Here is a 57,671-nt window from a genome sequence, read left to right as displayed (position 1 = left end):
ACGGTGCTAAATGTTAATTTCCCGGCAGGGGATAAAATAAAAGGAATAAAAATTTGCCGCCAGGCCAATGCCAAATGGGCCGAAGAATTTGATATGCGCCACGACCCATACAAACGCCCTTATTACTGGCTAACCGGTGTTTTTCAAAATAACGACCATGGCGAGGATACCGATGTTTGGGCGCTCGATCATGGTTATGCATCGGTAGTACCGGTACAGTTTGATATGACAGCCCACCACGCCATACCTGTTTTAAATAGCTGGAAGTTTAATGTTTAAAAAAAACAGCATAGTTGCGGGCTTGCTTATTGGCTGCATTATGCCGGCGCTTGCCTGGCTTGTGTTTAATTTTATATTACACAATGATGCCATTATAATGGATAAGCCGGGTGTGCCGTACCTGATAGCGGTTGGCCTTAACCTGCTTATACTGCGCTATGTCTTTAAAAAGGATTTGGGTGAAACCGCGAAAGGTGTAATGATAATTACCTTTGTAGTGATGATAGCTGCTTTTGTGCTTAAAATAAATATAACCCGATGAGATACTACCTGGTTGCCGGCGAGGCCTCGGGCGATTTGCATGGCGCAAACCTGATGAAGGCTTTAAAAGAGCTGGACGGGCAGGCCGATTTTCGCTTTTTTGGCGGCGACCTGATGCAGGCCGAAAGCGGCACATTGGTAAAACACTATGCCGATATGGCCTTTATGGGCTTTGTAGAAGTGGCCCTAAACCTGAGCACTATCCTAAAAAACATGAAACTGTGCAAGCAGGATATTGTTGCCTACCAACCTGATGTGTTGATACTGATAGATTTTCCGGGATTTAACTTAAAAATAGCTGATTTTGCCAAAAAGCAGGGCTTAACGGTTTGCTACTATATATCGCCAAAAGTTTGGGCCTGGAATCAGAAACGGGTATTAAAAATTAAGCGGATTGTTGACCACCTGTTTTGCATACTGCCTTTCGAGGTTGATTTTTACAAAGAATGGGGGATGGACATAGATTATGTAGGTAACCCGCTTTTAGATGCCGTTGACGCCTTTAAAGCTAATAGCGAATTTTTACCGGCCAATAAGCTCACGAATAAAAAAATTATTGCCCTGTTACCCGGCAGTCGCAAACAGGAGATAAGCCGCCTGTTGCCCGATATGTTAAGTGTTACGGAGCAGTTTCCGCATCACCAGTTTGTAGTGGCCGGGGCCCCTTCCTTTAATGCGGACTATTACACTCAATATCTGCAGGGCAAAACCATACCGGTAATATTTAATGCCACGTACGATATTTTAGCTAATGCCGATGCGGCTGTTGTTGCATCGGGTACCGCTACTTTAGAGACCGCCTTGTTTAATGTGCCCCAAGTAGTGGTGTATAAAGGCAACGCTATAACCATTGGAATAGCACGTGCACTTATAAAAATAAAATTCATATCGCTGGTAAACCTGATAATGGATAGCGCCGTGGTAAAAGAATTGATACAGCAGGATTGCAACCCCACACAGATTGCTGCCGAACTGGATAAACTGGTGAATGATATTCAGTATCGCCAAACAATGCTTTCCGCTTATGATGAACTGGATACGCGAATGGGTAAACCGGGGGCATCGGCTAAAACCGCAGGGCTTATTGTAAAATACGCCACAAAAAAATAAGGCCTGGCAAAATGCCCGGCCTTATTTTTCTCAAAGAATGTTTAAAATAGATAGATATATTATATGATGATCAGTCGGCCGACAAAGTTTATGCGGCTTTCTGTTTGTTGCTTATGAACTGGTTGAGCTCTCTGAAAGACCTTAAATCTTCCATTAATAAATTCTTTAGTTCGTTATCAAAACGGGCAACTAATTTACTTGTAGCTGGTTTTTTATAGGTTTTCATAGGTAGATGTGTTGTGTTAGTTTTTTGGATGATGCGCTGTTTAAACTATGCCGCGGTTAGGCCATTGTTGTTTTTAGCTTTTATGGCTTTTATATCGCCCATTAAAATGTTCATTAATTGTTTGTCAAAGCTTGACACTAATTTGCTTGTTGCTGGTTTCTGGTTAGTTTTCATGATCAATATTTTTAGTTTATGTTTTAATTCTGTTTGTTTGGTTCTTCGTCTTCTTTGTTTTCGCTAAGGTTATCATGCCGGCGTTTCGCCTCTTTGTATTGCCTTAGTATTTGTTCCTTGTCCCGTTCATCGGAAGTTTTTTCGGGTGCAGATGGGTTCTCCCATTCTTTCTCTTCACCCATGTTTTCAGTTTTCTTATCGATTACCATTTTAACTCCGTTTGATAATATGTATTCCAAACTAATGCCAAAAATTAGCAGCCGGCCAAAAAAAATGACAGTAAGCGCAATGTTTTTTTACATTAAAAACAAAAAGGCTTAAAAAAGCCCTTTTTGTACCATTTTGTAAATGGGTATGCTATGTAAAATGTATAAAAAACCAGTACACTTTGTTGTAAAGAGTAGTCAGCAACGTATTGGTAAGGCAAACAAGTGTCCGTTTTCAGACAGTTTGTTGTATCGTTTTGCGGGTTGCAAGGTGTACAATAAGGGCTATTGATGATAAAATGATACCGATAGCGCAGGTGCCTGTCCAGTTATAAATACCCCAAACCGTAGTTGCCATAAAAGTGCCCAGCGAGCCGCCTATAAAATAAGACACCATGTAAATAGTATTGATACGGTTGCGCGCTTCAGGGTTTAAGGCGAAGATGATGGCCTGGTTAGATATATGCGTAGCTTGTACACCCATATCCATTATTACCACACCTATAATAAGGCCCGACATGCTATTGCCTGAAAAGGCAAACAATATAAACGATGCTATTACCAATAATAAGGTAAAGGTAGATAGGAGATAAGCATCCATCTTATCGCTTAGTCTTCCCATTACCCCTGCAGCCAGGGCTCCCGCGGCACCTGCCAGGCCAAAAGCACCCGCCACATCGCTGCCCTCGTTAAAATTTTGTTTTAGTAAAAATACAATGGTGGTCCAAAAAGCGCTGAAGCAGGCAAACAACAATGCGCCACGTAACGAGGCCAGTATTAATTTTGGCTCTGTTTTTACCAGATGCAATAGTGATCGCATTAGTTGTTTATAATTGCCTTTATAATCGGGTTCTACCTCGGGCAATAAAAAATAAATGAGCGCCCACATTACAAGCATAATGCCCGCCGCTATATAAAACATGGCTCTCCAGCCTAAATGCGCACCCACAAATCCACTTATTGTACGCGATAACAGTATACCTATTAACAAACCGCTCATGATAAAGCCAATTTTTTTACCCCGCTCTTCGGGCTTTGCAAGGTGCGCGGCCATGGGTACAAGCAATTGCGGTATAATAGAAGTAGCTCCAATTAAAAAACCCGATAGTATGAGCACATAAATATTGGGTGCTGTAGCGGTAATTAGTAACGCGGCTATAACAAATGCAAAATCTATCAGCATTAATCGCTTGCGTTTTACCATATCTGCCAGCGGAACAATAAAAAACATGCCTAAAGCATAACCAATTTGCGTCAACATCGAAACTTGACCCACTTTTCCGCTGCTAACGTGATAAGTATTAGCCATATCGTTCAATAATGGCTGATTATAGTACAAATTTGCCACTACAAATGCGGTTGTAATGGTCATTATCCATAAAGTTAGCGGTGTTAAGTGCGGATTTGCCTGTTTTTGAGTCATGAATGATAGATTATTGCGAGATAAACTTATTGTTTATTAAATGTTAACATTAAATTCACATTTATTTTTGATTTTTATAATGTTTTGTTTGTATATTTGTCAAAGCAATAAATAATTAAAGGATTTATTTAAAGGTTACAAAAAAATTACAAATAAATTCTTTGAATATTCAAACTTAGTGTTACCTTTACACTATTAAATATAACAAACAAGTCTTCTCATAATTTAGGTTTATAATTGGTTAGTAAAGGCCCCTGCCCATCAGGGGCTTTACTTTTTTAAGAGAATTTTTAATCGCGCAATTTTAGTCAATTAGTTTTAATACCAGCTACAGTATTTACTTAGTTTTTATAGGTAAGTTGCAAGTAAATAATTAAAATATATTAACCATATTTATTTAGTTGTTCTTTTTTAACCAGTTATACTTTTTTAAAACCGTTAGCGACCTTTTGTTCAACCTTACATCATATTTTACGTATATGATTGCAGTTGTATAATAGCTTTTTTTCGATGATACCAAAACTTACAGATTCAGTTACCCAGCATTCATTAAGCTGTGGGCCAATGTGTGGTCAAAAGCCGCTGCATGTTAAAACACAATTAAGTTTTTTTGGACAGGTTAAAGAGTTTTTTACCGGAATTTTTGATACGGCTAACTGGCCACCACGCTGGCATTGCGGCACCTGGACCGATTTTCATGGCTGGTTGTATATATTGTCGGACTTAGCCATATTTACGGCCTACTTTGCTATACCGCTGCTGCTTTTTCGAATTATTAGCAAACGCAAGGATATTCCTTTTCCTAAGATCATCTGGCTTTTCATCGCGTTTATATTATTATGTGGTACAACTCACCTGCTTGATGCCATCATATTTTGGTGGCCAGCTTATAGGCTAAGTGCATTAGTGAGGTTTTTTACAGGGGTGATATCCATATTTACTGTTTTTGCCCTATATAAAATAACGCCTGTTATTTATAAGCTGCGCACAGTTGAACAGTTAGAGGCCGAAATTGAGGATAGGAAACGCGCCGAAGCAGAATCGAAACATAACAAGTTAATGCAGCTTGCCGCCGAAGAGCTGATGCAAAAAAAGGACGAGTTTATGAGCTTTGCCAGTCACGAACTTAAAACACCTATTACCAGTGTTAAGGCATGCCTGCAAGTATTACAAAAGGTAGTAAAACAAAATGATACGTTAGATGATGTTGCCCCCTTTGTAGAGCGCGCATCTAAACAGGTAAACAAGTTGACAGATATTATTAACGAGTTAATGGATGTTACCCGTATACAAGCGGGTAAACTTGAACTTAACCGATCGGATTTTAATTTGATGGGTTTAGTGCAGGAAAGTATTGATCAGTGCCGCCTGGGCGAGGAAAGGCGCACGGTTACTATTACCGGCGATAAAGAGGTAGTTATTAACGGCGATTACACCCGGCTTGAACAAGTGCTTACCAATTTTTTAACCAATGCCTTTAAATATTCGGCAGAGGGTGAAGAAGTGGATATCTCTTTTTACTCAAACCCAGGTGGCGGCACACGGGTAGCTGTTACTGATAAAGGCATTGGCATAGCAAATGACAAGGTAGCGCAGATATTTGACCGTTTTTACCGCGTAGAAAATACCTCCCAAAAATATTCGGGAATGGGGCTTGGCCTATACATATCAGCCGAGATCATCAGGCAGCATGGCGGCCAGATAGGTGTAGATAGTACTTTGGGCGAAGGTTCTACCTTTTGGTTTATTGTTTGATTGCCTGCTTATACTTCGTTAAGGTACTTGTGTACAAAGCTTATAGCCATTGATCCTTCGCCTACGGCAGATGCTACACGGTTCATGGCACCGGCACGTACGTCACCGGCTGCAAATATGCCGGGGCAGCTGGTTTCCAGCAGGTAGGGGTCGCGGTTAATTTTCCATACCTTTTCAAAATCAGGGCATTGGTTCAGCTCACGGCCGGTTTCAATAAAGCCCTTGTTATTGGTTATAATATCCTTACATAGCCAATTAGTAAATGGCTTTGCTCCAATAAATATATACAGCGCATCGGCTTCAACGGTTTTAACCTCTTTAGTTTGCAGGTTTTGTATAGATAGCTGTTGCAGGTTGGTATCGCCGATAGCTTCAGTAATTTCGCTAAACGGCATCAGGGTAATATTGCTTACCCCGCCAATTTGGTCTATCAGGTATGACGACATGGTTTCGGCAAGGCTTTCTTTACGGATAAGGATGTAAACCTCTTTAGCAAACTTAGACAGATACATTGCGGCCTGCCCGGCAGAGTTACCCCCGCCAACCACATAAACATGCTTATCGCGGCAGGATGCAGCTTCGGTCATGGCGGCGCCATAGTAAATGCCTGCGCCGGTAAATTTACTTATGCCGGGTGTTTCTAATTGCCGGTAATCAACCCCGGTGGTTACCACAACGGCTTTGGTAGATATTTCGGTACCATCGTCCATTATCAGGGTTTTGTAGTTGTCTTTCAGCTTTATCTCTTTAACCGTTTGCGGCGATAAAAAATCGGTACCAAAGCGTGCCGATTGCGTAATTGCCCTGCGGGTAAGGTCGGCACCGCTTAAGCCGGCCGGGAAACCAAGGTAATTTTCTATACGCGAGCTGGTGCCTGCCTGGCCGCCCGGTGTCTTACGCTCTATCAATAATGTTTTTAAACCCTCGGATGAGCCATACACCGAGGCGGCTAAACCCGCCGGCCCCGCACCAATGATCACCACATCATACATATCGCTTTTTGCTGATTGATTTAGGCCGATCTTAGCGGCAATATCTTTTACAGGCGGAGTTTTAAGTAGTGTACCGTCAGCAAATATTACAGTTGGTAAATCTTTAGTATCTATGTTATTTAACTTTATTAGTTTTTTAGCCTCATCAGTATTAGCATCAAGCCACAAGTAAGGAACCAGGTAACCCGACAAAAATTCCTTTATATCGTGCGATTTAGGCGAAAACTGGTATCCTATTACTTTTATACCCCTAAAATCGGGTCGGTAATGGCCCTGCCAGTCTTCAAGCAGGTCGGTTAATACCGGGTACAGTTTTTCTTCGGGAGGGTCCCATGGTTTGGTTAGGTAATAATCAAGCTTAACATCGTTAATGGCTTTTATTGCGGCATCGGTATCGGCATAGGCAGTAAGCAATACTCTTTTTGCATTGGGGAAGAATTGTGTGGTTCGGCATAAAAACTCAACACCCTCCATCTCGGGCATGCGCTGGTCCGACACAAATAGTGCAACCACTTCTCCTTTATTCTTTAGTTCCAGTAAGCTATCCAGCGCCTCCTTTACCGATGCGGTGGCCAGTATGCGGTAATCTTGCCGGTAATGGTCTTTAAGGTCGCGGCTTATGGCGCGCAGTACTTGCTGGTCATCGTCAATAACAAATATGATAGGTAGGCTCATTTGATGTGTCTTTTTTAATTAATTGTCTTTAATAGGGAAACAAATGGTGAACACGGTATTCCCCGGTTCTGATTTTACTTTAACGGTGCCGGTGTGCTGGCGCATAATGCGTGTAACAACATCCAAACCCAAACCTGTGCCTTTGCCCATGTCCTTAGTGGTAAAAAACGGATCGAATATTTGCGATTGTATATCATCCGGTATGCCGGGGCCATCGTCTGTTATATATACGCAAACAAAGTCGCCATCCAATTGGGTTTTTATTTGCAGGGTGCCGCTGCCATTTGGCTCCATAGCATCAATGGCGTTATCAATAATGTTTGTCCAAACCTGGTTTAGCTCGCCGGCCAATGCTTTTACTTCGGGCAATTTTAAATCAAAGTCTTCTACCACCTTAATATTGCCCTTTTTTATTTTGTACTTAAGCATGGTTAGCGTGTTACGTATACCGGCATGTATATCCAGTAGTTGCTTATCGGTAGCCCTATCCATGTGGGTAAAGGTTTTTACCGAGCTAACCAACTCCGATATACGCGCCGATGATTCGCGAATGTCTGACACCATTTTTTCGGCAAGCAAGTAGTTGTTCATCCAACTAAGCACTACTATAAGCTGCGGTTGTGGTACACAGTTGTTTAAATGGTCAAGGTCTGCGGCTGTAAAACCAAATTCGGCCATGTTCTCGGCAAATTCAGCTTGTTTTATATCGTGGTCATACAGCCAGTCGGTTAATTCATCCTCCTGGTCGGCCCGTTCCATCATGCTTAAAACAGGTCGGTCTGTTTGCTGGGTTTTGCCCACAAGCAGGTTATTGATACTGTCTATCTTTTCGGGAGTAATGTTTAACGCGGCAGTGTTTTTAAACATTAAGGGCAGGTTTTTTATTTGCCCGTGCAGCATAGCCGCGCCGCGGGTAATTGCTGCCGCAGGGTTATTCAATTCGTGCGCCATGCCTGCAGATAGCTTGCCCAATGCAAACATTTTTTCGTTTTGCTGCTGCCGCGATGTAAAATCGCGTACGCGACTGGTTAATATATGTACCAGCGCTTCGGTAAGCTCGTAGTTGCGCTTAATAGATTCTTCCATTTTACTGGCCGGAAACATAAATACCCGCGCTGCTTTAACACACTCGCCGTAACCAATGGCCTTAGTAGCCCTCGAGAATGGTAAATAGCCGGTGATACTGCCTGCATCAGATACAGCTATCTCCCGCAGGTTGCCGTTTTGTATAGCGCAAAGCCTTACACGCCCTTCTAAAATAATAACTGTTTGGTTAAGCGGGTCGTCTTTTTTAAACAGGATATCGTTTGGTTGCAGCTCTGTAGTAGTACCGGCGTCAACAAACCATTGCAGCTGATCATCAGGCACGGTGGCAAGGGCAGGTATAGCTTTTAAATCGGCTAACGTTGCATTATTCATAAATACGGCGTAAATGTGCTATAAAGGTAATAATTGCTACCGAATAAGCAGGTGGTTACTACTGCTGGAATTATTAAAAAAGATTTTACCTATACGCTTGACGAAATAGTGGAAAAACTTATAAATTAAAGACTTCAAACTTATTTTGCGTATTCACATCATGAAAAAAATCACAACAGGTCTGTTCTTGATAGGATTATTTACTTGTTCGGTAGGTATCGCTCAAGTAAAAAGAATGAGTAAGATTGCGCAATTGAAACAGAGCCCCAGGATTGACTCGTTATTAGATGATGCGGTAAAAATAGCAGCTAATTATGATCCCGTGCTCATATTACTTGTGACTTCCAGCGCCGAGTATTACAGCATACGTATTTTAGACGCGCCTAATATCCAGTCATGCGCGGGGTTTATTGCGAAAGATGGTCAGAATGCTGGCTATTTTGAGTATAAGAACCGTTTCGTTTTCGTTAAGGGAGATCTGCTAAAGTTTCATTTTTTTCAAAAAACGGGAAAGTCGAAATGTCTGACGTATCTTGATCCTCCGTTCGAAAAAAGTACTTCGAAGGTTACGGACATCAAGGTAACACCCGAATTGGAATATTATTATCTGAACGGGAGATTCATAGCAAGAGGCTATGGAGATCGATAAACATGACTAAATAATGAATCCCTATTGATCAAGGATTCGATTATCTTATAAATATCTATATATTTAGTACCCGTTGTATACGAATATTTTTACATCAATGGCATAAACTATATAAAAAGCAATGAGCGACGACCCATTTGATTATAATGGTAATTGGTAAAATGAAGTTAAGACTAAGTATATTAAAACTATTTAAACCGATAGTCTGGCTATGCTGCACATTGCTCGTCGGCTTATCGTTCGTCTATATACATTCCGATGGACATTTAAAATTTTTGTCTTACTTTTTGGTGCCTTTTGCTGTGCTGGCTACACCCACTATTTATTTGTTCTTCGAGTATTATGGAGAGACAAATGGTCGGACAGTCATCATAAATGCCGACGAACTAGTGGTTATTCAGAAAAGTGGAAAAGTTAACCATATCCCGTTTAGTGAACTGGCCTATATAAAATTATTTAAATCAGCCAGAGCGGACGGTGTTTGGGCGTACATGGGCAACCCTTTCGAAATGTTTTACCATGCGCAGATATGGACTAATAAAGGCCAGGTGATAGTTCTGACCTCTGTTATGGATCCGGATATAGACGAAGCCTTAAAGCTGCTAACCAATGTGGAAATAAAGGTTGTGAGGACCGTTTTTGCAAACATTTCTATTTGAGAAAAAACGCCTGGTTGTTTAAAACGGAGCAGGACAGCGGCAGTTTCCCTTAGTGGCTGATGGTATTTGTTTTTATTAGTAATTGATATTTAATTCTTTAATATGCTCAAGCAACCAAAGAGCCCTTATGTATTATAACCCTGAAAAAATAGCGGATGTAAATAACAACTCAGCTAAATAAATTTACTATTGTGTTTATTAATTCCCTAAGATGTGATATATTTGCGACCCGAACGGGGGATTAGCTCAGCTGGCTAGAGCGCTTGCATGGCATGCAAGAGGTCATCGGTTCGACTCCGATATTCTCCACTTGAAAGCGAACAATTGATTGTTCGCTTTTTTATTTGAGTTTTGCGTTTTATAAGCTAAGTTTAAATAAGATATGCAAAAAACCATCATGTTTTCGGGTTACAACTGCGATCCGCACGACGTGTCGGAATCGTATACAGCGTTTGTATGGCTTACCATTCTGCTAAAGCAGTTTAAGGTTATATTATTAGCTAAGCAAAAGGCCGAAGCATCTATCATCCGCTACTATAACGGCAAACTGCCGGATAACTTAACGATTATTGGTTTTAAGGATAAATACCCCTTCAGCAACATAAGGCTGGTGAGCGATAATTTGCAATTAGGCTATTTTTTTTTTAACTATCGTATAAACGCCTACCTTAAGAAACATCCTGAAGTTATTGATAAATGTGATATTATTTTCCAAAAATCGCCAGAGGCATTCCGTTATTTTACATCGCTGGTACAGTTTCCCAAACCGGTTTATATCGGTCCATTGGGTGGGGGATTAAAGCCTACTGCGGCACTTAAAGGATATTTTAAACGTGAGCCATTCCTGTTTAAATTGCGTAACCTGGATAAGCTTATTTTATGCTTGCCTCCATACAAAAGGCAGTTTGAAAAACTGGCAAAAGTTATTGTAGCCATTGATTACCTGGACGATATTTTACCCGCCGCTTATTTAAAACGGAAAGAGGTGTTGCTTAATTCGGCTATTTACGGCGAAGACTATGTGCAGGCTGTTGATGATAGCGGCGTGGTTACTATAATATATGTTGGCCGTTTAACACGGTATAAAGGCGCCGAACTATTAATTAAAGCCCTAAATAATATTAAGAACGCCAACTTTTTGCTCCACATTTTGGGCGATGGCGAAGAACGTGAATATTTGGAAGGACTGGTTAACGATTTCGGCCTGGTCGATAAAATAATGATACATGGCTGGAAAACATCAGCCGAGCTAAAACATTATTACGGTACTGCATCTATATTTTGCCTGCCTACAATGACTGAATCGCTTGGAGTAGTATTTTTTGAAGCCATGGCATCGGGCTTGCCTATAGTAACCATTAATAACGGCGGGCCAAAATACTTGTGCCCAGACGAAGGCGCTATAAAAATACCTATTACTACAGAAGAGGGTATAATAAACGATTTACAGCAAGCGCTTGCGATGCTAATAGACAACCCTGAGAAACGCGGCGAAATGGGTGCTTTTAACCGGAAATACTGCCTTGAAAACTATGATTGGAAAATATTAGAGACCCGCATACTGGGCTTTTTTAATCGGGAAATTAATGTGCACACTAAATAATTCACCTAAATTATACGCTGCAAAAAACCTATTCTTGCGTAGGTGCCAATTGCAATAACAGTATATTTTAAAAATTTTCCATCACTGCTTCTTATCTTTATATGAACGGGGAGCCCCCCAGACATAAAGCGGTCTAATAAAAAATGTATTTCATCAAGCTTCAGCCCTGGCAAACCCAACCGTTTCGCGATAAATTTGAGGAGAGACTTCCGCATTGCTTTTAAAAAACCGGCTAAAATAAAACTCATCGTTAAAACCCAGTTCGTACGCTATCATTTTAACCGGCTTGGCAGTAAGGTACAATTCGCGTTTGGCTTCGATAATGATGCGCTCCGCGATAAGGTTACTCAGGGTTTTGTTGAAATGTGTTTTACTAATTCTGTTTAATGCCTTGGCAGAGATGTTTAGCATATCAGCATAATCGCTTGCGCTGTGTTTACTTTTATAATGCTCTTCAATGGCGTCTTTCAGCGTTTTTAGTATAAAGGGTTCCTTTTTTGTGCCGGATGTTTGAAGTAATTGCGTATTTATCTTCATTCTGGATGCATTTATCAGAAATATCTTTAGGTATGCAATCATCAATTCATATTGTGCAACCGCTGTGTTTTGCATTTCCATTTTTAAGTCATTAACCAGGCCGGTTAGCAGTTCCATTTCCTTATCCTGTAATTGCACCTGCGGCGATTGGTAAATATTATTAAAAAGTACCCCGTTACAGGCAACTTCCTCCTGATGCTTGTGAATACAGAAAAAATCGGGATGGAAATTAATTAAAAGTCCTTTAAATTCGGCCTTGGCCTTTATCATATACGGCTGGTAGATAGAAAAACTCATCAGGCTGTTTTCCTTAAATTCATATTCGGAAAAGTCTGCGGTCAGCTTGCCGTTTCCCTTAGTTACCAAAATCAACGAGTAGTAATTATAATTTTTTAGCTGGTTAAAGTACGTATCATCCTCAAAAGCAAATATCTTAAAGGCCAATGCTTTTGTTTGCGGGTTAATTAATGTAAAAGCGGTTTGATGAGCTGTCAAAATATTATGGTTTAGTTGGATGCCAATTAAAATAGTTGTCTTTCAGCGGCTGATATTTCAAGATCATTGATGCTGGCGTAACGTTTGCGCATTAACCCGTTTTCGTCAAATTCCCAAAGTTCATTTCCGTAGCTGCGGTACCATTGTCCCTTTTGATCACGCCACTCATACTCAAAGCGCACTGCCATACGATTTTCGCGGAACCCCCATAGTTCTTTTTTTAGCTTATAATCCAATTCTTTCTCCCATTTTTTGGTTAAAAAAGCTTTTACCTCTTCTCTTCCATTAATAAATTCCGTTCGGTTACGCCATTCGGTATCAACGGTATAAGCCATACAAACTTTTTCGGGGTCTTTGGTGTTCCAGGCATTTTCGGCAAGTTGCACTTTCTGTAAAGCAGTCTCCATAGTAAACGGAGGAAGGGGAAATTTTTGTTCCATTATGCGATATTGATTTAAGAATGGATAAAGACAAATTTATCCATTCTTAGTGGTTAATATGATTAAATAGCGGCTGTTTTAACCAGGTCAACTTCAGGAAAATCTACCACAACCTTTGCTGCATTGTTAAAGTAGTTTGTGAACAAATTAAGGCTAACATGGGCTATAATTTCGGCTATCGCTGCTTCATTATAACCGGCATTTTTTAACGCGTCCACATCGGCATCGTTGATCCGGCCCTTTTTTTCAACAATGGTCCTCGAAAAATCAAGCGCGGCCTGAATTTTAGCATCGGCTGATTTACCCTGGCGTGCGTTTGAAATGCTGGCGGCATCAATGTGTACCAGTTTTTCGCCTATAAAGCTGTGTGCGGCATTGCAATAATCGCAGCTGTTTGCATTTGCAACAGTAAGTGCTATAAGTTCTCCAAGCTTGCCGCCAATAGTTGCTTCTGCTAAAGCCCCGCTAAAAGCAAGGTAGCCATTTAAAACGGCGGGTGAAGTACCCATCGTCCTCATCATATTTGGCACCATGCCGAGTTTGCCTTTGATAGCTGTAAAAAGATCTTTTGATTTCCCTGTAGTTGTTTCAGGATCTAGCGCTGTTAAACGTGACATTTTTTTAAAATTTTGTTTGTCTTTATTGACAATACAAAGGTGCGTCACTCGTATGTTTCAACACATGGATAAAGGGCGTTACTGCATGGACAATTAGGCCGCTATTTAATATTTAGGTATCTTAAGGCCATTCTTTTCAACAACGGTACGTAAAAGTTCCACTTCCATCTCCAGCTTTCTCACATATGCGTTTCGGTCAGCAAAGGCGGTTTCAATGTCATTCATCGTATAACGTTGTGTAATATGCTGCGGGCAATTCCAGTCGTAAGCCTTTACGTCGAAGATCATCATCCGTTCTGCTTTGTGCTTATACGTGTCTGGGTCAAGCAGCTTAAAAAGGCCCGGGTCATCTTCAATTTCGACAATACGGATATCCGCGTATAGTTTTAATCTTGATCTGTTGGGATAATCCATCAGGAACAGGGAAACCTTTTGGTTAGTAGCAGCATTCCCTACGCTGATGTATTGCTTATTGCCGCTAAAATCAACCACGCCCAGTGTATGGTGATCTAAAACCTTCATAAAGCCTTTTGGCCCCCCTCTATGCTGAATGTAAGGAAAGCCATTCTCGCCAATGGTAGCCATGTAAAAACTGTCTCGCTCGCTAATAAATCCCTCCTCCGCAGGTGTAAATCCATTAGTGTTGTTGTTCTTTTCCATCCTGGCATAGCCGGCCCGGCTTCCATTATCTTCCTGCAGGGCCTTTATGGCATCGGTAAAAGCAATTTTCGCATAGTTCATCATTTGTGATTTATCGTAACTGAAAATATTAAGGCATAGTTTTCATGGTAACACAAGCTCATTCTTGTGTAGGTGCCGAATTGCAATAGGAGTATATTTTTAAAATTTTCCCGTCACCGTCAAATTCGTAAACATCGCAGGAGTGTACAATATTCACTGTCTTCGAGTCGCGTATAAATTCAGCCCTGCCATAAATGGCCACTTTATCGCCGTCGGCAATAATGCCAAACATTTCAAATTTGGTAGTAAGCGATTTAAAATATTCAGCTACCGAGCTGCAAAACTTTAACACATTGTCTTTGCCATTTATAACCATCTTCTCTTCATAAATGGTCCATTCAACTGTTTCAGCTATATAGTCAACAACCTCGTCGAATTTACCGCCGGAGAATAACTCAACTACTTCTTTTTGGGTTTTCATCGTTTTATTTTGATAGATAAAGCTACTTACATAAAGGGTCTTTAACAAAAAAGGCTTCACAATTTGCGAAGCCTTTTTTGTTTGTTTAGTATTTAAGCAGGAAGTATCCTGTAACGCGTTTAAGCTCGCCTTTGTCCTTATATTCCAACAGGTAATAATAGGTGCCCGGTTTTTGCATAGCCTGGGTAGTGCTGGCATGCCCGTCGAATACTTTAGCCTGGTTGTCATAGCCTTGTATCTCAAACAAGCTGCTGCCATTTATATCCATTATCATTAACCGATTATCCGGGTAGTTGTCAATACCCTCAATTGTGAGCACATCGTTTATTCCATCACCATTTGGCGACATGGCTTTGCTTACTACCGGCGGCGGTAACACCTGTGTAAACGGCTGGTTAAGCGGTTGCTCTTCGATTGTTTTAACAGTTGCCGCTGTAACCGTTAACTTACCTGCAACGTAGGTGAAGCTGTAATTGGCTGCGGTTGCGCCGCTGGCGGTAATTGCGTAAGTGCCCACTTTAGACCCGATAACAGCAGGGGTAACCAGTTTTGGCTGTGCCGTAAGCACAGTTTTGGTTTCGTTGTTAACAAAGCCGGTAATGGTGGCGGTTAATACGGGGTTGGCTGTACCTGCTTTTTTGGTTTTATTATCGGCAGTTACTGTTAGTACAGCTTTGTTTATAGTTATAGCTGTTACAGTGTTTGCAGCAAGGTAATTGGCGTTACCCACCTGGCTGATTACAATGTTTGCCTGCCCGGTGCCCACAATATGCAGCTTGCCCCCCACAATGGTGACAATTTTAGGGTTGGAGCTTATGAGGGTTATAGGCAATCCTGTAGATACAGTTGCCGGGATAAAGTCGGCGTTGCCATAAGTGTGCGTGGCGGTGGCAAATGTAAATACCTGCGGCCCTTTGTTAATTGTAACTTTTTGACTTACGCTTTTTGCAGCGGTATACTTATTAGCTATACCCGGCTGGCTCGCTGTAATAGTAGATGTGCCCGGTGCAACAATATGCAGTTTGCCGCTAACTACACTGACAACCTTAGGTGCCGAGCTTACATAAGTTATTGGCAAGCCTGATGATACGGTAGCCGGCGAAAAATCGGCATCGCCATAGGCTTTTGTTGTTGTAGCAAAGGTGATGGTTTGCGCCGCCACGGTTACGGTAACCTTTTGTGTTACGGCCTTGGCTGCAAGGTATTGGTCTTTAATACCCGGCTGACTGGCCGTAATGTTAGCTACACCAATACCCACTATATGCAGCTTGCCGCTCACTACAGTAATAGCATTAGTGTTTGAACTGGTGTAAGTAACAGGTAAGCTTGATGATACGGTAGCCGGCGAAAAATCAGCATCGCCAAAAGCCTTGGTAGTGGCCGCAAAGGTGATGCTTTGCGTAGCGATAGCTACAGTGACTTTTTGAATTACCGGCTTAGCAGCGCTGTATTGGTTTTTAATACCCGGCTGGCTGGCTGTTATGGTAGCTGTGCCAATGCCCATAACATGCAGTTTGCCGTTTAACACACTAATAACTTTAGGAGCTGAGCTTACATAAGTTATCGGTAGGCCCGATGATACGGTAGCAGGTGAAAAATCAGCATCGCCAAAGCTTTTTGTTATTGGGGTAAAGGTGATGGTTTGCGAGGCAATTTGCACGGTAACCGAGCGGGTTACCGTTACCGCTTCGCGGAAATTAGTGTTGCCCGGCTGGCTGGCTGCTATGTTAGCGGTACCAATGCCTACAATATGTAATTTGCCATTTGCTACACTTACCACTTTAGCATCAGATGTGCTGTAATTTACTGCCAGTCCCGATGACGCTGTTGCAGGCGAGAAATCGGCGTCACCAAAGCTTTTGGTAACATTGGCAAAGGTGATGCTTTGTTCGGCTTTTACCCTTGATACTATTACCGTGTAAGTTTTTTGCGTTTTACCATCCTTAGCGGTTACTACAGTGGTGATAGTGTTTGGGCCTATAGCTAAAGCTATATTGTCGGATGTGCCTGTATATACTTTACCGTTAACCGTAACCTTTGAATTAGCATCGCTTGCAGTGAAATGCACTGATGTAGCTGCCACTGTATTAGGTACGGTAGCAGTATAACTGGTTGTAGCAGCGCCAAACTCGGGCGTAAAGGATACATTGGTTAACGATAACGACGCCAGGTTGGCATTGTTTACCACCGGCGCGCTGCGGGTTACCACCACCTTATAGGTTTTGGTGGTGCCGTCTTTAGCAGTTACCACCATGGTAATAGTGTTGTTACCACTAACCAAAGGAATATCTGCCGATGCAACACCCGACTTAGTGCTTTTACCATTTACTTTAATTGTCGAGCTAACCTCGCTTGCAAAAGGGGTAACGTTAATAGACGACACCAGATCGGTAACGGTAGCGGTGTAGTTGGCAGTGGTTTTTACAAATGCCGGGCTAAGTGTGCCGCTGCTTAAGGTTAAGCCAGATAATGTGGCATTGCCCGGTGCTAACCGTGTTACTACAACGGTGTATGTGCTGGTGGTTTCGCCATCGGGCGCGGTAACTATAGCGGTAAATGTGTTTTGCCCTACCGTTAGGTCCAGATCACCCGACGAGCCCTCGCCTGTCACCGTTTCACCATTTAATGAAATGGTAGCGTCCGAATGGCTGGCAATGGCTGCAAAAGAGATAGTGCTAACGTTATTTGCCACAGTGGCGGTGTAGGTTTTATGTCCGCTTTCAAACTCAGGCGATAACTCACCTGCACTAAGCGTTAAGCTGGAAAGTGTCGCATCTGACGACTGCGGCCTGTTTACGGTGATGGTATAAGTGTTTTGCGTTCCATCCTGTGCGGTAACAGTAATGTTCATGTTGTTATCGCCAAAGTCCAATGGTATATCTTCCGATTGTTCGCCGGATGTTATTTCATTATCATTAATGGTAACAAATGCCGATGCGCTGTTAGTCGTTGGGGTGATGTTGATAGATGATGTAGTATCGCTTACAGCAACAGTGTATTCTAAGCCATCCGGTGTAAATGCAGGCGATAGTTCTCCGGTGCTCACCGCTAAACTGTTCAAAGTAGCATCTGACGACTGCGGCCTGTTTACCGTAATAGTGTATGTGTTTTGCGTTCCATCCTGTGCGGTAACAGTAATGTTCATGTTGTTATCGCCAAAGTCCAATGGTATATCTTCCGATTGTTCGCCGGATGTTATTTCATTATCATTAATGGTAACAAATGCCGATGCGCTGTTAGCCGTTGGGGTGATGTTGATAGATGATGTAGTATCGCTTACAGCAACAGTGTATTCTAAGCCATCCGGTGTAAATGCAGGCGATAGTTCACCGGTGCTCACCGCCAAACTACTTAAGGTAGCATCAGATGACTGCGGTCTGTTCACCGTAACGGTATAAGTATTTGGTGTACCATCCTGTGCGGTAACAGTAATGTTGATATAGTTATCGCCAAAGTCCAGCGGGATGTCTTCCGATTGTTCGCCGGATTTTACTTCAGTATCATTAACAGTAATAACTGCTGATGGGCTGTTAGCCGTTGGGGTGATATGGATGGCTGATGTGGTATCGCTAACAGCAAGTGTATATTCCAAACCGTCTGGCGTAAATGCAGGTGATAGTTCTCCGGTGCTCACCGCCAAACTACTTAAGGTAGCATCAGATGACTGCGGTCTGTTCACCGTAATGGTATAAGTATTCGGTGTACCGTCCTGCGCGGTAACGTTAATAGTGACACTGTTATCGCCAAAATCAAGCGGTACAGTAATGGGAGCAGTGCCGGGCGTAATTGTAGAGTCGTTAACGGTTACGGTTGCATTGGCATCGGTAGCAACAGGGGTTACATTAACCGAGCTGATATCAGTGCCAACCGATGCATTATATTCGTTGGTATACGGGTCAAAGGCAGGGTCTAAATCGCCGCTGCTAAAAGTTAAGCTGCTTAGGGTAGCATCCGACGATTGCGCACGCGTAACGGTTATGGTATAATCATTAATAGTGGTACCATCCTGCGCTGTAACGCTTATAGTAATGGTATTGTCCCCAATAATTAAAGGTACGGCAACTGCCGAACCATCTGAAGGGGCTGCGCTGCCGTTTATTTTAACGGTGGCGTTAGGGTCGGTTACCTGCTGGGTTATATTAACTGATGCAATATCATTTGTAACGGATGCGGTGTAAGCTGTAGTACCGGCATCAAATCCGGGGTCAATGTCTGCACCATCTATGGCCAAACTACTTAAAGTGGCATCTGTAGCAGGAGCTTTTGTAACTACCAGGCTATACGTTTGTTTGGTTGTGCCATTGGCTGCGGTTACCACTATATAGAAAGTATTAGTGCCAATATTAAGCGAAAGGTCTGCTGACGATTCGCCCGCAGCTACGCTTGCATCGTTAACGGTAACCGTTGCGTCGGTATCAGTCGTAGTCGGGGTTATAGTTACTGATGATACCGTAGCATCAACGGTTGCCGCATAGCTTGTGGTGGCCGGGTCAAAAGCCGGGTCAATATCGGCAGCGCTAAGGGCCAGGCTGCTTAAGGTAGCGTCGGATGATTTTGCACGCGTTACCACAACCGTATAATTGCGGATGGTGGTGCCGTTTTGTGCGGTTACGGTAACAGTGATCGTATTATCGCCAATATCTAAAGGTATATCTGCTGATGCCTCGCCGGACGTTACCGCGTCGCCATTTACCGTTACCGAAGCCAGTATGTTAGCCAATGTAGGCTTTATAGTAACAGATTCGGTTTCGTGGCTTACATGCGCGGCATAGGTTAGTGTATTAGTTGCAAATACCGGCGATAGGGTAGCGCCGCTTACAGCAAGGTTGCTTAACCTGGCGTTGGCCGATGCCCCCCTTGTAATGGTTACGGTATAATTGTTTACGGTACTGCCATCTTGTGCGGTTACTGCCACGTTTATAGCATTGTCGCCTACTTCTAAGGGGATATCAACAGATGATTGGCCCGATGTTACGGCTTCGTCGTTAACAGTTACAGTAGCATTGGCATCATTTACGGTTGGCACAATATGCGCAAGGCTTGTTCCAAAGGTAACAGATGCGGTATAGTCAAGTGTAGCGGCATTAAAGGATGGCGATAGCGTTAGGCCGGTAGCAAGCAGGTTGCTTAAGGTAGCATCTGTTGATGGCTGGCGCGTTACAGTAATAGTGTAAGTGTTGGTAGTAGTGCCATCCTGCGCGGTAACTATCACATTAAATGTATTATCGCCAAGGCTAAGTGGTAAGCTTGCCGATGCATGCCCCGATAATATGGTATTACCATTAATGGCAACAGTAGCATTGGCATCAGTTAGCGTTGGTGTAATGGTAGTAGTAGTTACGCCATAGGCAACTGTAGCGGTATAATCAGTAGTACCACTGTCAAATACAGGGTCCAGATCGGTGCCGGCGGCTGTTAAATTGCTTAATGTAGCATCGGTGTTGTACGGCCTTGTTATGCCGATGGTATAGCTGTTGGTGGTAGTGCCATCCTGGGCGGTAACAATAACGGTGATGGTGTTATTGCCATACAGCAGCGAAATTGCCGAAGATGCGCTGCCCGAAGCAACGGTGGTACCATTAACGGTAATGGTTGCATCAGGGTCAGTTTTAGTTGGGGTTATAGTAACAGATGTGGCCGTATAATCTACAGTAGCGGTATATGTATTAGTCGACGGGTCGAAAGGCGAATCAAGGTCGATACCGCTTACAGTCAGGCTGCTTAACGTGGCATCTGTAGATTTTAAGCGGGTTACGGTTGTGATATATGTGGCCAGTGTAACACCATCTTGTGCGGTTACCCTTGTCCTGATAATGTTATCGCCATACACCAATGATATAGCAGCCGATTCGGTGCCCGAGATCACGGCAGCGCCTTTTATCCTGATGGTGGCGTTTGTATTGGTTGTGGTAGGCGTAACAGTTATTGATGTTACAGTATGGTCTACCGTGCTGGTATAGGTAGTAGTTGCAGGGTCAAAATCAGGGCTAAGATCTGCGCCGCTAAATATTAGGCTGCTTAAAGTTGCATCTGTTGATTTTACCCGGTTGATGTGTACGGTGTAGGTGGTTACGGTGATGCCATCAAGCGCGGTAACTTTTATAGTAATGGCATTATTACCAAATGCGAGTGGTATAGTGGCCGTGCTTTCGCCCGCCGCTACTGTTACGTTATTTACCTTAACTGTTGCGTCGGCATCGGTTACCGCAGGTGTAACCACTACCGAGGATATACTGCCATCCACCGTAGCCGAATAACTGGTGGTACCGCCATCAAAATCGGGGCTAAGGGTTACATCACTGATGCTAAGGCTTTGCAGCGTAGCATTTGATGATGGCTGCCTGGTAACATGTATACTATAGCTATTGGTAGTGCTGCCATCAGATGCGGTTACTGTTACGGTTATCAGGTTATCGCCATATACCAGGGCAATATCGCCCGATGGACTGCCCGATGAGGTGCCGGCATCGTTTACAGTAACCGTTGCGTTAGGGTCGCTTAGGGTTGGGGTAACATTGATGCTGGTAACATCGTTACCAACCGAAGCTGTGTATGCATTGGTTTCGGCATTAAAAGATGGGCTTAAACTTGCCGCACTCAGCTCCAGGTTGCTTAAGGTGGCATCTGACGATGGCGCCCTGGTAATATCAATGGTATAGCTGTTGGTGGTAGTGCCGTCCTGCGCGGTTACAGCTACGGTAAAAGTGTTATCGCCATAAACAAGCGGTAACTCATCAGATGCCGTACCCGAATTTACGTTTACACCATTTATGGTAACAGTAGCGTTTGAGTTATTAACTGTAGGTGTAATGCTAATTACCGATACTGTGTTAGTTACCGAAGCACTGTAAGTATTGGTGCCGCTATCAAAAACGGGGCTCAGATCGGCGCCATTTACTACTAAGTGGCCTAAGGTGGCATCGCTCGAAAGGGAACGCGTAACGGTTACTGTATAATTGTTGATAGTAATTCCATCTTGTGCGGTGACTTTTATGTTGATGAGATTATCGCCAAAGGCTAAAGCAATACTGCCCGACGCATGGCCCGACAACACCGTTGCATTATTTACTTTAATTACCGCGTTGGCATTGCCTGCTGTTGGTGTTATACTTACCGACGATATACCGGCATCTACAGTAGCGGTATAATCGGTAGACCCACTATCAAATCCCGGGCTGATGTTTGTGCCGCTTACTACCAAGTTACTTAAAGTGGCATCGGCAGATTTTGGGCGGGTAACTGTAATGGTATAATTGATAATGGTAGTACCATCCTGCGCGGTAACTTTTACCGTGATAACATTATTACCAAAGGCCAAGGCAATATTGCCCGATGCGTGGCCCGATGCTACAGTTACGTTGTTTACCTTAATGGTAGCGCCTGCATTAGTGGTGGTGGGTGTAATAGTAACCGACGATACGGCCGGGTCTACAGATGCGGTATAGTTAGTGGTAGCTGCATCAAATTCATTATCAAGATCGGCGGTGTTTACCACTAAATTGCTTAGGGTAGCATCAGCAGATTTTGGCCTGTTAATATGTATTACGTAATTTTTAATAGTGGTACCATCCTGTGCAGTGACTTTTACAGTGATGGTATTGGCGCCAAAAGCCAGCAGAATATTACCCGATGTTGTACCTGATGCTAAAGTGATGTTATTTACCTTAACAGTGGCATTAGTTTCGTTAACGGTTGGTGTTACCGTAACTGATGTGACAGATGGATCTACAGTGGCTGTATAGTCAGTAGTTGCGGCGTCAAACTCAGGGCTGATATCCGCACCATTTACCACCAAACTGCTTAGAGTAGCATCGGTGGCTTTTAACCGGGTAATGTGTATAATATAATTTTTAATGGTGGTGCCATCCTGCGCAGTAACCTTTACAGTAATAGTATTATCGCCAAATGCTAATGTTAGGTTGCCGGTAGTTGCACCCGATGCAAGGCTTACATTGTTTACTTTTATAGTAGCATTTTCTTCGGTAACGGAGGCACTTAAGGTAACTGATGCTACAGTTGGGTCGACAGTTGCAGTGTATGATGTAATAGCGCCATTAAAGTCGGGGTTAACATCCGCGCCGGTTACTGTTAAACTGCCTAATGTGGCGTCAGTAGCTTTTAGGCGGGTAAGGTGTACAATATAATTAATAATGGTGGTGCCATCTTCGGCCTTTGCTTGTACAGTGATGGTATTATCGCCATAAACCAGCGTAATATCATCCGATGCATCGCCCGAGCCAACAGTTGTTCCATTTACTTTAACCGTAGCGTTTTCATCATTGGTAGTAGGAGTAACTGCAATGGTGGTAATGGTATGGTCTACAGTGGCGGTATAGTTGTGTGTGCCGGCCGAAAATACCGGCGAAAGGCTGCCATCGCTTAGGCTTAAGTCGCTTAAAGTAGCATCTGCAGATACCTGTGCAAACGCCGGCACGCTAAACAGCAAAGCCGCAATAACCAATAATACACTTTGAATTTTGTGGGTAAATATTCTTTTCATAGAATGCGGGTTGTGATCAGTTGTTAGTTGTGATCAAACACATATCGCATCCTAATAAATTAGAAAGACGGCCGAAGGCTATATGTAGCTTTCAGTCAGGGTGATAGGGCTTAACCAATATTTAAATTAGACCGTGAATATAACATATTTACTATTTATTAAATATTATATAATAAAAAACATTTTAGCTGTTTTTTGGCGGTATTATGTTGTTTGGCACCCTCGTTTTACTTATTAAGCAATAATATTATAAATATTAAAAAGTCCATAAAAAATAAAAGCCTCCCGGTATGCCGGGAGGCTTTTATTTTGATGTTTAAGCAGGCGGTTAAGATCCGCTTTTTTCTTGCGCTTGCTTTACAGCCAATTCTACCTTATCGGTAGCAAACTGTTTAGCCTTGTCAAACCACTCAGGTGCATCCTCGGTGATATCATCAAGGATAGAACGGCCGTTAGGACCTTTTTTAGTGATATAGTTTATCCCGTACCCTATGGCTGCGCCAACTGCTATAAATTTTAATAATCCCATGATCGTTGTTTTTTAGGTAAATATTATACCTGTATAAATGCAAGTATAGTGCCAATAGTTGGGGTAGGAAGGAGATTATTTAAGATTAAATTACGCGGGTAACTCACCGAAGCGACGCTTCGCTGGCCGACCCTCTCTCCGCTGCGCGGAAAGAGTGTGCAAGAAAAGAAAAAAGCTCCCCCTCTTTACGTTAGTCAACGGAGAGAGGGGCAGGGGGTGAGTCAACTCGCTGCGCGGACATTACCGCCCATACAATCGCTACTCATATCGGTTAACTAATATAATCGTATCTTAAAAAAATATTATCTAAGGCGATAATAAAAGCCAGTTATACAATTTTCAAAAACCTAAACCTTAGTATTGGGTTGTAAGGTGTTTAAACATATTTGTCAGATACATGGAAAATTTTACGATGCTGCAGTTTTTTGAATGGTATTCGCCGGGCGATGGCGGTTTGTACGACCATTTAAAGAACGAATCGGGCAGATTAAAAAATATAGGTATCGATGCGGTTTGGTTGCCACCTGCTTATAAAGGTGGGGCCGGCGGCTACTCGGTAGGGTATGATGTCTATGATATATATGACCTGGGCGAATTTGACCAAAAAGGGACGGTGCGTACCAAGTATGGCACCAAACAGCAGCTGATAGATGCCATACAAGCCGCAAAAGGCGCCGGTGTTGCCGTTTACATGGATGTGGTATTGAACCACATGGGCGGCGCCGATGAAACCGAAAAGGTTACCGTACGCAAAGTAAACCCCGATAACCGCAACGAATTTATAAGCGAACCTTACGAGATAGAGGCTTTTACCAAATTCACTTTTCCCGGGCGTAATGGCGTGTATTCGCAGTTTGTGTGGGACTGGCAGTGCTTCTCGGGTATAGACCATGATGCCGCCACCGGCGAGAATGCTATCTACAGCATTCAAAACCAATACGGCGAGGCATGGGAGGATGTGGTAGGTACCGAGAACGGCAATTTTGACTACCTGATGCTGGATGATATTGATACCCGCAACCCTGCTGTGCGCGAAGAGCTGAAACGCTGGGGGAAATGGTTTTACGATACCCTGCAGTTTGATGGCATGCGCCTGGATGCGATCAAGCATATCTCTTACGATTTTTATAACGACTGGCTGGACCACCTGCGCGCCGAAACCGGGCAGGAGTTGTTTACCGTCGGCGAATACTGGAGCTACAGCGTAGATTTATTGCAGGAGTACATTGAAGCCACTGGAGGCCGTATGTCGTTGTTTGATGCGCCGCTGCATAATAACCTGCACGAGGCGTCGGTACAAGGTGACGATTATGATTTGACCAAAATATTTGATAACACGTTGGTAGCAGCCAACCCGTCAAGGGCGGTAACACTGGTTGAGAACCACGACACCCAACCCCTGCAATCGCTTACCCAACCGGTTGAGCCCTGGTTCAAACCGCTGGCCTACGCCTTGATACTACTGCGCGAACATGGCTACCCATGTGTGTTTTACGCCGATATGTATGGCACTAAGTATACAGATAAGGGTGACGACGGACAAGAACATGAAGTGATATTAGAACCTGTTGCCGAGTTGGAATCGCTACTGTTTACACGCAAGCATTTGGCCTACGGGGCACAGCGCGAATACCTCGACCACCCCAATTGCATCGGCTGGACCCGCGAGGGCGATGACGAACACGAGAACTCGGGCTGCGCGGTGGTTATCTCAAACGGAGAAGAAGGTAACAAAAATATGGAGGTCGGTCAGCGCCACGCCGGTAAAGTATTCGTTGATTACCTGAACAAGCACGACGCCGAGGTTATCATCAACCAAGAGGGCTGGGGCGAGTTTTTTGTTCGTGCCGGGTCGGTATCGGTTTGGGCGTTAAAGTATTAAGCATTATGCCGACACTTTTGGACTTTTCCTCTTAAATATTTTGAGACATTCTTTAAGTAAGGCATCACCAATTTGTAGTCCAATCCAGTTTGCGCCACTAATCATGGAAAGAATAAAAGGGCTGAATATTATTACAATAATAAAACCTTTAAGGCCGTATGTAGGGGTATTGTTAAAATTAACCGGGACTAAATGAAAAAGTGCTAGCACTCCTTCTAAAACAGATAGCGGAGCAATGATAAATAAATAGGTTAAAAAAAGTCTTTTGAATTTGTAAGACCTTTCATCATGCCAAAACATTTTATATATAAGATCACCTAAATTTAAAATTGTCCAGTTTAAAATTGAGAGCACAAGTCCTCCAATTAGTATATAGCACAACGAAAATGCAAACCCCATGGATCCGCTGTAAGTTTGTCCTTCATAATTAAATGGAAGTATGTTAAATATGAAGGACAAACTTATAGGTAAGGTAAAAGGAATTCCGGTTAAAGTGTATACTAAGAAAAGCTTTTTAAAGCTGTAATTATTTTCTGTCATAATTAAGGAATAGGTCTAGCTAAATTAATAATAACTATTTATAACACGTAATATTCCCAGCAGATTACTATGTTTTATTTATATTTTAGGGCAGGATATGCCATCTCACCATATCCTGCCTTATAAATGAAAATACCATCACTGTTGCTCCTGCTGCTTGTACTTACGCTTGGTTTTAACAATTGCGCGGCTCAAGGCCAAACTACCAGCCCCAGGTTTAAGGTAATAGCACTGTACGAAAACGGCGGTCACCACGTAGCATACTCTAAAGCTGCTAAAGTTTGGCTTAATCAGCTGGCTGCCGATAGTAATTTCAGTATCGATTATATCAACAATACCGATAATATAGATAGTGCTTTCTTATCCCGATACAACCTGTTTATCCAGTTAGATTACCCACCCTACGCCTGGGAAGACAAGGCGGTAACAGCCTTTCAAAACTATATTACCAAAGGCTATGGCGGTTGGATAGGTTTTCATCACGCCACCCTGCTGGGTGAGTTTGATGGTTACCCCCTTTGGCAATGGTTCTCGGGTTTTATGGGCGACATTCAGTATAAAAATTATATAGCCACCTTCGCGGCAGCAAAAGTGAATGTAGAGGATAAAGCGCACCCGGTAATGAAAGGTGTACCTGCCAGTTTCGGCATTAAACAGGAGGAGTGGTACACCTACGATAAAAGTCCCCGCCCAAATGTAAAGGTACTGGCCAGTGTGGATGAGGATACCTACACCCCAAACTCAGATATCAAAATGGGCGACCACCCCGTAGTTTGGACCAACCTCAATGTAAAAGCCCGCAACGTTTATATTTTTATGGGCCACTCCCCAATTTTGTTTGACGATACTGCCTACAAAACCATTTTTAGGAATGCTATTTTTTGGGCGGCCAAAAAATAGCTCCGCTTTTATATGCCTGTTGTTTGTTTTTTTAGATATTTTTGGGAAAACATAAGTGCTAAGCACGCATAACTCAACTAAAACATGATCACATCCTTAGTAACCGGCGGCGCCGGATTTATTGGCTCGCACGTAGCTAAACACTGTTTAAACCTGGGCCACAAAGTAATCGTACTCGACGACCTTAGCGGTGGTTTTGAAGACCACGTACCCGCCGGTGTTGAGTTTATAAAAGGGTCTATAAATGATGTGGAGTTATTAGAAAAACTGTTTGCCGAGCATAAATTTGATTATGTATACCACCTGGCTGCATATGCCGCCGAGGGACTTTCGCACTTTATACGCAGGTTTAATTATAATAACAACCTTATAGGGTCGGTAAACCTTATTAACCTATCGGTTTTGTATAAGGTAAAATGCTTTGTATTTACCTCGTCAATTGCTGTTTATGGCGCAGGTCAATTACCGATGTTAGAGAGCATGGTACCCCAGCCCGAAGACCCTTACGGGGTAGCTAAATACGCTGTAGAGATGGACCTGAAAGCCGCACACCATATGTTTGGCTTAAACTCGGTTATATTCCGCCCGCATAATGTTTATGGCGAAAACCAAAACATTGGCGATAAATACCGTAACGTGATAGGTATTTTTATGAACCAGATAATGCAGCAAAAACCCATGACCATATTTGGCGATGGCGAGCAAACACGCGCCTTTAGCTACATTGACGATGTTGCGCCGCATATTGCCAATTGTATAAATGTGCCCGCTGCCTATAACCAGGTATTTAACGTAGGTGCCGATAAGCCTTACACCGTTAACGAATTGGTACAGGTAGTAGCTAAAGAGTTAGGCGTAGAGCCCATTGTAACACACTTGGAAGCCCGTAAAGAGGTTTTACACGCACACAGCGACCACTCTAAAGCGGCCGGCGTATTTGGCAAAAGCCTTAATGTAAGCCTGCAGGATGGTATTGCAAAAATGGCCGCATGGGCCAAAGTGGTAGGCTCGCGCGCGAGTGCCGAGTTTGAGAACATCGAGATAGAAGAAAACCTGCCACAAGGCTGGACCAAGAAATAAAAAACCATAACAAATGCCGAAAACATTGTAGCTTTTTCGGTAAACATTTATATTTTTGCAGCAAACAAATAAATAATGGAACCATCATCAACAGAAAACGCTAATTCAGAAAGCCACTACAAAATATTAGTAGTTTATATTATTATTGGTTTAGTAGGTTGTTACCTGCGCTTTGCCGAGTTCCCTCATGCTACTTTGATATCTAACCTTATTTTATTGGTAGCATCTTTCCTTGCGTTAAAAGCCGTTTTTGGAATATTGAAATAATACTGAAAAGAATTTTATAAACAAAAAGCGCTTGGGTTTACCTAAGCGCTTTTTTTATGCGGTCATCATTGGTTTTTGGGTCGGTATTTAGATTCATTTAGTATCCTCTGCGCATCATTATCAACCATTAGCTGTTGCAGGGTAACATCGGGGTGCTTATCCATATATTGCCTTACAATTTGCCAGCCTGTCCAAATACCCAGCTTAGGTGCCGAATCGTTCTTGTCGCCCAAGCCGGGGGTAAAAGGGGCCTCATTCAAATATTTGGTTATCTTTTGGTAGTCTGTTTCGTAAAGCAGGTTCTCCTCTAAAAAATATCCCCAAATATTGCCTTTAAAGCTCTCGCACCATTTCATTTGCTCAGGCGTATAGCCAACTTTTAACGAGTCGGGCACATCGGGCAGCACCTGGTCCATAAAGTACAATATTTTCCCGTTGTATATCATCTTGCTTAGCAGTGATGTGTTTTTCTCACTCTCAGGGAACATATCCTCGCGGGCTATATCCTCAACCACACGTGGGGTAATGTTTTCGGGGGTAAAGCGGCGCGATATATAGTGCGGAAAGCCTTCGATAAGTGCCGGGTAAAACCTGGAATCGGCCCCCAAAAAAAGATCGAGCCCGATGCCTATATAACCATCGCCTATGGTAGTTTGCGCCTGGAAACCCGAAAAATAGGCGTAAACCTTGGGCATGTTCTTTTTAGGGTAATAGTACTTAATACGCCTGAAAGCGTCCGTCAGCTCGGCGTTTTGCTTATCCATATTAGGGTAGGCGGCATCCACATCGTGTTTAAGGTCGGCGTAGGCTTTATCAGCAAAAATAGCCCTTAGCCGGGTAAAATAAGCCGTATCGCGCGCCGATCCGGCCTTTAATACCCTTTCAATAAAATCAGTATAAAATGGGCCGTATTTTTTGAGTAAAAACCCCGCCTGCTCGTCCATGGGCTTTACCCTAAGCGAGTCAAAGTCGGCGTCAAAGCGTTCTACCTTAACATCAACCGCTATGTTGCTTACATCTATCTTTTTACTGCGGGTGCAGGCTGTAAACAACAGGCCTACCATAATAGTTATGTAAATAAGTTGGTTTTTGGCAGAATTAGCGCTCATTTTTATCGTTTTAGCAAAAATAATTTTTTTATTTGCATTAACGCCAAAGCATACCACGTTATAAACTTATGAAGATCGCATTAGCCCAGCTTAATTACCATGTAGGTAATTTTGAATCGAACACCAATAAAATTATAAGCAGTATAAAACAGGCTAATCAAAACGGCGCCGACCTGGTAGTTTTTGCCGAATTGTGTGTTTGCGGCTACCCGGCGCGCGACTTTTTAGAATTTGAAGAATTTATAAGCTTATGTGATGATGCAGCTAAAACCATAGCTGCCGAGTGTATGGATATAGCCTGTATTATAGGCCTGCCGACGCCAAACAATAACAGTGAGGGTAAGGACCTTAATAATTCGGCCTATTTCATCGAGAACGGCGTGGTAAGGGCCATTGTAAATAAGGCGCTGTTGCCTAACTACGATATTTTTGACGAGTACCGCTACTTTGAGCCATCTACCCAGTTTAATTGTATTGATTTTAAGGGAAAACGTATAGCGCTTACCATTTGCGAGGATTTATGGAACACCATAGAAAATCCGCTTTATATTACCCGCCCAATGGATACGCTGATAAAGCAAAACCCTGATGTGATGATAAACATTGCCGCGTCGCCGTTTGCTTATAACCACGATGAAGAGCGTATTGCTATTTTAAGTGACAATGCCGGCAGATATAATTTGCCCCTGTTGTATGTAAACCATGTAGGTGCCCAAACCGAGTTGATATTTGACGGTGGATCGCTGGTGTTTGATAGTGCAGGTAAGCTGATAGACGAGCTACCGTATTTTGAAGAACATACCGCCTATTACACCCTGCAGGATAATAATGAACTAACATTTGAACACGCCACTACAGCTAAGCCCGAAAGGCAAAGCGATATTGAACAAATACACCAGGGCCTTATTTTAGGCATACGCGATTATTTTTATAAATCGGGTTTTAAACAGGCCATACTCGGCCTTTCGGGCGGAATAGATTCGGCTGTGGTATGCGCACTGGCTGCCGAGGCCTTGGGTGCCCAAAATGTAATGGCGGTATTGCTGCCTTCAAAATTCTCCAGTACGCACTCGTTAAAAGATGCCGAGGACTTGGTGAGTAATCTGGGCTGCAAATCGGAAACGGTGGCTATAGCCAAAATTACCCAGGCCTTTGAAGATGCTTTGCAACCGCAATTTAGCGGCTTAACCTTTAACATAGCCGAAGAAAATATACAATCGCGCAGTAGGGCGGTATTACTAATGGCCATGTGCAATAAGTTTGGTTACATATTGCTAAATACCTCAAATAAAAGCGAGGCAGCTGTAGGTTATGGTACCTTATATGGCGATATGTGCGGCGGGATATCAGTAATAGGTGATGTTTTTAAAACTCAGGTTTTTGAATTGGCCCGTTACCTAAACCGCGACAGAGAGATCATCCCCGAAAATACCATAGTTAAACCACCATCGGCCGAATTAAGGCCCGACCAGAAGGACACCGACTCGTTACCCGAGTACGATATATTGGATGCTATATTAGAGCAGTATATTGTACACCGCCGCTCATCGGCCGAAATTATTAAACAAGGTTTTGATGAGGCTGTAGTGCGCAAGGTATTAAGGCTGGTAAACATTGCCGAGCATAAACGCTACCAAACCCCGCCAATATTAAGGGTATCGCCAAAGGCATTTGGTATGGGGCGGCGTATGCCAATAGTAGGCAAGTATCTATCATGAATTCAGGCCGATAAAATAAATTTGCTGTTTAACAGTTTAGCATTAAACCTTTGTTAAAAGGTTAGTCTAAGAGCTATAAAATATAATGGTGAGGATATGAAAAAGTATATTCATTTAATGCTGGCAGCGGTAATTTTATCGGCAATGTCGGCCTGCAGCAGTTATAATTATTATACCGCTGCACAAAACAAAACCAACCTTACAGCTTATCGCACTTTTGCGATAGCACCCGTTCAAAAAAATCCAAATAAACAGTGGCGACCGTTAGACGAAATTGGTAACGGTAAATTACAGGAAGCCGCCAAGCAGGCCTTAACAACCAAAGGCTTAACCCTTACCAATCAAAACCCCGATTTGTTGGTTAGCTACGCTACAGTAACAGGCCGTGGTACAAAAACAGAGTTTTATACACCGTATTATGGTGGGTTTTATGGTGGTTGGGGTTATGGCTGGTACCGCCCTTATTGGGGCTTTGGCTATGGTTGGGGCCCGGGTTATGGCTGGGGACCAGGATGGGCACAAAAGGTACATTACAAAGAGGGTACTGTAATTATAGACCTGATAGATGCCAGAACCAACCAAATTGTATGGCGCGGCTATGGTGTTGGCGAATTGCATAACCCAAAACAAACCATGAAAGATTTGCCTAAAGTAGTTGAAGGTATTATTAATCAGCTACAGTTAACCACCCCGCCTGTTAAGTCATAAAAAAAAGCTCCTGGTTTTTTACCAGGAGCTTTTTCAAATAATATAAAGCCTTTTTTGCCTATGCAGAAAGGGCTTTTTGCTTGTTATGCAAGCGGTAAGTACCGTATATAACAGCACCAATAACTAATACATATACCCAGGTATCAAGCGGTACGTCGCAACCTGTAGTAGGCGCATCCGGGTCGTCGCCGGGCAATCCCGGGCCGTCGGCACAATCCTGGCTAAAAGCCGTTATGCTTACAAATAGTAGTAATAATAGTATACTTAACGTTCTCTTAAATTTCATCCTCAAATCTCTTCGTTAATTTTTTATAAACTTGCCATTGCCTACAAGTGCTTTAGTGGTATTGTTTACTACCTGTACAAAGTATGTACCCGGTTTTAAAGTGGTTACCGTACTTTGCCATAAGGTAGTGTTTATAATTCCGGTACGTACCAATGTTCCATTACCGCTTGTTACCCTAAACGTGTACGATTTGGCATTTACCTGGGCAACTACCGCTACGTTTACAACAGTACTTACCGGGTTAGGGTATACACTAACATTGCTGCCAGTTGAATTTACCTGTTTGGCAAATACAAGCAGTTTATTAGCCGAATAGGTGGTATTACCGTTGGCGTCATCTATTTTTAAGCGATAGTAGTTTTTGCCTACTAACGGAAACCGGTCTACAATATAATATTTACTTTTTGCGCTTGATATTACACTGCTAATAACATCCCATGTTTTGCCGGCGTTTGTACTTCTTTCAATAGTAAAGGTAGTACCCGATCCTTCGTACTGCGTTGTCCATATCAGTTGTGCACCTGTTGATAGCGCATTAGCTGTAAAGTCTACCAGTTTTGGGGTGGCAACTTTAGTCGGGCGTATAACCAAGCTAAACCTTTTCGATCCGTAGCTGGTGGTATCGGCTATATTGGCGTTAAAATTATATGTTTTATTGTTCCGTATATCTAACGAATCTTTGCGCCATTTATCAATTAACCAAATACCATAGGTGGCAGGTATATTTTTAAGCTCGGTAAGCTTTAACTGATAGATGCCTGTGGCGCCTATTTTTACGGTTAGCGGTATGGCGTAAGCTTTGGTTGGATAAGCCATTTGGTTAATAGCAAGTTCTCTGTTATCGCTTGATCGTGTAGCTATACTAACGCTGTTATTGCCTCGCAGGTATTCGGCATCTTCGTTAACTACAAATTGTGGTTTAGCCCCGCTTTTAAAAAATATTAAAGCATCTTCTTTGTTATTAGCATCCAATACCAACTGTATGCGCATGTATTGCAACGCAGGTGCAGCGGTAGCTGTGGCGGCGGCTATTGCTGCCGGCGTAGCCATTAATGCTTGTGGCTTAATTTGTTCTGCTATAGTGTTATCACTATTTTCGGGCGCCGACATTAATAAGTTAGCAACAGGTACCTGGGTATTTACTTTTGCAGCTTCGGTGAAAGTTAATGTAGGGCTGGTACCGCTTGCTCTTACAAAAAAGCCTTGTCCGCTGGGTATAATATTAGCACCTGTACCATTAAAATTTGTACCTGTACCGCTACTGCCTTTAATATAGGTGGCATATACTTTTAATGTAGGGTTATATATATATATAGTATTTGAAATGTTAACACCTGTTATGTTAGTGCCAAATTTATCCCAGTCTATTGAACTTGCATAAGGGTTACCTACTAAATTATAGCCGCGTACTGCAGTATTAAGTGTTGCTGATGTATACAATAAACCGGCTGAACCTGCCGTACCGGCTGCGGTACTTGTCCAATGATTTACAGCAACGTTGCCCTGGTTTAGGTAGCCAGTAACAGTAAATGTAGCCGTTTGGGCAACAGCTGCCGTGTTAGTAGTAGCGTTTGATGCCCTGTTCCCTCTAAAAAAGAATAAAAAGCCATTACCCGCCGGTAATGTATTGGTAGTAGCATCGCCATCAATGGTAAAATTAAAAAGGCTGCTATTATTTATTTTGCCAACACCTCTAAAATTACCCGATAAAAACGTTGAGTAGTTAGGGGCCATATTTTCGCGGTAAAAATATAGCGTTGGGTTGCCGGCAACATCAAAGCCATTGGTACTGCCTGTAGTACCGGTGGTGTACGCTGATGCCACGATGTACGATAAATTTGGAAGGATACGGCTGCTGCTGGAAACCGAAACCGGGGATGATAATAATCGATAACCCCGGCTATACGACTGGCCGCCTGTAAAATAACGCTCTACGCTAACGTTACCTGTAATGCTTGAGGTGGCAGGTATTGCTGCAATAGTAGCAGATCCGCTTGCATCAGATTTTAGCGTTAAAGTGCCGCTGTTGCTGATAACTGTAGATGCACCAAGCGTAAGCACAGCTGTTGATGCAATTGTAGATGTGCTTCCGGAAGCCAGGCTTAATGTGCCGCCTGTGATTGTCGGGCTTACATTTGCCCCTATAATAAGCCCGGTGTTTGAAGTTAGAACGATGCCGCTATTGATGGTAAGGCTCGGAGAACTACCCGAAAATGTAAGGCTACCAATTGTTGTATTTGATGTTATGGCAGGGTAATAGGTAAGTCCGCCGGGAATAACAATATCCGATCCGGAAGTAGGACTTGCAAAATTGGACCAATTACTTGTAGTAGTGTAGGCTGTGTTATTAGCGCCGCCTGTCCAGATAAAGGTTGTAGATGGCGGGAAGTTTAATGTAGCACCTGTAATTGCTGCAGGAGGGTTATACTCGCTGTAAGGCGATCCAAAAACAACTGCCGATGGCGTTGCTGAGCCCGTTACAAAACTGTAATTTGAGGTAGCGGGTGCCCCCGAGTTATTGTATACCTTTACATCAACCACCAGGAAAAAATACCGGGTATTGTTATTAAAAGTTAAGCCTAAAGCCGTGGAATTACCAATATTGGCGTTGCTGCTACCGCCGGTGGCAACTGCACCAAGCGAGTTAGAAAGGTCGCCGGTAGAAAAAACATTGTCTGTAGATTCGACAAGGCGGCCGTTTGTAAAAAACAGGTTTTCGTTACCTGTTCCAAATGCCATGTTAAATTTATCAATGGTAACAGCACCGAAAGCTTGCACCTGGAAACCAAATACGGCTATATTGGTGGTACCAGGCGATATGGATGTAGTAATATTATTACTTGCTGCAGAATTTAACCCGGTTAGTACAATACCGGGAGCGGGTATGGTAAATACGGTGCTGCCTGTAGTAGTAAAATTATTATAAACTGAAGCTATTGGGCTACTTTGTACAACCGCATTTTGCGATTGAGCAGCGCCAAAACTAAAGGCCACACTCTGTGAAGGCGAAATAGCACCTATGTTGTCTGCTACCAAAAAGTAATAGCGTGTTTGCCCTGAGGTAAAGGTATTTTGGGCAGTAAGGGTAACGTTGGCATAACCCCCGCTAAAACTAACTGTACCGGCAAGTGTTTTGGTGCCGGTTGCATAAGTATTGGTGGTGTTGTAGTATAATTTTGCGTTTCCAAAATAAGTACTAACGTTTGTATTGGTACTATTAATATTAAACTGCGAAACAGTAATAGCTGCGCTTGAATTAACACTGAAACCAAACATAACAATATCTGTTTGTGCCAGTGTAACTGTACCGCTTGATATACCGCCTGTAAGATTGCTTATTGTAACGTTTGAAGTGTTTAGATTATATGTATTACCCTGTGCGGTAAACGTATTATACGTGGCACTTGTTGATGTTGTTATCGCTGCGCTGCTTTGGGCATCCTGAAAAGATAATTGCAGGTCCTGCGGTAAACTGCCGGTAAAACTGGTGTTGGCATAAACCCAATAATATTTAGTTGCACCGGCGCCAATCGTCTCTGTAAGGCTGCTGAAGGTTACATATGGACTACTTGCGGCAGTAGATCCTGTAGCAGTAGAACTTGCCGGGAAAGTGTTGGTTGTATTAGCGTATAGCCTGATTGTTGTTAAATATTTTGACAAGTCTGAAACCGAACTATTTACTTTAAAGCTGTTTATAGTTATACTTGAACCTGTATTATTGGTGACACTATATTGAAAAAGCTTCAAGTTGCTTGCACCTGATAGCAGTGCCCCTGAAGCCTGCACATCAGTTGTGAGATTTGTTACTGTTAATGCAGGTGTTGTTCCTGCGTTTATATTGTAGCCTACGCCACTGTAAAAAGCAGTATTATAAGTGGTGCCGCTAACATCAGTTGCCAGGGTTGAACCATAACTAATAACAAATTGGTTATATCCGGTGCCAGCAATATCAGCAACTAAATAGTAGTAATAAGTTGTGTTTGTTAGTGTTTCGGTAAAACCATCTATTGTAACGTTTGTGCCACTAAAGGTTACGTTACCCACCTTTGCACCACTGCTGCTATACCCGGAAGTTGTAGTGCGGTAAAGTGTGCCGTTGGTAAAATTTGTAGTGCTGTTATTTGAAGTTGTAAAAGTAAATTTATTGAAGGTTTTGCTGCCGCCGGATACTTGCACAGTAAAACCGAATAATACAGGATGTGCCCCAACGTTTATGGGGTTAGAGGATAATGTTCCGCTAAAGGCTGATAAGGTAACCGTTTGCGCAAAGGTATTTTGCCCTAAAAAACAAAAGGTAATAAGTAGCGCTAATAAGAATTTAGGTAATAAGTTTTTCAATGCCGTAAAATTAACCGGGGTGTTATACTTATATAACACAAAAATAATGCAAATGCTAATAAATCAAGGTATTATTGTTGATATAATGCAGTATTGCATGCAAATACGATTATATACCGTTTACAGATTGTTATGAATAGAAATATAATTTGTTATTAATACATGGACTGTGTGCAGCAAATTGCACATATTGGGGAATGAATTACCAACCGTTTATATGCTATTTGTTTGTAAATTAATTTATTTAACGGGCTAAATAATATTACGATACATATGGTTAATAAGGGTAGCTTAATAAGCAAGTCTTTAAAATCAGTCAATATTTAGGCCAAATAAATTTTTTGTATCACCTACTCCATACAACAAGCCTAAAACATATCTTTACTGCATTAAATGGTTTTTGGTTTATATGGGCAAAGCGTGTAGGGCATTCATTACAAGTATTTTACTGTTATGCTGTATAGTACGCTCGTTTGCCCAGCAAATTCCGGGTAACCCCATCAGGCAAAAAGCGCTCGACAATATTGCCGTTAGCGCTAATCAAAAATTTATTACCGGTCGCCAAAAGGCTGTAGCGCTTGCACCATCACGTGGTTGGGCAATTTTGCGTAAAACAAAGGCAGGCAACCTGGTATCTTTACAAGGGGTTAACAGCCTTGGTTTCCCGGTTTACCTTACTACGCATAACAATACTACAGCGGCTGCAACAACGGGTACCAATACCGTGCAGCCCGGTGGTTCGTTAGGGTTAAATCTATCAGGTTCAAGTTCATTTCTTACCAATAAGCTGGGCATTTGGGATGGTGGCAGTGTTTACAAGCAACACCAGGAGTTTACAGGTAAAACCATTACTCTAAAGGATGGTGCGGCAGTGTTAGATCACTCTACACATGTGGCCGGCACCATGATAGCCAAAGGCATTTACGCGCCGGCTAAGGGTATGGCGTTTAACGCCACCACGCTGCAATCATGGGATTTTGATAACGATGTATCTGAAATGAGTTCGGCCGCTTCGGGCTTGTTGCTATCCAACCACTCGTATGGAGATGTTGGGGGATGGGACTACAACAGTACCGATAGCCGCTGGGAATGGTATGGCTTGCCGGGCGATACGGTTGATTATAACTTTGGATTTTACGACGAGCGTACCCAATCGTGGGATAACATAGCTTACAATGCGCCTTATTACTTAATTGTGGAGTCGGCGGGTAACAGCCGCGCCAATAATGGCCCGCAGGTGGGCGAAGATTATTACGGCTATACCAGCCGCACCAACGGCACTTTTATAAATAAAGGGCCAAGGCCGGCCACCATAAGTAATAATGATGGATATGATATTATTACTACCACCGGTACAGCAAAAAATATTTTAACGGTAGGGGCGGTAAGCCCTTTGCCAAATGGGCCGGTGAACAGGAGCGATGTAGCCATATCCTACTTTAGCAGCTGGGGGCCAACAGATGATGGCCGTATAAAGCCCGATATTGTAGGCGATGGTGAAGATGTATTATCTACAGGCGTAAGCAGTACAAGCTCATACATCACCCTATCGGGTACATCTATGGCAGCCCCTAACATTACCGGGTCGTTATACTTGCTGCAGGAGTATTACGCGCAAAAAAACAACGGTAACTTTATGCGCGCGGCAACCTTAAAGGCGCTGGCCTGCCATACGGCCTTTGATGCAGGGAACGTTGGCCCCGACTATATTTATGGCTGGGGATTGCTGGATATGAAAAAGGCGGCCCAAGCCATCACTGATGATACCAAAAAAAGCCTAATTAGCGAAAACACGCTGCAACAAGGCTCAAATAAAACATTTACGTTTACGGCATCGGGTAACGGGCCATTAGCTATAAGCATAGCCTGGACAGACCCCGAAGGTACACCAACCACCACAGGGGTAATTAATAGCCGTACCCCTAAATTGGTAAACGATCTGGATATCCGGGTTACCGATGGTTCAAGTACATTTCGCCCCTGGGTTTTAAATCCCGATAAACCCTCGGTAGCTGCTACTACGGGCGACAATATCAGGGATAATATGGAGCAGGTATATATAGCCAACGCTACACCGGGTAAAACCTACACGGTAACCGTATCGCATAAGGGCACGCTTACCTCGGGCAGTCAGGCCTATTCGCTAATCGCCACCGGTATTGGAGGGGTGGTTTATTGCGCGTCCGCGCCTGCATCCTCTGCCGACTCTAAGATCACCGCGTTTAAGCTATCAAACATCAACTATACGGCACCTGCGGGTTGTACGGCATATACCAACAACACCGGCTTAACAGCGCAGTTAGAGCAAGCTAAAACCTATCCGTTCAGCATCACGTTGGGTACATGCGGCAGCAATTTTAACAAAGCCGCCAAAATATTTATAGACTGGAACGGCAACGGCGTTTTTGAAGCGAACGAATTAGCCGCCACCACTGTGGTTACCAATACTACCGACACCTATTCGGGTAATTTTACGGTGCCGCAAACGGTTACGCCGGGTAACTTTAGTTTAATGCGGATAGTACTTGCCGAAACCGCCGATGTAACCAATATCACCCCTTGCGGAAGCTACGCGAAAGGCGAAACCCAGGATTACAGGGTGCAATTTTTAAAACCTGCCATAGATGTAGCCGCAACCACCATTGTTAACGCGGGTACAGTATGCGCCGTGCCAACGGCAGTTGTTGTGAGGTTAAAAAACGACGGCAGCGCGGCAATTAGCAATATACCGGTTACGGTAACGGTTACATCGCCAAATAATGTGGTCACTACTTTTACCGAAACGTATACCCCGGTAATAAATGCGGGCGATGAAGCCGATTTTGAGCTAAGCGGAAAATTTAATGTAATTGCCGGTGCAACTTATACAGTTATAGCGCAAACCAATTTGGCAGGCGATGCTATTACATCAAACAATAAAACAAGCGGTAGTATAGCTATTGCCCTGCCACCCCAGGTGGGTACTTTAGAAGCATACTATTGTACCAATACCAGCCAGTACCAGCTATCGGGGAATGGCGATGGGCAGCTTTTATGGTATAAAAACAGTAATGATGCCCTGCCATTTGCCAATGGCGGCGATGTGTTGGTAAGCCAGGCACCCGTTGATGGTAAATATTATGCCGGCTTAAACGATTTTAGCGCTAAAGTGGGCCCTGCAACAAAAAATGTATTTACAGGTGGCGGCTATAACCAGTTTACGCCGGGTATCGAAGTTACTACAGGCATACCTGTTACCATCCAAAGTGCAAGGTTGTACATTGGTAACCCCGGCAAAATTACATTTACCGCTACCAATGATGCCGGCGATGTGGTATCGGCTGTTACGTTAAATGTGGCAGCCACCCGCAGCACGCCTGCTGCCGGTGCACAACCCGATGACCCCGCCGACCAGGGAAAGGTATACACCTTAAACCTTACGCTGCCTGCAGCAGGGCATTACACCATAACCCCGGCTTACGAGAACAATGCTACTATATACCGCAACAACCAGGGTATTACCGGCTATCCTTTTAGCGCGGGCAATGTATTCAGCATAAGCGGCAATACCGCCACGCCTGATACCGGTACCGATACTACTTATTACAAGCAGTATTACTATTATTTTTACGATATGCAGGTAACAAGTACGGGCTGCCCCGGCGCGGGCCGTACGGCGGTTACACTTAGCAAGCCACTTATTACCCAAAATGGCGATGTGCTGTCATCAAGCAATGCTACCGGTAACCGATGGTTATTAAACGATAAGTTGATAGATAGTGCTACTACACAAACTTATACCCCTTTGCAAAGTGGCGCATATAAAGTGCAGGTGCTTTTAAGTACCGGCTGTATAGTACAGTCTGATGCTTATAACTACGTGCTTGTGGCTAAAAACCCCGATAAGTCGACAGACATCGGCTTAACGGTATTCCCGGTGCCGGCCAATACTTATTTTAACGTTTTGTTTGCAGCCAAAGCCGCCGGAAACATGAAACTATCGCTGGTGAATGCAGCCGGGCAAACGGTTTATGCAACCACGCAAACAATAACGGCAGGCAATTACAGCACTGTTGTAAGCACTGTAAACCGCCTGCCGGGTACATATATATTAAAGCTGATACTGGGGCAAAAAATATACTCCAGGAAGATAATTATAGAGAAGTAGGTTGCGGAAATTCTAATCCTAAAAGCTAAACTCTAAAAGCTAAATTCTAAAGTTTTAGGTCTAACCTCCAACCTCTAACCTCCAACCTCTATTCCCTATCCTCTGAAAATTAAAAGGCATACTTTAAGCCCAGGCCGGGTGCAAGGTCAAAAAAGGGCCCGGTTGCCAGCTCAAGTCGCGGGTTAAGGTCAAGGCTGATAGCAATTGGCGAATCGGGGATTAAATATTCTAATCCTAAAACAGCATCAGCACCTAATAAAATGCGGCTCTCGTTATAATAGCGGTCATCACCGTTAAAGCGTTTATAGGTACCACTGCCTACGCTGCCCAGGTGCGCGCCAAAGCCATAGTAAAAATTAAGTTTGGGCACATCAAAGGCCTGCTGGTGTATCTCGTAAAGGCCGGTTAGTACCACGCCGTGGTTACGAAAGCCTAAAACACCTTCCCAGGCAACATTAGGCTGGGCAAAGTATTTTACAGACAGGCCATTTTCAAACCCGCCAAATTTAAGGCCAAGGGCGGTTTTGTAATCTTGCGCCAGCGAACGTTTCGACGCGAATAAAAAGCAGGTTAACACCAATGCTATTAAGGGGATTTTTTTCATTGTAGTAGGTGATTGTGAATAAATAATATAGGCTAACAACGTAAAAACGCCCGTTTTGTGCTATGCAACAGGTAAATGATAGCCAAAATATTTGATGTTGCTGATTTTCAGCCCGAAAAATATTGAGGTAACATCCTGTAAATAAATAATAGCGGCTATTTTTTAAATAACGCTGCCGATGGATAGTGAGAACGGCAGATGCGGGGGGAAGGCCGGAGGATTGAGAAGCGGACTTCTTAGTGACACACGCGGCACGCCTGCGCCAGCAGGGGGAATGCTGTTTAACCGGAGGCGTTTCGTTTTCAAGGCATTCCAACCATCTCTTTCACATTTTGGTATACAACCACCGTTTTAGCGCACGCCGCATACAATAAACGGTAACTTGTACTTCCGTTAGCCCGCAATCCTGATTTTGCAGGTTACTAACAAAACCATTTGTTTATCGCATAAATTTTACCGCCATGTTACTAAAACTACGTTTTGTATGGCTTTGTGCTGTTGTTACGTGCTTAATTGGCTTAAGTTTGTTCACAGCAAAAAAGGCCTCGGGCCAAAGTGTTCCAAAATCAGTCCGCGCAGATATTAAGGTCACCCAGTTCATTAGTGTGCCTCCAAACTGCTCCCGCCTTGGGTTCGATCCCACCAACCGGCATATTATGTACATAAACCAAAACGGCGACGTATACGATGTGCGTAATAGCCAGGGCACCTATATAAGCACACTAAAGGCAACCAAAGCAAACCACGGTATTACCTTGCTGCAGGGAATGGCGTTTAAAGGAAATACGCTGTTCCTGATCGGAAATATCAAAACCGCCAACTCCGGCTATGTGGGTAAAGTTATGAAAGGGGTAAAGCAGCCCTCGGGCGATAGGGTATGGTCTACCGTTATGACTACAGAAACCTACGGGCTCACCAACACTGCTTTCGACCACGGCTTTAGTGGCATTACAGTTAGCCCGGATAGCAATTACCTGTTCATCAATAGCGGCTCGCGTACAGACCATGGCGAAGTGCAAAGCAGCGGAGGCCTTAGGCCCGGGTTAAGGGAAGAGTCGCTTACATCGGCCATTTTTCGCATCCCCATCAATTCCAACAATTTAATATTGCCGAATGATTCGGCCAGGCTGGCCAGTATGGGTTACCTGTATGCCGATGGCACCCGAAACAGTTTCGATCTTGCTTTCGATCGCAACGGGAACCTTTATGGCACAGAAAACTCGGGCGACAGGGACGACCCCGAAGAGCTAAACTGGATAAGGCAAGGGCACTTTTATGGTTTCCCATGGCGGATGGGCGGGAATAACACGCCTATGCAATACCCGGGATACAATCCTGAAACAGACAAATTGGTAGATCATAATTCAACTGCCTATCAAAACGGTTTTTTTTATAACGATCCGGCTTATCCTAAAAGACCAAACCGTGTGTTTACCGAACCTATTATTAACACCGGGCCGGATGCCGATAAATACCGCGATTCTGTTTCCGGTACAATTAAAGATGCCAATGGCGACGGGTTGGCTTTTACCACGTTCACCAGCCACCGCTCGCCATTGGGTTTAGTGTTTGACAGGGATAGCCTGTTGACGGCTGAGTTTAAGGGGCATGGTTTTGTTTCTTCATGGACTACTACCGGGTCTTCAACAGCGCTTGGCCCCTACGGTGGCGATCCGGGGCAGGACCTGCTGCATATTCAGCTTATTTATGATGTTAAAACCGATAATTATAAGATGCAAACGCATCGTATTGTGAGCGGATTTAATAATCCGATAGATGCCGAAATGGTTGGCAATATCATTTATGTGCTGGAGTATGGTGGTAGTTCGCCCAAAATATGGAAGGTGGCAATGCCTTTAGCACCTGATTGTGGGCCAACCGCATACCTTACCCGCGAGCAATACAGCAATATTCCCGGGTCATCAATCACCAGTCTCACCAGCAACAGCAATTACCCCAATAACCCGTCGTCTGTTACAAAGATAAATGCATTTGAAGCGCCGATAAATGCAGGCGAAAATTATGGCGTACGCATTCGCGGCTATATCACAGCACCAACTACAGGTAATTACACCTTTTGGATTGCTGGAGACGACCAGGCGGAACTATGGCTGAGTACCGATAATACGGTAGCAAAGAAAAAGAAGATAGCAACCGTGCCCGCTTATACTTTATCGCGTCAGTACACCAAATACGCTTCGCAAAAATCGGCAGTGATAGCGCTCATCGCAGGCAGAAAATATTATGTGGAAGCCTTGCAAAAAGAGAGCACGGCAGGTGATAATTTATCGGTGCAATGGCAATTGCCCGGTGGCGCCATAGAAGTTCCTATTCCATGTACGCGGCTTTCGCCTTACATTTCGGGCGCTACAACGCTCGCCGTTGCAAAAGAAGACGCATTACGGCCAGATTCGGTTGGTACAGATCCATTGCGGGTGTTCCCAAACCCGGCAACCACGTCAATAAATGTGGCGTTCGCGTCTAAAAACAACAACAGTGGCGAAATAACCATCACCAACATGATGGGCTTTACAGTATACCGTTCCAGGATAAAGCTTAATGTTGGCGAAAATAATATGGCAGTAAACAGCAGTGCGCTAACCGAGGGCGTATATGTGCTGCATTTGAACGATACCCATAAAGTTTATGAAAAAAAGGTAGTGATAAACAGCAGGTAAAATTAGCAGCTATAGCTATATTTTCTGCATCGGAGACTTTCGGTATTACGCCCCTTATAGTCGCCCGGCTCTTGCCCATAGCTGTTCGGAAGAAACAAAACAACCCGTCATGCCGTCCGCCGGCTGGCGGATCGGCATCCCACATGCAAATTGCGAAATCAGAAAGGTGGACAGCATGCTAATTACCGTCCTGTGAGATCCTGAAACAAGTTCAGGACGACTGTTTTTTTTAATCTTCCGAACACCTATGGGCTCTTGCCGAGTGACAAGTATAACATGGCCTCCGGCCGATATAAAGGATTGAGGGGGCGGACTTCCTAGTGACACACGCGGCACGCGTGCGCCAGCATGGGACAATATTATATAGTTTCCTGTAAATAGGTGGCGGGACTTTTTTAACCTGTAAATTTTATTTTTAAGACGGCCATCCCAATTTTATACTATGCTCCATTAGGAGCTACCGCTTTCTAGAAAAGGATAAGCAACGCAATTGTAACTACATATCAGTTGTGACAAAGATTTTTTGTAGGTTAGATAACCAAAACCCAACCATGAAGCTTAAATCAACTTTAGCAATATCATTATTATTGATATTTTCAACCTTTTCTAGCCTGGAAACATTTTCCCAAGGATTAAGCCTCGAAAGGGTCACAAAAATAAAGAACAGCACAGTAAGAATAACTATTGAAAACGATGGACATCAAGGTAGTGGGTTTTTCGTTTCTTCTATTGGCACTATCGCGACTTGTTGGCATGTCATTGAACCCTCAATAATAAGAGACAGCAACACCAAAGCCATTATAGGCTTTAAAAAAATCTTTGCAACAACCAACACTGGAGAAAAAATTGAAATTGGGATAGCTGCTAAAATTTTTCAAGATACAGCGTTTCTCAATAACTCTATTGCAAATGATTTTTGTATACTTTATCCAATATTAAGATTGAAAAAATCAGCGCCGTTTCTCTTTATAGGGAATTTCGATACGGTAAATGATGGAGATGATATTTATGCATGTGGCTATCCTAAAGAACTTTTATATCCCTTTATTTCCAAGGGTATTGTTTCAACTAAATTTCTTGATACTACCAATAGTATTATTCAAAATGGTCATAAAATAAAGAAAAATAGGAATCTGGCATATTTAGACTTAACATTAAATGGGGGAAATTCGGGCGGCCCAATTATTAAAATAGGAGTTGATGCAAACCATGATGAAGTTATTGGAATCGCCGATTTTATTATTAATCCGATGGGAAGAAATTCTCAAGATTTAGTCGATTTATTAAAACAAAGGTCAGGTGGAATTTTTCTAGGTGGAGTAGACCCAAATCTGTTATTTTCCACCATTATAGACGTATTGGATAATACATCTACTGGAATTAGTGGTTGTGTGTCAATCAATTATTTTTCTGAAGTATATTCGAAATTGTAGGGTTAGGGGATTGAGTAGTCCTACATGTCCTCAATATTGAAGCATATTTTTTGAAGTTGCCCTGATAAATAACACTTAAAGATTTATTTGATATTCGATTTTTATTAGTTTTTATTTTGGGGACTTGTTTAGCGGAGCAAAAAACTATTGCAAGGCCAATCACGAATGCTGCTTTCGTAATTCTTGAAATAAATTCTTTTGCCATGCCTAAAATTACTTAATTAAATCTGTAAAAGTCAAACGTATATTTTCGGGATTATTCCGTTTGCGAAGGATAGCACCTATGGCGCAAAATTGCCTTTCTGTTTGTTTGCTACAAAGCGGTACTCCCTAACGGGAGATACCCGGGAAATTAAACTGATCATGCTCCGTCAGGAGCTACCGCTTTGTAGAAAATGATAACGAAATGTAATTGTGCCCCGTAGGTGGCAATCCTTAGCAAGCTATTCGGGATGTTTGGAGATTACTCTTGGTGTGTTAAATTACTTTTAACCTTATTCCCAACTCCCATTAAAATAAGTAAATTGGCCTGTAAATTATAAACCCAATTACAATGCGTTACATGCCAAGCTTATCCTATAAAATATTTACGCCTTTATTTATGTTGGTTTTCACGGGCTGCGTGCATGGCCAGTTAGGCCAAAACAACAGCGGGCAGTTTAAAAATGGGGTGGTGGTTTGCGCCTCGCCCGAAGCGGCGAGAGTAGGGCTGGAGATATTAAAAAAAGGTGGTAACGCGGTTGATGCTGCGGTTGCGGTACAGTTTGCACTGGCGGTTACCCACCCGCAGGCAGGTAACATAGGTGGCGGTGGTTTTATGGTGTATCGCCCGGCAAAAGGCGCTGCCAATACCTTAGATTTTAGGGAGAAGGCACCTGCCAAAGCAAATGCCGATATGTACCTGGATAGTGCCGGCAATGTTATACCCAACAAAAGTTTGTACACACACCTGGCATCGGGTGTGCCCGGCGCTGTTGACGGGATGATACAGGCCCATAAAAAGTACGGCAAACTAAAATGGGAAGACCTTGTACAGCCGGCTATTGACCTGGCCGAAAATGGCTTTAAATTAACTACCAAACTTGCTAAAAGCCTTAACCGCAATGCCGGGCAGTTTAAAAAGTTAAACCCCGGTAAAAATTACTTAGTAAAAGATGGCGAATGGCAAGCCGGCGACCTGCTGCAACAAGCCGACCTTGGCAAAACGCTGGAACTGATACGCGATAAGGGTCGCGAGGGATTTTATGATGGCCCGGTAGCCGACCTGCTGATAGCCGAAATGAACAAGGGTAAGGGCCTGTTTACCAAAGCCGACCTGCAAAGCTACCATGCTGTATGGCGTAAACCGGTTACAGGCAAGTATAAAGCGTATAAGATAATTACTATGCCGCCGCCATCAAGCGGTGGGGTGGCATTGCTGCAATTGCTAAAATCGGTAGAGCAGTACCCGCTGCACAGGTTTGGCTTTAACAGCGACTCGACCGTGCAGGTGATAGTAGAAGCCGAACGCAGGGTATATGCCGACAGGGCCAAGTACCTGGGCGACCCCGACTTTTTTAAAGTACCCGTTGTTAGCTTGCTGAACGAAAAATACATTTTGGGCCGCATGCAAAACTTTAACTGGAACGCCGCGACACCAAGCAGCAGCATACAACCCGGCAAAATTACCGGCTACGAAAGCGACCAAACTACCCATTACTCGGTTGTAGATAAAGAGGGTAACGCGGTAGCTATCACCACCACGCTAAACGATTCGTACGGCTCGCACATATTTGTGGCCGGGGCAGGCTTTTTACTCAATAACGAGATGGACGACTTTAGTTCGAAACCGGGCGTACCCAATATGTATGGCCTGGTTGGCGGCAAGGCCAACAGCATACAGCCGGGCAAGCGCATGCTGTCGTCTATGACACCTACCATCGTCGAAAAAAATGGCGACCTGTTTATGGTAGTGGGTACGCCGGGTGGCTCAACCATTATCACTTCGGTTTTTCAAACGATACTAAATGTGATAGAATTTGATAAGAGCATGCAATCTGCAGTGGCGGCCAAGCGTTTCCATCATCAGTGGCTGCCCGATGAGGTAATGACCGAGCAGGACGCCTTAGACAGCACCACCGTAAGTAAGCTGCGACAAAAAGGATACAAGGTTACAAACATTGGAAATATAGGCGCGGTAGATGCCATATTAAAAACCAAATGGGGCTACTACGAAGGCGGCGCCGACCCGCGCGGAGACGATACCAAAATGGGTTGGTAAACCGAAAATCAACAGGAAAACTTTTTTTACTCGAAATAAATTTTATATTAGTAAGTACAGGGTAGCGAAAAAAAACGAAAAATTTATACTGAGGGTAACAAAAAAATGGAATAATTTATACGGGGAAGTGCAAAGGTTATAGCTGTTTATCTATTTTAAAGCCAATTTTTTGTTCCCGGTAATAATTTGCCCCATTTAGCCCTTCGTTTGTCGGGTGGTAATCAACAATTCATAATTATTCTTAAGCGTTAAAAAGTGTTATGTTTGTCCACTTATGCGAAGCAGTGTAAAACACCAGGAGACTATCGATTACTTTTTAAAGATAGTATGGCAAACGGTAGCCAACCGTTATAACCAGTTAGTTACCGAGTTTGGCATTACACAGTCTATAGGCTATCTGCTCATCAATATCGACGAAGAGGGCACTACGGTATCTCAGGCGGCTGCTTTGCTTGGGCTAAAGTCAACCAGCTTGTCGCGCATGCTTAACCAGTTAGAAACCACAGGCTTAATATACCGCGAGTCTAACAAGGGTGATAAACGTTCGGTAAAAATTTACCTGACCCCCCTGGGTAAAGAGAAACGCCAGTTGGCCAAAAACGTGGTAAAACAGTTCAATAACTACCTAAACGCCCATATAAGCGATGCCGACAAACAGTATTTAACCGAAATGCTGAAAAAGATAAACCAGCTTACCGTTAATTATAAGCCCTAACGGCTACTGCTTTTTAAACTTCCAATTGTTAAAAAGTGTTAAGCTGCTGTTTTTGCCATTTAAAACAATAAATTTGCCTTTTAAAATAAAATGAACAGGGTATTGATTATCTTATTTTTAGCATGTGCCGGGTTGTCGGCATGTACAAAAGGGTACGACGAAGCCGCTGTAGTGAGGGCCCAGGCCACCGTTGATGACCGGATAATACAGGACTATATGGCTGCGCACAGCTTAGGTGTATCGGCTAAACGGATTGATACAACCGGGGTGTTTTATATTATAGAGGCACCGGGCACAGGTAATGCGCTGTATACCAATTCGACCCGTGTAACCGTTAACTACGAAGGACGTATTTTAACAACGGGTGCGGTATTTACCAAGAATAATGGATTTTCGCCCACATTTGTGTTGGGCGAAGTGATAAAGGGCTGGCAATTAGGTATCCCTCAAATTAAAAAAGGCGGCAGAGTACGATTGTTGATACCATCGCGTTATGCATACGGCGCCTTTGACCAGCCGGATATAGGGCTACCTGCAAATACGGTAGTTGATTTTGAAATACAACTTTTAGATGTAACGAACTGATTTAGATGAAACAAAAAATTTTTACTTTTTTATTGATCGCGATAGCAGGCTTAACCGCGTGCAAAAAAACTGCTGATAAGGAAATTGATATTAAGGAATACGACGAACAACAGATACAGAAATATATTGCTGCCAATAGCCTTACCGGCTTTACCCGCGACCCTATTAGCCAGGGTGATACTGCAGGTATATACTATAAAATTATACAGGAAGGAACAGGTGCGCCTTTGGAGTATCCTGATCAGATATCGGCCGTATTTACCGTAAAATCTTTTGACGGTAAGTATTCATCGGCAGATACCATAGCCAACCATTTTGTTGATTATGTAGGTTTGTTAAAAGCAAACAGCCGTACACAAGGCCTGCAGTTAGCTTTACATAATCTGTTAAAACATAAAGGCGGCAGCATGCGCCTGTTAATACCATCGCACCTTGCTTATGGTGTTAACGGTATTGGTAGCGGTAGTGTTACCAATGTAAATACCCGCATAGCAGGTAACCAGTGCCTTGATTATTACATCAATGTGGTGCAGGACCAAAAAACCTACGACGATATATCCATAAAAAAATACCTTGCTGCTAATGGTTTAACAGGATATTCTAAATCTGCCTTAGGTTGTTATTATAAAATTTTAACACCGGGTACAGGAATTGGCGGCCCTATTAAAGAGTTTTCGAGCTTTACAACAACCTATTATGGTGTGTTATTTAACGGGACAGAATTTGATAATGGAAATAAAACGGATGCTAACACCACGCCATTCACTTTAATTAATTATATCCCGGGGGCTAAAGAGATATTAGAGAAATATGCTACAGCAGGTACATCTATTTCTTTTATAGTTCCATCAGTACAAGGCTATGGCAAAATTGCACAAGCTACTATACCCGCGAATTCATGTTTAAGGTTTGAATATCAAATAAAAACCGTTACGCAATAATATTAATTCAGCGCTTCTTTAAAGGCTTTTAAACACCTGTCCCGCGCAAATGCGTGGTCAATAATGGGTTTTGGATATTTGCTGAAATCGGCATATTCCGGGACCCATTTTTTGATGTATAGCAATTTTGGGTCAAACCTCTTCATTTGCGATTCGGGGTTAAATATCCTGAAATAGGGGGCAGCATCGGTACCGCTACCGGCCGCCCATTGCCAGCCGCCAACGTTGCTGGCCATTTCATAATCAAGCAGTTTACGGGCAAAGTAGCGTTCGCCCCAGCGCCAGTCTATCAGCAGGTCTTTACTTAAAAAGCTGGCTACTACCATGCGTACACGGTTGTGCATATAGCCGGTGGCATTCAGCTCGCGCATGCCGGCATCAACCAGTGGGTAACCGGTTTCGCCTTTACACCATGCTGCAAATTGCGCTTCGTTGTTTATCCATTTGATACGGTCGTATTCCGGCCTGAAAGCGTGGTTCATCGTTTGCGGGAAATGATATAGTATCATCATATAAAACTCCCGCCATATCAACTCGTTCAGCCATGTTTTTTCTTTGGCCAGGCTTGCATCCAGCGCACAGCGGCGTATACTTATGGTACCGAAACGCAAATGTATACCCACATGCGAAGTCCCCCTAATAGCCGGGAAATCGCGATTTTGAGCATAATCCTCAACCACATCATTGTACGCTTTATCGGGGAAGGTAGCTGCACTTTGGGTAAAGCCCATCTGTTTTAAGGTTGGCAGGGCCATAGCCTTAAACTGCAGTAAATTATGCAGGTATTTTTGTGTAGGGTAGGCCTTTAGGTAAAAGGGTTTTAGCTTTTGGTACCATTTGTTTTTATATGGCGTGTAAACCGTATAAGGTTTGCCATCGTCTTTAGTTACCTCATCCTTTTCAAATATTACCTGGTCTTTATAGGTTTTAAATTCAATATGGTGTTTGCTTAAAAGATCCTTTATAGCGCCGTCACGCTGTTTGGCGTAGGGCTCGTAATCGTGATTAGTATAAACAGTGGCTATGTTATAGGTTTTAATTAATTGTTCCCAGGCATGCTGGGGTTTATCATAAATTACTAATAAGCTGCTGTGGTGTTGCCGGCATTGCTTGTTTATGTTTTCAATGGCCTGGTAAATAAAAGTTACACGTGCATCATCTTTATCTTCCAACTCGTCCAGTATTTCTTTATCAAATATAAAAACAGGTAATACCGGGTTGCCGCTTTTTAGAGCATGATATAAACCGGCATTATCCTCGAGCCGTAAATCGCGGCGAAACCAAAATATGCTTACAGGAGTATCTTTATCCATAAATTTCTTTTAATGCCGAGGCAATATCAGGGTATTTAAATTTAAAACCGGCATGCTCTATTTTTTGTGCCGATGTTTTGGTACTGCCCAGCACAAGTGTAGCCAACTGCCCAAATAGTAATTTAATAACAAATGCCGGTACATTTGGTGCCCATAGCGGGCGGTGCAGTTGCATGGCAACCGCTTTTGTTAGCTGCTCATTAGTCACCGGTTGCGGTGCCGACATGTTGTACGCGCCGTTTAACCTTTCGTTGGCTATGCCTAAAAGGTACATATCTACCACATCCTGGTGGTGTATCCACGATATCCATTGCTTGCCATTACCCAAAGGCGAGCCAACACCCAACTTTACAGGTAATGCTAATTGCGGCAATGCACCGCCATCGGTAGTAAGCACCACACCCGTACGAAACTTTACGACGCGCAGACCTAATGCCTGGCCCTCATCAACAGCTTTTTCCCATAGGATGCAGCAGGTGCCTAAAAAATCATGGGAAGGGAGGCTGTCCTCTGTTAGCAGCTCATCGCCACGGTTACTGTAATAACCAATACCCGATGCGGAAACAACAGTTTTAACTTTGTTGGCCCTGTTTTTTATGAGATCGTATAAAAGTGCTATAGATTTGGTGCGGCTATCTAATATTAGCTTTTTACGCTCCTCGGTCCAGCGCTTATCAGCAATGCCGGCACCTGCCAGGTGTACAATAGTATCAACGCCATCAATACAGGCGGCATCTATATGGCCCTTATCTATATCCCACAAAAAGGTTTTTACTTTAGGGGTTTTACCGGCATGCCTGCTTAAATGGCTTACCGTGTAGCCCTGGCTCAACAGTTCCCGGGTTAGTTGTTTACCCAATACACCCGAACCGCCGGTTATTAATATGTTTTTACTCATTTTGCCATGCTTTTACCTTCTCCAAAATTTACAATGCGCCGTGCCATCCCCTTAAATATAAATAGATGGAAGGGCCACATTAAATACCAATACATACGTCCCCATAAGCCTTTAGGCCTAAAGGTGGCTATTTGGCTTAGAAAGGTTTGGTTGTTGCGTTCAATTATTTTAAACTCCAGCCATGCTTCGCCCGGTAATTTCATTTCTGCGTATAGTAACAGCCGGTAGTTAATATTATCGGCCAGCAGCACCCGCCAAAAATCTATCACATCACCGGCAGATACGCTTACATTACTGGTTCGACCACGTCTGGTGCCCACGCCGCCAAAAAGCTTATCTAAAAATCCGCGAATGCTCCATATCCAATCCCAATAATACCAGCCACGGTTACCGCCAATGGCCATAATGTTTTTAAGCACCTCGGCACTGTTGCGTTTAAAAGGCTGTTTTACCTTATACTCTAAGGTGCCATTTTGTGGTACTTTTATCTGGTCCATAAAGCCCGAGGTAAGGTAGCCGTTATTCAGCGCGTCCTTCCAGCTGGATACTATGGAGTTTTGTTCTATTTTCTTAAATGCAAGCTCTAACGCTTGCTTATAAGTCAGGCAGTCGCGTTTTACTACTTTATCAATATCATTGTTTTTCATGATGGTTTCGTTCTTCATGCTATCTACCAGGCTTTGGGCCAGCGAGTAGCTGGTAGATGTAACAAAATATAACCAGTACGATGATATTTTAGGTGATAAAAATGGTATGATAAAAATGTATCGTTTTAAATGGCGAACATCCGCATAGGTAAGCATCATTTGCTTAAAGCTAAGTATATCCGGCCCGCCAATGTCAAAGGTGCCATTCAGGGCTTTTTTATTGAGCAGTACACCTTCCAGATAGCCCAATACATCGCGTATGGCAATTGGTTGGCACTTGGTGTTTACCCAGCGGGGTACGGTCATTATCGGCAACTTTTCGGTTAGATCGCGAATGATCTCGAAGGATGAGCTACCCGAGCCTATAATAATTGCAGCCCTTAAAACGGTTAATGGTATTTTGCTTTCTTTAAGTACATCCTCCACATTCCTGCGCGATTCGAGGTGCTTAGATAGGCCGGTGTCGTTTACAATTCCGCTTAAATAAATTACCTGCTTGCAATGGGTTTTGGCGATAGCATTAGCAAAGTTGCCGGCTGATAATGCCTCCAACTCAGAAAAGTCTCCGCTTTGTGCCATAGAATGCACCAGGTAATAGGCTGCATCAATATCAGCAGGAAATGGTTCCAGACTGTTTTGCTGTAGCAGGTCGCCTGTTATCAGGGTTACGCGGTCGCTGTAATCATTGTGTTCATGAAAGCGGCGCTTATCGCGCACCAGGCAAACTATGGTATGGCCTTTTTCAAGCAAAACCGGTATTAGCCTTGTACCTATATAGCCATTAGCACCTGCAATTAATACCCTCATAGTTGTTCAACAATATATTTGTTTTGCTGTTTGGTAATATCCTTGTGTTAATAAATTTAATGCACAACGAAAATAAATGTAAATAACTGAGCGTTAGTTAACTATTGGTTATAAACAGAAAAGTTACAATTTTCCTATATCTTTTTTTGAATATCAACGTATTAATGCTGTGTTGTAGTTAAAACCAATAATTATAAACTAATATTATGCATACTTTCCAAATCATCCTGTTTACCCTTTTTGCCGTTATTTTAATTTCGCTTATCAGTTATGGTATCTATTGCAAACGTAAGGCCCGTTTTTACATGCGTACCGATCGTATGGCCGAAATTGAAGAATGGCTTGTAAAGTCTACCATTAGCTGGTTGGCCACTTTTGGTTTAACTATGGCTTTAATAGTTAGCATTATTTAACTGTTGTTTACTTTTATTAACACATGTTAAATTGTTAATACATTCTTCTTTTAATTGAAAATAATTCCCTTATAATTGCACTACCCCCAAACATTTGGCCTTTTAGCCAATAAACCAATAATCAATTTACGCCGATACTAAAATATGCTATCAAAAGATTTTCAACGTTTAATAATTATATGCTACGTTGTTATTTTTGTACTAATAATAGCCTTTGCCTTGTATTGCAGGCGCCGTGCACGCTCTTATGTTGGTACCGGCCGTGTAACCGATATTGAAGCCTGGCAGGTTAAAGCCACCATTAGCTGGATAGCGGCGTTTTGTTTATCGGTTACGTTTTTATTTATGTTTCTTGAATTATAAAATTAAAATGCCAATTGTACATGCGGCTTATAAGTATCGGTTTTTACCCTTGCTTTAAGCTCGTGCAAAATATTATATAAACCAAAATTGGTTCGATTAACATAAATAAAGTGTTTTACTCCCCGCGCCTGTTTAAATTCGGGCATTTTTGAAACCTTTTCGCCGAAACCAAATAGCTCGTCAAAAAATTCCTTTTTGCCAAAATCAAACTCGTTAGTAATATATGGTTTAGCAAATAAGCTTATCATTTGCTTAAACATGGTGTAATAAAACTCGATCTGTGCAGGTGTATCATTGGGTAATATCATCTCCAGTTTACGGAACGCCTTGATAGTTTCTTCCTTATCGTCAAAAAGATCTGTTGAGGTGAGTGAGAAGAAAGGGTAATAAAAATCTTCAGGCATTACTTTAATACAACCAAAATCTATACAGCCCAGTTTACCATTCGGAGTAATTAAAAAGTTACCCGGATGAGGGTCGGCATGTACGGCACGCAGCTCGTGTTGCTGAAAGTTGTAAAAATCCCATAAGGCCTGGCCTATCTGATCGCGCAGCAGCTGTGATGGGTTGATCGCTAAAAACTCGCGCAGGTGTTTGCCTTCCAGCCAATCCATAGTAATAATGCGTTTGCTTGATAGCTGTGGGTAATAGTTCGGAAAAACCACGTTATTAAGGTTGGCGCATGCTTCAGAAAATTCTATAGAGCGGCGCACCTCCAGCTCGTAATCCGTTTCTTCTAAAAGGCGTTCTTCTACTTCGCGCATATATACATCCAGTTCTTTTTCGCTCATGCCCAGCATCCTGAAAGCAAAGGGTTTGATGAGTTTAAGGTCGGATGATATTGAATCGCCTACGCCGGGGTATTGTATTTTCACCGCCAGCTTTTTGCCCTTTAATTCGGCCTGGTGTACTTGCCCTATTGATGCCGCATTGGTTGACCTGATATTGAACTTATCGTATATCTGATCGGGGTTCTTGCCAAAATATTTTTTAAAGGTTTGCACAATAAGCGGCCCCGAAAGCGGTGGCGCATTGTATTGTGATTGGGTGAATTTATCTACATAAGCCTGCGGCAGCAGGTTTTTATCCATACTTAACATTTGTGCAACCTTTAAGGCGCTGCCTTTTAGTTCGCTTAGCGATTGGTATATATCTGTAGCATTATCCTCGTTAAGTTCACTGCGGTCCAACTCGGGGTTAAATATCTTTTTTGAGTAATGTTTAATGTAGTTGCCGCCAATTTTAAAACCTGTTTTTACAAATTTCGCGCTACGTTCTACCTTACTGGTTGGTATACTATTTTGTTCTTTCGATGTATTATCGCTCATGTTATTGTTTGTCAAATAATGCAGCCATTTTTTGGGTGCTGATATCGGAATAGCTATTTATTACCAGGCTTGCCATTGTACTTAATTTTTCGGCATGGTGCGCTGTAGTAATTCCCACAACCTTCATCCCGGCGTTGTTGCCTGCTTTTAAACCGGCAATTGAATCTTCAAATACCACGCATTTTTGAGCCCCGATATCCAAGATTTCCGCAGCCTTTAAAAATATTTGCGGCGATGGCTTAGGCTCGTTTACCATGCTGCCGATTATAACGGCATCAAAGTATTTTTTTTATTGGTATGGTATTAAAAATAAAGTCAACATCTTCCATGTTTGAGGATGTGGCCACCGCTATTTTAACACCTGCGTTTTTTAATTCTGCCAGGAAGCTTTCTAACCCGTTTATGGGCTTTAAATGAGGTTTAAAAGCCTCTTCATAAAACTCCCGTTTCTCTTTTATGATGGTTTTTAAAGTATCGGCATCCAAATCGCCAAAATATTTGTTTATAGTATTGCGTATAGGTACACCGCTTATTTCACCCAGGTAAGTTTCCTTAGTTATTTGCGGCATATTATGCTTTTTAAAAAGCAATTGCCATGCTTCAAAGTGGAAAGGCGTATTATCAATTAAGGTGCCGTCCATATCAAATATGGCCGCTATACCTTCCAGTTTATTAAAAACTGCCAAAGCCCATCTTTTCTTTTAAGCCACCATTTTTTGCCAGGAATTTGCCGTACTCAAACAAATTATCAATTGGCGAACGCTGAAACAGATCGAAGGTTACGTTAATACCTTTTTCAATAGCTTCATCCGTTTTTTCGAAACCGGCAGAGTTGTCGTGCACCCAAAAGTTTAACACAAAGCCAAACTGTATCCATAAAGCATCTTTATAGCGTTTGCTAAAAAACTTGCGGTCGGTTAGCTCGGTAGTTTCAATGCCCTCGGCTAAAATACTTTCGGCAAAGCTTTCGAAGCTGTTTCTTAAACCATCTAAAACGCGCGGCGAACCCAGACCGCGGGGTTGCTTTTTAAGGCTGTATACGGCAAAGCTGCGGCTGCCTTTTAACAGTTCAAAAAAGCTGTAAAAAAACGACAGGGCCTTTTCGCGCGATGAGTATTGCGGCCAAACTTCCTGCGTTTTTATTTCGGTAATGGTTCTATTGGCAAGGTCCGTCCAAACGCTTTCTTCAACAGCATCAAACGACCCGAAGAAACGGTAGAATTCCTCTTCGGCCATCTTATTTTTTTTAGCAAAGGTGTATACCGACTTTGGTTGCTGCCCCTCAGTTAAAACATAATCTATATAAGCATTTTGTATGCTTTGTGTAGTTGCCATAATTAAACGGATTAGTGTATTTACAAGTTAAAATTACTGATTATAATACAGCCAATTATCATGTTTGTGTTATATTAAATAGTCGTTCTCTCGCTAAATTTTTATGCGAAGCGAGAGCTGTTTTGCCCCTGCATTTCTAAATACTTCTCAGGGTAGATAGGCCTCCGTCCACACCTAAAATTTGCCCGGTTATCCAGCTGCTTTGGTCTGTCAATAAAAACAATGCTGCCGAAGCCACATCATCAGCCTTGCCAAATTTACCCAGTGGGTGCCGCCTTGCCGATGCTTCGCGCTTTTCATCAGTACTCAGCAAATTCTTAGCAAGAGGGGTATCGGTTAATGATGGCGCAATAGCATTTACCCTAATTTTGTTAGCTGATAATTCTGCCGCTAAGGATAAGGTTAAGCCGTTAATAGCACCCTTAGCCGATGCAATATTTGCATGAAAACCCATACCTGCCGTTGCCGCAACAGTGCTAAACAAAACTATTGATGCTTCGCCGGCGTTTTTTAAAGCTTTTAAGCTTTGCTGTATCACATCAGTAGCGCCCAAAACGTTAAGGCGATAATCTGTTAAAAAGTCGTCTTTGGTTAGTCTGCCAAAGGGTTTTAAATTAATGCTGCCCACACAATATGCTATACCATGTAGTTGTTCGGGTATATAA

At 42.9% G+C, this 57,671-nt stretch carries 46 protein-coding genes and 1 tRNA gene (2 of these 47 cut by a window edge); 23 read left to right on the top strand and 24 right to left on the bottom strand.

Features of this window, described 5'->3' with window-relative positions; genetic code table 11:
• The 3 genes in view from surE to FFF34_011005 are tightly spaced (each overlapping or abutting the next) and all read left to right on the top strand, a layout consistent with a single transcriptional unit that may run on beyond the window.
• Positions 1-279: the 3' portion of a 5'/3'-nucleotidase SurE gene (surE, locus tag FFF34_011015; GenBank protein ID TSD67887.1), read on the top strand. The gene continues 501 nt to the left of window position 1, outside the view; only the last 279 of its 780 coding nucleotides appear in the window; its start codon lies off the left edge, out of view; it ends in the stop codon at positions 277-279.
• Positions 272-541, top strand: a complete 270-nt coding sequence (locus tag FFF34_011010) for a stationary phase survival protein SurE (protein TSD67886.1) — start codon at positions 272-274, stop codon at positions 539-541. Before surE ends, FFF34_011010 begins: the two co-directional genes overlap by 8 nt.
• Complete coding sequence (locus tag FFF34_011005; GenBank protein ID TSD67885.1) at positions 538-1,650, top strand: lipid-A-disaccharide synthase; 1,113 nt, start codon at positions 538-540, stop codon at positions 1,648-1,650. The genes FFF34_011010 and FFF34_011005 overlap by 4 nt, the downstream gene beginning before the upstream one ends.
• 423 nt (positions 1,651-2,073) lie before the next feature.
• Here FFF34_011005 and FFF34_011000 read toward each other — a convergent pair whose 3' ends face one another.
• Both FFF34_011000 and FFF34_010995 read right to left on the bottom strand, forming a co-directional pair.
• A complete protein-coding gene (locus FFF34_011000) occupies positions 2,074-2,259 on the bottom strand; it encodes a hypothetical protein (protein TSD67884.1) in 186 nt (61 codons plus the stop codon).
• Between the two features lie 232 nt (positions 2,260-2,491).
• The gene (locus FFF34_010995; protein ID TSD68018.1) at positions 2,492-3,628 is read right to left on the bottom strand and encodes an MFS transporter; all 1,137 of its coding nucleotides are present in this window, start codon (positions 3,626-3,628) and stop codon (positions 2,492-2,494) included.
• A gap of 561 nt (positions 3,629-4,189) precedes the next feature.
• Here FFF34_010995 and FFF34_010990 point away from each other — a divergent pair.
• Positions 4,190-5,434, top strand: coding sequence for a HAMP domain-containing histidine kinase (locus tag FFF34_010990; protein ID TSD67883.1), 1,245 nt, complete (start codon positions 4,190-4,192; stop codon positions 5,432-5,434).
• An 8-nt stretch (positions 5,435-5,442) separates the two neighbouring features.
• Here FFF34_010990 and FFF34_010985 read toward each other — a convergent pair whose 3' ends face one another.
• Both FFF34_010985 and FFF34_010980 read right to left on the bottom strand, forming a co-directional pair.
• Positions 5,443-7,101, bottom strand: coding sequence for a response regulator (locus tag FFF34_010985; GenBank protein TSD67882.1), 1,659 nt, complete (start codon positions 7,099-7,101; stop codon positions 5,443-5,445).
• Positions 7,102-7,119: 18 nt separating this feature from the next.
• Complete coding sequence (locus FFF34_010980; protein ID TSD67881.1) at positions 7,120-8,520, bottom strand: cyclic nucleotide-binding domain-containing protein; 1,401 nt, start codon at positions 8,518-8,520, stop codon at positions 7,120-7,122.
• 160 nt (positions 8,521-8,680) lie between these two features.
• On the opposite strand from FFF34_010980, the gene FFF34_010975 reads away from it, so the two are divergent.
• From FFF34_010975 to FFF34_010960, 4 genes are all read left to right on the top strand, one after another.
• A complete protein-coding gene (locus tag FFF34_010975; GenBank protein ID TSD67880.1) occupies positions 8,681-9,169 on the top strand; it encodes a hypothetical protein in 489 nt (162 codons plus the stop codon).
• Between the two features lie 161 nt (positions 9,170-9,330).
• The gene (locus tag FFF34_010970; protein ID TSD67879.1) at positions 9,331-9,828 is read left to right on the top strand and encodes a hypothetical protein; all 498 of its coding nucleotides are present in this window, start codon (positions 9,331-9,333) and stop codon (positions 9,826-9,828) included.
• A 235-nt stretch (positions 9,829-10,063) separates the two neighbouring features.
• Positions 10,064-10,137 (top strand) — tRNA-Ala (locus FFF34_010965).
• 73 nt (positions 10,138-10,210) lie between these two features.
• Complete coding sequence (locus FFF34_010960; protein ID TSD67878.1) at positions 10,211-11,431, top strand: glycosyltransferase family 4 protein; 1,221 nt, start codon at positions 10,211-10,213, stop codon at positions 11,429-11,431.
• 153 nt (positions 11,432-11,584) lie between these two features.
• Here the strand turns inward: FFF34_010960 and FFF34_010955 are convergent, their stop codons facing one another.
• The 7 genes from FFF34_010955 to FFF34_010925 form a co-directional block, all read right to left on the bottom strand.
• Entirely contained in the window at positions 11,585-12,463 is an 879-nt protein-coding gene (locus FFF34_010955; protein TSD67877.1) for a helix-turn-helix domain-containing protein, read from the bottom strand.
• A gap of 26 nt (positions 12,464-12,489) precedes the next feature.
• Positions 12,490-12,903 carry a DUF1348 family protein gene (locus FFF34_010950; protein TSD67876.1) on the bottom strand — a complete coding sequence of 138 codons (414 nt, stop codon included), beginning with the start codon at positions 12,901-12,903 and terminating at the stop codon, positions 12,490-12,492.
• Positions 12,904-12,965: 62 nt separating this feature from the next.
• Positions 12,966-13,520, bottom strand: a complete 555-nt coding sequence (locus FFF34_010945) for a carboxymuconolactone decarboxylase family protein (protein ID TSD67875.1) — start codon at positions 13,518-13,520, stop codon at positions 12,966-12,968.
• A 105-nt stretch (positions 13,521-13,625) separates the two neighbouring features.
• Entirely contained in the window at positions 13,626-14,261 is a 636-nt protein-coding gene (locus FFF34_010940; protein TSD68017.1) for a pyridoxamine 5'-phosphate oxidase family protein, read from the bottom strand.
• Between the two features lie 58 nt (positions 14,262-14,319).
• Positions 14,320-14,880 carry a nuclear transport factor 2 family protein gene (locus FFF34_010935; GenBank protein TSD67874.1) on the bottom strand — a complete coding sequence of 187 codons (561 nt, stop codon included), beginning with the start codon at positions 14,878-14,880 and terminating at the stop codon, positions 14,320-14,322.
• Positions 14,768-23,182, bottom strand: a complete 8,415-nt coding sequence (locus FFF34_010930) for a T9SS type B sorting domain-containing protein (GenBank protein TSD67873.1) — start codon at positions 23,180-23,182, stop codon at positions 14,768-14,770. Before FFF34_010930 ends, FFF34_010935 begins: the two co-directional genes overlap by 113 nt.
• Before the next feature lie 328 nt (positions 23,183-23,510).
• Complete coding sequence (locus FFF34_010925; protein TSD67872.1) at positions 23,511-23,711, bottom strand: YtxH domain-containing protein; 201 nt, start codon at positions 23,709-23,711, stop codon at positions 23,511-23,513.
• Positions 23,712-24,108: 397 nt separating this feature from the next.
• On the opposite strand from FFF34_010925, the gene FFF34_010920 reads away from it, so the two are divergent.
• Entirely contained in the window at positions 24,109-25,593 is a 1,485-nt protein-coding gene (locus FFF34_010920) for an alpha-amylase (protein TSD67871.1), read from the top strand.
• A gap of 3 nt (positions 25,594-25,596) precedes the next feature.
• Here the strand turns inward: FFF34_010920 and FFF34_010915 are convergent, their stop codons facing one another.
• Positions 25,597-26,133, bottom strand: coding sequence for a hypothetical protein (locus tag FFF34_010915; protein ID TSD67870.1), 537 nt, complete (start codon positions 26,131-26,133; stop codon positions 25,597-25,599).
• Between the two features lie 126 nt (positions 26,134-26,259).
• Between FFF34_010915 and FFF34_010910 the strand changes: the two genes are divergently transcribed.
• The 3 genes from FFF34_010910 to FFF34_010900 all read left to right on the top strand — a co-directional run bounded on the left by FFF34_010910 (position 26,260) and on the right by FFF34_010900 (position 28,380).
• Entirely contained in the window at positions 26,260-27,033 is a 774-nt protein-coding gene (locus FFF34_010910) for a ThuA domain-containing protein (protein TSD67869.1), read from the top strand.
• 84 nt (positions 27,034-27,117) lie between these two features.
• Positions 27,118-28,113 carry an NAD-dependent epimerase/dehydratase family protein gene (locus FFF34_010905; GenBank protein ID TSD67868.1) on the top strand — a complete coding sequence of 332 codons (996 nt, stop codon included), beginning with the start codon at positions 27,118-27,120 and terminating at the stop codon, positions 28,111-28,113.
• Positions 28,114-28,188: 75 nt separating this feature from the next.
• Positions 28,189-28,380 carry a hypothetical protein gene (locus FFF34_010900; GenBank protein ID TSD67867.1) on the top strand — a complete coding sequence of 64 codons (192 nt, stop codon included), beginning with the start codon at positions 28,189-28,191 and terminating at the stop codon, positions 28,378-28,380.
• Positions 28,381-28,445: 65 nt separating this feature from the next.
• Here FFF34_010900 and gldB read toward each other — a convergent pair whose 3' ends face one another.
• A complete protein-coding gene (gene gldB / locus FFF34_010895; protein TSD67866.1) occupies positions 28,446-29,489 on the bottom strand; it encodes a gliding motility lipoprotein GldB in 1,044 nt (347 codons plus the stop codon).
• A gap of 68 nt (positions 29,490-29,557) precedes the next feature.
• Between gldB and FFF34_010890 the strand changes: the two genes are divergently transcribed.
• Both FFF34_010890 and FFF34_010885 read left to right on the top strand, forming a co-directional pair.
• The gene (locus FFF34_010890) at positions 29,558-31,207 is read left to right on the top strand and encodes an NAD+ synthase (GenBank protein ID TSD67865.1); all 1,650 of its coding nucleotides are present in this window, start codon (positions 29,558-29,560) and stop codon (positions 31,205-31,207) included.
• A gap of 96 nt (positions 31,208-31,303) precedes the next feature.
• On the top strand, positions 31,304-31,915 hold the full coding sequence (locus tag FFF34_010885; protein TSD67864.1) for a DUF4136 domain-containing protein: 612 nt from the start codon (positions 31,304-31,306) through the stop codon (positions 31,913-31,915).
• A 58-nt stretch (positions 31,916-31,973) separates the two neighbouring features.
• On the opposite strand, the gene FFF34_010880 is transcribed toward FFF34_010885, so the two are convergent.
• Together FFF34_010880 and FFF34_010875 are read right to left on the bottom strand one after the other, a co-directional pair.
• Positions 31,974-32,201, bottom strand: a complete 228-nt coding sequence (locus FFF34_010880) for a hypothetical protein (GenBank protein TSD67863.1) — start codon at positions 32,199-32,201, stop codon at positions 31,974-31,976.
• A 15-nt stretch (positions 32,202-32,216) separates the two neighbouring features.
• Positions 32,217-36,539, bottom strand: coding sequence for a hypothetical protein (locus FFF34_010875; protein TSD67862.1), 4,323 nt, complete (start codon positions 36,537-36,539; stop codon positions 32,217-32,219).
• Positions 36,540-36,948: 409 nt separating this feature from the next.
• On the opposite strand from FFF34_010875, the gene FFF34_010870 reads away from it, so the two are divergent.
• Positions 36,949-40,686, top strand: coding sequence for a S8 family serine peptidase (locus FFF34_010870; protein ID TSD67861.1), 3,738 nt, complete (start codon positions 36,949-36,951; stop codon positions 40,684-40,686).
• Positions 40,687-40,795: 109 nt separating this feature from the next.
• On the opposite strand, the gene FFF34_010865 is transcribed toward FFF34_010870, so the two are convergent.
• Positions 40,796-41,290, bottom strand: a complete 495-nt coding sequence (locus FFF34_010865; protein ID TSD67860.1) for a hypothetical protein — start codon at positions 41,288-41,290, stop codon at positions 40,796-40,798.
• 461 nt (positions 41,291-41,751) lie between these two features.
• Between FFF34_010865 and FFF34_010860 the strand changes: the two genes are divergently transcribed.
• From FFF34_010860 to FFF34_010835, 6 genes are all read left to right on the top strand, one after another.
• Entirely contained in the window at positions 41,752-43,968 is a 2,217-nt protein-coding gene (locus FFF34_010860; protein ID TSD67859.1) for a T9SS type A sorting domain-containing protein, read from the top strand.
• Positions 43,969-44,519: 551 nt separating this feature from the next.
• The gene (locus FFF34_010855; GenBank protein TSD67858.1) at positions 44,520-45,401 is read left to right on the top strand and encodes a trypsin-like peptidase domain-containing protein; all 882 of its coding nucleotides are present in this window, start codon (positions 44,520-44,522) and stop codon (positions 45,399-45,401) included.
• A gap of 601 nt (positions 45,402-46,002) precedes the next feature.
• Entirely contained in the window at positions 46,003-47,661 is a 1,659-nt protein-coding gene (ggt, locus tag FFF34_010850) for a gamma-glutamyltransferase (protein ID TSD67857.1), read from the top strand.
• A gap of 274 nt (positions 47,662-47,935) precedes the next feature.
• Positions 47,936-48,376: a MarR family transcriptional regulator gene (locus FFF34_010845; protein TSD67856.1), complete on the top strand. Its 441-nt coding sequence runs from the start codon at positions 47,936-47,938 to the stop codon at positions 48,374-48,376.
• Between the two features lie 90 nt (positions 48,377-48,466).
• Complete coding sequence (locus FFF34_010840) at positions 48,467-48,961, top strand: peptidylprolyl isomerase (protein ID TSD67855.1); 495 nt, start codon at positions 48,467-48,469, stop codon at positions 48,959-48,961.
• 5 nt (positions 48,962-48,966) lie between these two features.
• The gene (locus FFF34_010835; protein TSD67854.1) at positions 48,967-49,902 is read left to right on the top strand and encodes a hypothetical protein; all 936 of its coding nucleotides are present in this window, start codon (positions 48,967-48,969) and stop codon (positions 49,900-49,902) included.
• Between the two features lie 2 nt (positions 49,903-49,904).
• Here the strand turns inward: FFF34_010835 and FFF34_010830 are convergent, their stop codons facing one another.
• From FFF34_010830 to FFF34_010820, 3 genes are read right to left on the bottom strand one after another with little or no spacing between them, the layout of a single operon-like run.
• Positions 49,905-51,215: a deoxyribodipyrimidine photo-lyase gene (locus FFF34_010830; protein ID TSD67853.1), complete on the bottom strand. Its 1,311-nt coding sequence runs from the start codon at positions 51,213-51,215 to the stop codon at positions 49,905-49,907.
• Entirely contained in the window at positions 51,208-52,113 is a 906-nt protein-coding gene (locus tag FFF34_010825; protein TSD67852.1) for a TIGR01777 family protein, read from the bottom strand. Before FFF34_010825 ends, FFF34_010830 begins: the two co-directional genes overlap by 8 nt.
• The gene (locus FFF34_010820) at positions 52,110-53,567 is read right to left on the bottom strand and encodes a DUF2867 domain-containing protein (GenBank protein ID TSD67851.1); all 1,458 of its coding nucleotides are present in this window, start codon (positions 53,565-53,567) and stop codon (positions 52,110-52,112) included. The genes FFF34_010825 and FFF34_010820 overlap by 4 nt, the downstream gene beginning before the upstream one ends.
• 206 nt (positions 53,568-53,773) lie before the next feature.
• On the opposite strand from FFF34_010820, the gene FFF34_010815 reads away from it, so the two are divergent.
• On the top strand, positions 53,774-53,980 hold the full coding sequence (locus tag FFF34_010815) for a hypothetical protein (protein TSD67850.1): 207 nt from the start codon (positions 53,774-53,776) through the stop codon (positions 53,978-53,980).
• Between the two features lie 144 nt (positions 53,981-54,124).
• Positions 54,125-54,343, top strand: a complete 219-nt coding sequence (locus tag FFF34_010810; protein ID TSD67849.1) for a hypothetical protein — start codon at positions 54,125-54,127, stop codon at positions 54,341-54,343.
• Between the two features lie 2 nt (positions 54,344-54,345).
• Here the strand turns inward: FFF34_010810 and FFF34_010805 are convergent, their stop codons facing one another.
• The 5 genes from FFF34_010805 to FFF34_010785 form a co-directional block, all read right to left on the bottom strand.
• Positions 54,346-55,671, bottom strand: a complete 1,326-nt coding sequence (locus FFF34_010805; protein TSD67848.1) for a phosphotransferase — start codon at positions 55,669-55,671, stop codon at positions 54,346-54,348.
• Position 55,672: 1 nt separating this feature from the next.
• Complete coding sequence (locus tag FFF34_010800) at positions 55,673-55,927, bottom strand: HAD family phosphatase (GenBank protein TSD67847.1); 255 nt, start codon at positions 55,925-55,927, stop codon at positions 55,673-55,675.
• A gap of 19 nt (positions 55,928-55,946) precedes the next feature.
• Positions 55,947-56,357: an HAD family phosphatase gene (locus FFF34_010795; protein ID TSD67846.1), complete on the bottom strand. Its 411-nt coding sequence runs from the start codon at positions 56,355-56,357 to the stop codon at positions 55,947-55,949.
• Positions 56,344-57,006: a TetR/AcrR family transcriptional regulator gene (locus FFF34_010790; GenBank protein TSD67845.1), complete on the bottom strand. Its 663-nt coding sequence runs from the start codon at positions 57,004-57,006 to the stop codon at positions 56,344-56,346. Before FFF34_010790 ends, FFF34_010795 begins: the two co-directional genes overlap by 14 nt.
• A gap of 136 nt (positions 57,007-57,142) precedes the next feature.
• Positions 57,143-57,671, bottom strand: the 3' portion of a protein-coding gene (locus FFF34_010785) for an SDR family oxidoreductase (protein ID TSD67844.1). The gene runs 188 nt beyond the window's last position; only the last 529 of its 717 coding nucleotides appear in the window; its start codon lies off the right edge, out of view; the stop codon is at positions 57,143-57,145.

Source organism: Inquilinus sp. KBS0705 (assembly GCA_005938025.2).
In the GTDB taxonomy this organism is placed as follows: Bacteria; Bacteroidota; Bacteroidia; order Sphingobacteriales; family Sphingobacteriaceae; genus Mucilaginibacter.
Note: the sequence above shows the minus strand (reverse complement) of the source record. Positions and strands in the feature narration are given on the sequence as shown.

What these genes read in the sequence shown, in the direction of transcription:
- FFF34_011010 (TSD67886.1), top strand. Translation starts at nt 272, where the DNA reads ATGTTTAAAAAAAACAGCATAGTTGCGGGCTTGCTTATTGGCTGCATT.
- FFF34_011005 (TSD67885.1), top strand. Translation starts at nt 538, where the DNA reads ATGAGATACTACCTGGTTGCCGGCGAGGCCTCGGGCGATTTGCATGGC.
- FFF34_011000 (TSD67884.1), bottom strand. Translation starts at nt 2,259, where the DNA reads ATGGTAATCGATAAGAAAACTGAAAACATGGGTGAAGAGAAAGAATGG.
- FFF34_010995 (TSD68018.1), bottom strand. Translation starts at nt 3,628, where the DNA reads ATGACCATTACAACCGCATTTGTAGTGGCAAATTTGTACTATAATCAG.
- FFF34_010990 (TSD67883.1), top strand. Translation starts at nt 4,190, where the DNA reads ATGATACCAAAACTTACAGATTCAGTTACCCAGCATTCATTAAGCTGT.
- FFF34_010985 (TSD67882.1), bottom strand. Translation starts at nt 7,101, where the DNA reads ATGAGCCTACCTATCATATTTGTTATTGACGATGACCAGCAAGTACTG.
- FFF34_010980 (TSD67881.1), bottom strand. Translation starts at nt 8,520, where the DNA reads ATGAATAATGCAACGTTAGCCGATTTAAAAGCTATACCTGCCCTTGCC.
- FFF34_010975 (TSD67880.1), top strand. Translation starts at nt 8,681, where the DNA reads ATGAAAAAAATCACAACAGGTCTGTTCTTGATAGGATTATTTACTTGT.
- FFF34_010970 (TSD67879.1), top strand. Translation starts at nt 9,331, where the DNA reads ATGAAGTTAAGACTAAGTATATTAAAACTATTTAAACCGATAGTCTGG.
- FFF34_010960 (TSD67878.1), top strand. Translation starts at nt 10,211, where the DNA reads ATGCAAAAAACCATCATGTTTTCGGGTTACAACTGCGATCCGCACGAC.
- FFF34_010950 (TSD67876.1), bottom strand. Translation starts at nt 12,903, where the DNA reads ATGGAACAAAAATTTCCCCTTCCTCCGTTTACTATGGAGACTGCTTTA.
- FFF34_010945 (TSD67875.1), bottom strand. Translation starts at nt 13,520, where the DNA reads ATGTCACGTTTAACAGCGCTAGATCCTGAAACAACTACAGGGAAATCA.
- FFF34_010940 (TSD68017.1), bottom strand. Translation starts at nt 14,261, where the DNA reads ATGAACTATGCGAAAATTGCTTTTACCGATGCCATAAAGGCCCTGCAG.
- FFF34_010935 (TSD67874.1), bottom strand. Translation starts at nt 14,880, where the DNA reads ATGCCAGCACTACCCAGGCTATGCAAAAACCGGGCACCTATTATTACC.
- FFF34_010930 (TSD67873.1), bottom strand. Translation starts at nt 23,182, where the DNA reads ATGAAAAGAATATTTACCCACAAAATTCAAAGTGTATTATTGGTTATT.
- FFF34_010925 (TSD67872.1), bottom strand. Translation starts at nt 23,711, where the DNA reads ATGGGATTATTAAAATTTATAGCAGTTGGCGCAGCCATAGGGTACGGG.
- FFF34_010920 (TSD67871.1), top strand. Translation starts at nt 24,109, where the DNA reads ATGGAAAATTTTACGATGCTGCAGTTTTTTGAATGGTATTCGCCGGGC.
- FFF34_010915 (TSD67870.1), bottom strand. Translation starts at nt 26,133, where the DNA reads ATGACAGAAAATAATTACAGCTTTAAAAAGCTTTTCTTAGTATACACT.
- FFF34_010910 (TSD67869.1), top strand. Translation starts at nt 26,260, where the DNA reads ATGAAAATACCATCACTGTTGCTCCTGCTGCTTGTACTTACGCTTGGT.
- FFF34_010905 (TSD67868.1), top strand. Translation starts at nt 27,118, where the DNA reads ATGATCACATCCTTAGTAACCGGCGGCGCCGGATTTATTGGCTCGCAC.
- FFF34_010900 (TSD67867.1), top strand. Translation starts at nt 28,189, where the DNA reads ATGGAACCATCATCAACAGAAAACGCTAATTCAGAAAGCCACTACAAA.
- gldB (TSD67866.1), bottom strand. Translation starts at nt 29,489, where the DNA reads ATGAGCGCTAATTCTGCCAAAAACCAACTTATTTACATAACTATTATG.
- FFF34_010890 (TSD67865.1), top strand. Translation starts at nt 29,558, where the DNA reads ATGAAGATCGCATTAGCCCAGCTTAATTACCATGTAGGTAATTTTGAA.
- FFF34_010885 (TSD67864.1), top strand. Translation starts at nt 31,304, where the DNA reads ATGAAAAAGTATATTCATTTAATGCTGGCAGCGGTAATTTTATCGGCA.
- FFF34_010880 (TSD67863.1), bottom strand. Translation starts at nt 32,201, where the DNA reads ATGAAATTTAAGAGAACGTTAAGTATACTATTATTACTACTATTTGTA.
- FFF34_010870 (TSD67861.1), top strand. Translation starts at nt 36,949, where the DNA reads ATGGGCAAAGCGTGTAGGGCATTCATTACAAGTATTTTACTGTTATGC.
- FFF34_010865 (TSD67860.1), bottom strand. Translation starts at nt 41,290, where the DNA reads ATGAAAAAAATCCCCTTAATAGCATTGGTGTTAACCTGCTTTTTATTC.
- FFF34_010860 (TSD67859.1), top strand. Translation starts at nt 41,752, where the DNA reads ATGTTACTAAAACTACGTTTTGTATGGCTTTGTGCTGTTGTTACGTGC.
- FFF34_010855 (TSD67858.1), top strand. Translation starts at nt 44,520, where the DNA reads ATGAAGCTTAAATCAACTTTAGCAATATCATTATTATTGATATTTTCA.
- ggt (TSD67857.1), top strand. Translation starts at nt 46,003, where the DNA reads ATGTTGGTTTTCACGGGCTGCGTGCATGGCCAGTTAGGCCAAAACAAC.
- FFF34_010845 (TSD67856.1), top strand. Translation starts at nt 47,936, where the DNA reads ATGCGAAGCAGTGTAAAACACCAGGAGACTATCGATTACTTTTTAAAG.
- FFF34_010840 (TSD67855.1), top strand. Translation starts at nt 48,467, where the DNA reads ATGAACAGGGTATTGATTATCTTATTTTTAGCATGTGCCGGGTTGTCG.
- FFF34_010835 (TSD67854.1), top strand. Translation starts at nt 48,967, where the DNA reads ATGAAACAAAAAATTTTTACTTTTTTATTGATCGCGATAGCAGGCTTA.
- FFF34_010830 (TSD67853.1), bottom strand. Translation starts at nt 51,215, where the DNA reads ATGGATAAAGATACTCCTGTAAGCATATTTTGGTTTCGCCGCGATTTA.
- FFF34_010825 (TSD67852.1), bottom strand. Translation starts at nt 52,113, where the DNA reads ATGAGTAAAAACATATTAATAACCGGCGGTTCGGGTGTATTGGGTAAA.
- FFF34_010820 (TSD67851.1), bottom strand. Translation starts at nt 53,567, where the DNA reads ATGAGGGTATTAATTGCAGGTGCTAATGGCTATATAGGTACAAGGCTA.
- FFF34_010815 (TSD67850.1), top strand. Translation starts at nt 53,774, where the DNA reads ATGCATACTTTCCAAATCATCCTGTTTACCCTTTTTGCCGTTATTTTA.
- FFF34_010810 (TSD67849.1), top strand. Translation starts at nt 54,125, where the DNA reads ATGCTATCAAAAGATTTTCAACGTTTAATAATTATATGCTACGTTGTT.
- FFF34_010805 (TSD67848.1), bottom strand. Translation starts at nt 55,671, where the DNA reads ATGAGCGATAATACATCGAAAGAACAAAATAGTATACCAACCAGTAAG.
- FFF34_010800 (TSD67847.1), bottom strand. Translation starts at nt 55,927, where the DNA reads ATGGTAAACGAGCCTAAGCCATCGCCGCAAATATTTTTAAAGGCTGCG.
- FFF34_010790 (TSD67845.1), bottom strand. Translation starts at nt 57,006, where the DNA reads ATGGCAACTACACAAAGCATACAAAATGCTTATATAGATTATGTTTTA.